Source organism: Xanthomonas sp. XNM01 (genome assembly GCF_014851915.1).
Classification (GTDB): Bacteria; Pseudomonadota; Gammaproteobacteria; order Xanthomonadales; family Xanthomonadaceae; genus Pseudoxanthomonas.
Genome location: NZ_JACVAP010000009.1, coordinates 1 through 49,228 on the forward strand (window position 1 = coordinate 1; position 49,228 = coordinate 49,228).

At 70.5% G+C, this 49,228-nt stretch carries 49 protein-coding genes and 1 rRNA gene; 27 read left to right on the top strand and 23 right to left on the bottom strand.

The genetic code is table 11. The features are described from left to right. The 3 genes from rrf (at position 1) to IB242_RS19975 (ending at position 2,304) form a co-directional block, all read left to right on the top strand. Positions 1-113 (top strand): 5S ribosomal RNA (gene rrf / locus IB242_RS19965). Between the two features lie 890 nt (positions 114-1,003). Further along, positions 1,004-1,240: a hypothetical protein gene (locus IB242_RS19970; protein WP_192283651.1), complete on the top strand. Its 237-nt coding sequence runs from the start codon at positions 1,004-1,006 to the stop codon at positions 1,238-1,240. Positions 1,241-1,905: 665 nt separating this feature from the next. Beyond that, positions 1,906-2,304: a DUF4878 domain-containing protein gene (locus IB242_RS19975; RefSeq protein ID WP_192283653.1), complete on the top strand. Its 399-nt coding sequence runs from the start codon at positions 1,906-1,908 to the stop codon at positions 2,302-2,304. Between the two features lie 200 nt (positions 2,305-2,504). On the opposite strand, the gene IB242_RS19980 is transcribed toward IB242_RS19975, so the two are convergent. The 3 genes from IB242_RS19980 to IB242_RS19990 are packed head-to-tail and all read right to left on the bottom strand — an operon-like array spanning position 2,505 to position 4,182. Beyond that, a complete protein-coding gene (locus IB242_RS19980; RefSeq protein ID WP_192283655.1) occupies positions 2,505-3,290 on the bottom strand; it encodes a siderophore-interacting protein in 786 nt (261 codons plus the stop codon). A 20-nt stretch (positions 3,291-3,310) separates the two neighbouring features. Beyond that, entirely contained in the window at positions 3,311-3,661 is a 351-nt protein-coding gene (locus IB242_RS19985; RefSeq protein WP_192283657.1) for a transcriptional repressor, read from the bottom strand. Further along, positions 3,658-4,182: a PadR family transcriptional regulator gene (locus IB242_RS19990; RefSeq protein WP_192283659.1), complete on the bottom strand. Its 525-nt coding sequence runs from the start codon at positions 4,180-4,182 to the stop codon at positions 3,658-3,660. The genes IB242_RS19985 and IB242_RS19990 overlap by 4 nt, the downstream gene beginning before the upstream one ends. 121 nt (positions 4,183-4,303) lie before the next feature. On the opposite strand from IB242_RS19990, the gene IB242_RS19995 reads away from it, so the two are divergent. Beyond that, on the top strand, positions 4,304-5,230 hold the full coding sequence (locus IB242_RS19995) for an oxygenase MpaB family protein (protein ID WP_192283661.1): 927 nt from the start codon (positions 4,304-4,306) through the stop codon (positions 5,228-5,230). 59 nt (positions 5,231-5,289) lie between these two features. Further along, a complete protein-coding gene (locus IB242_RS20000) occupies positions 5,290-5,481 on the top strand; it encodes a hypothetical protein (RefSeq protein ID WP_192283662.1) in 192 nt (63 codons plus the stop codon). Positions 5,482-5,487: 6 nt separating this feature from the next. On the opposite strand, the gene IB242_RS20005 is transcribed toward IB242_RS20000, so the two are convergent. Together IB242_RS20005 and IB242_RS20885 are read right to left on the bottom strand one after the other, a co-directional pair. Next, a complete protein-coding gene (locus tag IB242_RS20005) occupies positions 5,488-6,330 on the bottom strand; it encodes an MnmC family methyltransferase (RefSeq protein ID WP_192283664.1) in 843 nt (280 codons plus the stop codon). Positions 6,331-6,388: 58 nt separating this feature from the next. After that, positions 6,389-6,742, bottom strand: coding sequence for an excalibur calcium-binding domain-containing protein (locus tag IB242_RS20885; RefSeq protein ID WP_343237188.1), 354 nt, complete (start codon positions 6,740-6,742; stop codon positions 6,389-6,391). A 144-nt stretch (positions 6,743-6,886) separates the two neighbouring features. Between IB242_RS20885 and IB242_RS20015 the strand changes: the two genes are divergently transcribed. Both IB242_RS20015 and IB242_RS20020 read left to right on the top strand, forming a co-directional pair. Continuing rightward, positions 6,887-7,762 (top strand): ABC transporter substrate-binding protein, encoded by an 876-nt coding sequence (locus IB242_RS20015; protein ID WP_192283666.1) that lies wholly within the window; start codon positions 6,887-6,889, stop codon positions 7,760-7,762. A gap of 122 nt (positions 7,763-7,884) precedes the next feature. Further along, positions 7,885-10,524 (top strand): EAL domain-containing protein, encoded by a 2,640-nt coding sequence (locus tag IB242_RS20020; RefSeq protein ID WP_192283668.1) that lies wholly within the window; start codon positions 7,885-7,887, stop codon positions 10,522-10,524. Between the two features lie 110 nt (positions 10,525-10,634). On the opposite strand, the gene treA is transcribed toward IB242_RS20020, so the two are convergent. From treA to IB242_RS20035, 3 genes are all read right to left on the bottom strand, one after another. Continuing rightward, entirely contained in the window at positions 10,635-12,218 is a 1,584-nt protein-coding gene (treA, locus tag IB242_RS20025; RefSeq protein WP_225540899.1) for an alpha,alpha-trehalase TreA, read from the bottom strand. Positions 12,219-12,450: 232 nt separating this feature from the next. Next, on the bottom strand, positions 12,451-13,056 hold the full coding sequence (locus IB242_RS20030) for an ACP phosphodiesterase (protein ID WP_192283672.1): 606 nt from the start codon (positions 13,054-13,056) through the stop codon (positions 12,451-12,453). A gap of 16 nt (positions 13,057-13,072) precedes the next feature. Then, positions 13,073-13,690, bottom strand: coding sequence for a TetR/AcrR family transcriptional regulator (locus tag IB242_RS20035; protein WP_192283674.1), 618 nt, complete (start codon positions 13,688-13,690; stop codon positions 13,073-13,075). Between the two features lie 95 nt (positions 13,691-13,785). Between IB242_RS20035 and IB242_RS20040 the strand changes: the two genes are divergently transcribed. Beyond that, on the top strand, positions 13,786-14,868 hold the full coding sequence (locus IB242_RS20040) for an MBL fold metallo-hydrolase (protein ID WP_192283676.1): 1,083 nt from the start codon (positions 13,786-13,788) through the stop codon (positions 14,866-14,868). 49 nt (positions 14,869-14,917) lie between these two features. Here the strand turns inward: IB242_RS20040 and IB242_RS20045 are convergent, their stop codons facing one another. Both IB242_RS20045 and IB242_RS20050 read right to left on the bottom strand, forming a co-directional pair. Next, positions 14,918-15,103, bottom strand: a complete 186-nt coding sequence (locus tag IB242_RS20045; protein ID WP_192283678.1) for a glycosyl transferase — start codon at positions 15,101-15,103, stop codon at positions 14,918-14,920. A 249-nt stretch (positions 15,104-15,352) separates the two neighbouring features. Beyond that, a complete protein-coding gene (locus tag IB242_RS20050; RefSeq protein ID WP_192283680.1) occupies positions 15,353-15,889 on the bottom strand; it encodes a hypothetical protein in 537 nt (178 codons plus the stop codon). On the opposite strand from IB242_RS20050, the gene IB242_RS20055 reads away from it, so the two are divergent. Beyond that, positions 15,888-17,105, top strand: a complete 1,218-nt coding sequence (locus IB242_RS20055) for an MFS transporter (RefSeq protein ID WP_192283682.1) — start codon at positions 15,888-15,890, stop codon at positions 17,103-17,105. The two genes, IB242_RS20050 and IB242_RS20055, sit on opposite strands and share 2 nt — an antisense overlap. Before the next feature lie 580 nt (positions 17,106-17,685). Continuing rightward, on the top strand, positions 17,686-18,888 hold the full coding sequence (fabV, locus tag IB242_RS20060; RefSeq protein ID WP_192283684.1) for an enoyl-ACP reductase FabV: 1,203 nt from the start codon (positions 17,686-17,688) through the stop codon (positions 18,886-18,888). Between the two features lie 147 nt (positions 18,889-19,035). On the opposite strand, the gene IB242_RS20065 is transcribed toward fabV, so the two are convergent. Beyond that, complete coding sequence (locus IB242_RS20065; RefSeq protein ID WP_192283686.1) at positions 19,036-19,407, bottom strand: response regulator; 372 nt, start codon at positions 19,405-19,407, stop codon at positions 19,036-19,038. A 17-nt stretch (positions 19,408-19,424) separates the two neighbouring features. Beyond that, entirely contained in the window at positions 19,425-21,788 is a 2,364-nt protein-coding gene (locus tag IB242_RS20070) for a PAS domain-containing protein (RefSeq protein ID WP_192283694.1), read from the bottom strand. A gap of 266 nt (positions 21,789-22,054) precedes the next feature. Here IB242_RS20070 and IB242_RS20075 point away from each other — a divergent pair, with 266 nt between their 5' ends. After that, complete coding sequence (locus IB242_RS20075) at positions 22,055-23,041, top strand: hypothetical protein (protein WP_192283696.1); 987 nt, start codon at positions 22,055-22,057, stop codon at positions 23,039-23,041. A gap of 34 nt (positions 23,042-23,075) precedes the next feature. Here the strand turns inward: IB242_RS20075 and IB242_RS20080 are convergent, their stop codons facing one another. The 3 genes from IB242_RS20080 to IB242_RS20090 all read right to left on the bottom strand — a co-directional run bounded on the left by IB242_RS20080 (position 23,076) and on the right by IB242_RS20090 (position 25,019). Then, positions 23,076-24,290 carry a serine hydrolase gene (locus tag IB242_RS20080; RefSeq protein WP_192283698.1) on the bottom strand — a complete coding sequence of 405 codons (1,215 nt, stop codon included), beginning with the start codon at positions 24,288-24,290 and terminating at the stop codon, positions 23,076-23,078. A 23-nt stretch (positions 24,291-24,313) separates the two neighbouring features. Continuing rightward, positions 24,314-24,682, bottom strand: coding sequence for a hypothetical protein (locus tag IB242_RS20085; RefSeq protein ID WP_192283700.1), 369 nt, complete (start codon positions 24,680-24,682; stop codon positions 24,314-24,316). Between the two features lie 94 nt (positions 24,683-24,776). Next, positions 24,777-25,019 carry a DUF3297 family protein gene (locus IB242_RS20090; protein ID WP_192283702.1) on the bottom strand — a complete coding sequence of 81 codons (243 nt, stop codon included), beginning with the start codon at positions 25,017-25,019 and terminating at the stop codon, positions 24,777-24,779. Between the two features lie 274 nt (positions 25,020-25,293). On the opposite strand from IB242_RS20090, the gene IB242_RS20095 reads away from it, so the two are divergent. After that, on the top strand, positions 25,294-25,482 hold the full coding sequence (locus IB242_RS20095; protein WP_192283704.1) for a hypothetical protein: 189 nt from the start codon (positions 25,294-25,296) through the stop codon (positions 25,480-25,482). A gap of 314 nt (positions 25,483-25,796) precedes the next feature. Here the strand turns inward: IB242_RS20095 and IB242_RS20100 are convergent, their stop codons facing one another. Then, positions 25,797-26,093, bottom strand: coding sequence for a hypothetical protein (locus tag IB242_RS20100; protein ID WP_192283706.1), 297 nt, complete (start codon positions 26,091-26,093; stop codon positions 25,797-25,799). A gap of 537 nt (positions 26,094-26,630) precedes the next feature. Between IB242_RS20100 and IB242_RS20105 the strand changes: the two genes are divergently transcribed. The 10 genes from IB242_RS20105 (at position 26,631) to IB242_RS20150 (ending at position 37,107) form a co-directional block, all read left to right on the top strand. Further along, a complete protein-coding gene (locus IB242_RS20105) occupies positions 26,631-27,086 on the top strand; it encodes a PA2169 family four-helix-bundle protein (RefSeq protein WP_192283708.1) in 456 nt (151 codons plus the stop codon). A gap of 253 nt (positions 27,087-27,339) precedes the next feature. Further along, positions 27,340-29,478, top strand: coding sequence for a gluconolaconase (locus IB242_RS20110; RefSeq protein WP_225540896.1), 2,139 nt, complete (start codon positions 27,340-27,342; stop codon positions 29,476-29,478). Positions 29,479-29,539: 61 nt separating this feature from the next. Next, positions 29,540-30,094: a YaeQ family protein gene (locus IB242_RS20115; protein WP_192283710.1), complete on the top strand. Its 555-nt coding sequence runs from the start codon at positions 29,540-29,542 to the stop codon at positions 30,092-30,094. 4 nt (positions 30,095-30,098) lie between these two features. After that, on the top strand, positions 30,099-31,289 hold the full coding sequence (locus tag IB242_RS20120) for an NAD(P)/FAD-dependent oxidoreductase (RefSeq protein ID WP_192283712.1): 1,191 nt from the start codon (positions 30,099-30,101) through the stop codon (positions 31,287-31,289). Positions 31,290-31,662: 373 nt separating this feature from the next. Next, entirely contained in the window at positions 31,663-32,145 is a 483-nt protein-coding gene (locus IB242_RS20125; RefSeq protein ID WP_192283714.1) for a YetF domain-containing protein, read from the top strand. A 122-nt stretch (positions 32,146-32,267) separates the two neighbouring features. After that, positions 32,268-32,591 (top strand): hypothetical protein, encoded by a 324-nt coding sequence (locus tag IB242_RS20130; protein WP_225540897.1) that lies wholly within the window; start codon positions 32,268-32,270, stop codon positions 32,589-32,591. Between the two features lie 152 nt (positions 32,592-32,743). Continuing rightward, a complete protein-coding gene (locus IB242_RS20135; protein ID WP_192283716.1) occupies positions 32,744-34,054 on the top strand; it encodes a histidine kinase in 1,311 nt (436 codons plus the stop codon). Next, complete coding sequence (locus IB242_RS20140; protein WP_192283718.1) at positions 34,047-34,817, top strand: LytTR family DNA-binding domain-containing protein; 771 nt, start codon at positions 34,047-34,049, stop codon at positions 34,815-34,817. Before IB242_RS20135 ends, IB242_RS20140 begins: the two co-directional genes overlap by 8 nt. A 31-nt stretch (positions 34,818-34,848) precedes the next feature. Then, the gene (locus tag IB242_RS20145; RefSeq protein WP_192283720.1) at positions 34,849-35,226 is read left to right on the top strand and encodes a hypothetical protein; all 378 of its coding nucleotides are present in this window, start codon (positions 34,849-34,851) and stop codon (positions 35,224-35,226) included. Between the two features lie 243 nt (positions 35,227-35,469). Beyond that, a complete protein-coding gene (locus IB242_RS20150) occupies positions 35,470-37,107 on the top strand; it encodes a Na+/H+ antiporter (RefSeq protein ID WP_192283722.1) in 1,638 nt (545 codons plus the stop codon). Here IB242_RS20150 and IB242_RS20155 read toward each other — a convergent pair. From IB242_RS20155 to IB242_RS20165, 3 genes are all read right to left on the bottom strand, one after another. Continuing rightward, positions 37,098-37,904 carry a hypothetical protein gene (locus IB242_RS20155; protein ID WP_343237187.1) on the bottom strand — a complete coding sequence of 269 codons (807 nt, stop codon included), beginning with the start codon at positions 37,902-37,904 and terminating at the stop codon, positions 37,098-37,100. The genes IB242_RS20150 and IB242_RS20155 overlap by 10 nt on opposite strands. Positions 37,905-37,957: 53 nt before the next feature. Then, a complete protein-coding gene (locus IB242_RS20160; RefSeq protein WP_192283724.1) occupies positions 37,958-40,117 on the bottom strand; it encodes a phosphoglycerol transferase I in 2,160 nt (719 codons plus the stop codon). Positions 40,118-40,269: 152 nt separating this feature from the next. Continuing rightward, positions 40,270-41,163 carry a LysR family transcriptional regulator gene (locus IB242_RS20165; RefSeq protein ID WP_192283726.1) on the bottom strand — a complete coding sequence of 298 codons (894 nt, stop codon included), beginning with the start codon at positions 41,161-41,163 and terminating at the stop codon, positions 40,270-40,272. A 116-nt stretch (positions 41,164-41,279) separates the two neighbouring features. On the opposite strand from IB242_RS20165, the gene IB242_RS20170 reads away from it, so the two are divergent. Further along, entirely contained in the window at positions 41,280-42,068 is a 789-nt protein-coding gene (locus IB242_RS20170) for a class III extradiol ring-cleavage dioxygenase (protein ID WP_192283728.1), read from the top strand. Positions 42,069-42,120: 52 nt separating this feature from the next. On the opposite strand, the gene IB242_RS20175 is transcribed toward IB242_RS20170, so the two are convergent. The 3 genes from IB242_RS20175 to msrB form a co-directional block, all read right to left on the bottom strand. Next, positions 42,121-43,494 (bottom strand): MFS transporter, encoded by a 1,374-nt coding sequence (locus IB242_RS20175; protein WP_192283730.1) that lies wholly within the window; start codon positions 43,492-43,494, stop codon positions 42,121-42,123. A 260-nt stretch (positions 43,495-43,754) separates the two neighbouring features. After that, the gene (locus IB242_RS20180) at positions 43,755-44,129 is read right to left on the bottom strand and encodes a YciI family protein (protein WP_192283732.1); all 375 of its coding nucleotides are present in this window, start codon (positions 44,127-44,129) and stop codon (positions 43,755-43,757) included. 83 nt (positions 44,130-44,212) lie between these two features. Next, positions 44,213-44,677, bottom strand: a complete 465-nt coding sequence (gene msrB / locus IB242_RS20185; protein ID WP_192283734.1) for a peptide-methionine (R)-S-oxide reductase MsrB — start codon at positions 44,675-44,677, stop codon at positions 44,213-44,215. 222 nt (positions 44,678-44,899) lie between these two features. Between msrB and IB242_RS20190 the strand changes: the two genes are divergently transcribed. Then, positions 44,900-45,304, top strand: coding sequence for a host attachment protein (locus tag IB242_RS20190; RefSeq protein ID WP_192283743.1), 405 nt, complete (start codon positions 44,900-44,902; stop codon positions 45,302-45,304). A gap of 89 nt (positions 45,305-45,393) precedes the next feature. On the opposite strand, the gene IB242_RS20195 is transcribed toward IB242_RS20190, so the two are convergent. Further along, entirely contained in the window at positions 45,394-45,957 is a 564-nt protein-coding gene (locus IB242_RS20195) for a DUF3016 domain-containing protein (RefSeq protein WP_192283745.1), read from the bottom strand. Positions 45,958-46,141: 184 nt separating this feature from the next. On the opposite strand from IB242_RS20195, the gene yedA reads away from it, so the two are divergent. The 3 genes from yedA (at position 46,142) to IB242_RS20210 (ending at position 49,082) form a co-directional block, all read left to right on the top strand. After that, complete coding sequence (gene yedA, locus IB242_RS20200; RefSeq protein WP_192283747.1) at positions 46,142-47,041, top strand: drug/metabolite exporter YedA; 900 nt, start codon at positions 46,142-46,144, stop codon at positions 47,039-47,041. Next, entirely contained in the window at positions 47,038-47,958 is a 921-nt protein-coding gene (gene rarD, locus IB242_RS20205) for an EamA family transporter RarD (RefSeq protein ID WP_192283749.1), read from the top strand. Before yedA ends, rarD begins: the two co-directional genes overlap by 4 nt. 245 nt (positions 47,959-48,203) lie before the next feature. Next, positions 48,204-49,082 carry a hypothetical protein gene (locus IB242_RS20210; RefSeq protein ID WP_192283751.1) on the top strand — a complete coding sequence of 293 codons (879 nt, stop codon included), beginning with the start codon at positions 48,204-48,206 and terminating at the stop codon, positions 49,080-49,082. Positions 49,083-49,228: the final 146 nt, after the last annotated feature.

Consider the following 49,228-nt stretch of genomic DNA (forward strand, 5'->3'; position numbering starts at 1 on the left):
CTGGTGAAATTAGCGTTGTGGAACCACCCGATCCCATCCCGAACTCGGAAGTGAAACGCAACTGCGCCGATGGTAGTGTGGGATTCCCATGCGAGAGTAGGTCATCGCCAGGGTTTTATACCCGCAAACCCCCCAGCTCACGCTGGGGGGTTTGTTTTTTGTGCGCTCGAAACTTGCTGGTCAGTGCTCCGCCTGCAGCCAAAGACCGCGCACGTGTCATGCACGTGTCGGGACGCAGCCGATCCCGCTGGCGATGGCCCGGAATTGGCCGGGGATTGGCCGGGCAGATGGCCAGGGACCGGCCGGGACAGCAGGCTGTCTCGATCACTGATGGATCGCAGAGCCTGCGGAATGCATCGGTGCGCGCTTGTCGCGATGATTGGACGCCCCCCGGCACCGCGGAGAGCGGCGTGATCGGATATCGCCAGCCCGGCCGATGCGACGGCTGTTCCAAGGAGTCCTGCTGGTTGGACTGAGCAACCCCAAACTGCCGCCGGCCGCCGCGGCGTTCCTGCGGCAGTCCATCGACCGGACTGCGCCTCAATGGACCCGGTACCTGATCCTGCTGCCGACCGGCTGTGCGTGTGAGTTGGTCTTGGATGCGGCTGCGAGCGTGCCACCACACTGCCGAACGGTTTCGCGTGTCAGGCGGCAGTTGCTGCGCGGATCAGCTGCTCCTTGCTGGCGGCCATGAGGAGGTCTGCAGGCCGATCCTTCAGACGAGCCGTGGAGCATTCCCGCCGCGGAATCCGCCTCCGTCGGCTCGGAAATGACCAGAACAGGCGCCGACGCCTGCCTGGTGGTGGAACATCACAACGATCTGATCCACAAGGCAGCGAGCGCGCGACGGCACCACAGGCCAGCTTGTGGTCCTCGGCTTCGGCGTTCTGCTGCTGCAATCACGGCTGCACTAGCGCCTCTGCAGGTGCTCTTTCTGAGTTGCAGCGATCGACCACGACCATGCTGCACATGAAAGTCCTGGGGCTTCGGCGCCCAGTGCAGCGTGTTCTCCATCGTGGCGCCGAACGGCACGTGCGACATCGTGAATGACGAAACGGCGAGCACCGCGATGATCGGGCCGCAATCAGAAGTGATCCACGACATGCGCCACGTCGCGGACACACCCACTGGGATGCTCCTGCGGCATGACTGCGCGCAAGCCACTGCGCCGCTGCGCCATGCTCGGAACCCCAGCATGTGCGCCAAGCACTGCCTGATGGCAGATCATCAAATGAACTGATCAACAAGGGAAGCGGATGCACGATGGCACTGCAGACCTGCCGCGTGTGCTTGGTCACCGCCTCCTTGTTGCCGGGACACCGGGACCCAGCAGGCTGCTGACGCGATGATGCGCAGCATGTACCAGCGTCCGGGCCGATGTGTGCTGACGATGGCGGGGTGCCTCAGCGCGCTTCCTCTTGTGCTGGCCGCACTGGCAGCGGGTCTCGTGCGTTGCTGCTGCCCTCACCCGGCGTTGGATCTCCCTCGTTACTACGACGTTGCGTAATCACGAGCGATGCGTGCAGCCTTCAGAAGGTGCGAGGAGATTCTCTTCCAGATTTCTCTTACCACCGGCCATGACATTCGCCTGCTGGCACTCGCTGAGCGGTGCTGCGTCATCGCCCGCGCGGGTGCAGGCGCCATGCGGGGCTGTCGTGGCGATTTGATGGCTGTTCCAGGTAATTTTCCTCGCCCGCCCGCCCGCCCGCCCGCCCGCCCCTCACCCTCACCCTCACCGCCTGTACCGCCTGTACCGCCTGTACCGCCTGTACCGCCTGTACCGCCGGTACCGCCGAAGCTGAGTGCGCGAGCTGCGTTCGTCGGCGACCCCAATGGTGTCTCCGCGCCGGGTATGGTGGCCGCTCCGATAGAATGCCCGGCCTCGTCCCCTGCAAGGAGCATCCGATGCGTTTGTCCCGTCCGATCGAGACATTCTTCCTGTGCTGCGCCGTCTTCGCGCTGGCGGCCTGTTCGCCGAAGCCGGAGTCGGCGGCGGAGGCCTTCTATCTCGCTGCGGAGAAAGGCAACGTCGAGAAGGCGAGCGCCCAGGTCTCGTTCGCCGACCTGGATGCCGGGGAGATGGAGAGGTTCAGGGAGAAGGTGCAGGTGGTCGTGGCCGAGGTGCAGGGCCTGATTGCCGCCAACGGGGGTCTGGAGCGGGTCGAGGTACTCGACTCCAAGGTCACGGCCGATGGCAGTGGTGCGCAGATCGAAGTGAAGCTGGTCTTCAACAACGGCAAGGACAGGACCGAGTCGCATCGGCTGTCCAGGCAGGACGAGGGCTGGAAGATCCGGCTGCCGTAAGCGAACGCGGGCTGCGCCGCGCGACGCGTGTTGCGAGCTCGCTGGCCGGGACGCTCAGGCAGCCTGGAGCGACGCAGCGATTGAAGCGGGATCAACGGGAACGCTTCAGGGCGTCGCAGTCGGTGATCGCCGCCCGGCCGCCGTTGCGGCTGCGCATGGTCGTGGGTCGCGCGGCCCGCAGTCGTCGCCCATAGAAGCGCTTACTCCTCGCCGGTATCGCCGGCGTGCTTCCAGTAACCGGTTGCGCGGATCCACTCCTTGGCCACCTGGCGCTCGTTCTCGAGGAACTGGCGCATCGTGCGGGCGTGGCGCGACTCGCAGGCGATCCACCAGAACGTATTGCCAGCAGGTACGGGCAGCGCACGCAGCGCGGCTTCGAGGCGCGCGCCGGCTTCCGCCCCATCGCGGGGCAACCAGACGATGGTCGCGTCGGCCTTGGTGTGCAGCGTCTGGCGGTCGGCGTCGCCGGGAATCTCGATGCAGGCATGCACGCGCTGGCCGGATGGCATCTCCTCCAGCCAGCGGCCGATGGCTGGCAGTGCGGTCTCGTCGCCGAACAGCAGGTACTGGTCGAAATCTCCCGCCACCACGACCGAACTGCGCGGCCCGCCCAGGCCGAGGCGGTCGCCAGGCTGCGCCCGTGCCGCCCATGCCGTTGCAGGACCGTCGCCATGCAGGACGAAGTCGACGACCAGCGTGCGGCTCTGCGGCGCGTAGCTGCGCGGGGTGTAGTCGCGGGCCGGCGAGCGCGGTGCGCCCTCGGCATACACCGGCGTGCCGTCCGGGCCGGTGGTCGGCATGACCAGAGTGCCGTCGGCATCGGGAAAGAACAGTTTGACGTGGTCATCCGCGGCGGCGCTGAGGAAACCTTCCAGTTCGGCGCCGCCCAGCACGATGCGGCGCATGTGCGGTGTCAGATCGATGACCTGCTCGACCTGCAGGGTGCGGAACACCAGCGGATGGCGCTGGCGATGGATCTCATGCATGCGGAGGCACTCCGTGGGGATCAGGCGCGGACCAGACGGCAGCCGAGTTCGGCCGCGACCGCCTGCAGCCACTCGCTGACCGGTGCCGCGTCATCGCCGGCGGCGCTGGGCACCGGGCACAGGCGCCACAGCAGGCGCCCGTCGTGGCCGACGATGGCGACCACCAGACGCCGCTGCTCGAACTCGCGCAGCATCCGGTACACGGTGCCCAGCGCGAAGGGGCGGTTGATCCGGGGCTGCAGATCCCGGTACAGCGTGATCGCATCCTGCGGCGCGTCCAGTTCCTGCAACAGCTGCAGCAGTTCGCGCCGGGTCGCGGTCATGCGCATGCCGGCCAGGCCTTCCGGCTGACGGGAGCGGGCGGCGCTCATCGGCCGATCCCCGCGATCTCGGCGGCGGCACGCTGCAGCACCTGCTCCACCTGCTGCGCCACCTCCGGCGACCAGTGCCCGTGGCGCTGGGCGATGGCGCGCTTGATCGAGGCCATGCCGTGGCGTACCGGCGACGGCAGCCCGGCCTTGACCAGCGCACGCGCGCTGGCGGCGGTGCGTGCCTGGGCTTCGGCGATCTGACCCGCATGCTCCCTGACATAGCCGCGACCGGTGTCGGTGAGCTGGTAGAGCCGGCGCACGCCGTCGTCCGCACCGCTGACCAGGCCGCCTTCCTGCAACTGCGACAGCACCGGATACATCGCGCCGGCGGACGGCAGGTACTGGCCGTGGAAGATCTCGCCGATCAGCTGGATCAGTTCGTAGCCGTGCCGCGGCTGGTTGCACAACAGGGCCAGGACGAGCAGGCGCAGGTCGCCATGGGCGATCGCGCGCGGGCTGCGCTGACCACCGCCGGCACGCTCGGAGGAGGGGCCGCGGGCGCGGCGGGGAAGGGGCTGCATCGGGGCTCTCCCGGGGACGAAGGCGGAGCTGCCTGTGCCACAACGATATAGCTAAATGGCCCTGATTCGTTATATCGGAAATGAAACGGTTTGTATCCGCGGCTCCTGCTAGGATCCCGCCATGCCCTTGCTGCGTTCCCTGGCCGACCCGGCTTCCCGACAGATCCGACGCTGGGTGCTGGATGCCTTCCCGCGCGGGCAGAGCGGGATCGACTACGACCAGCCGGCCGGCGATGCGGGGCTGTTCGGCCCCGACAGCGTGACCTGGCGGGTGCATGCCGAACTGCCCGCGATGCTGGCCGGCGGCCTCTGCGCCCTGATGCTGCAGACCCTGCATCCGCTGGCGCTGGCCGGGGTCTACGACCATTCCAATTTCCGTGACGACCTGGTCGGGCGCCTGCGCCGCACCACCGGTTTCGTCGCCGGCACGACGTACGCGCCGATGGGGGAGGTGGACACGCTGGTGGCGCGGGTCCGCGCCATCCATGCGCGCGTGAGCGGCCAGCTGCCGGACGGACGCCGGTATGCCGCAGACAATCCCGACCTGCTGACCTGGGTCCATGTGACCGAGGCCTACGGCTTTCTCGAAGGCTGTCGGGCTTACTGCCGGCCGGTGCCCGACCGCGTGGCCGACCGCTACTACGACGAAGTGCGGCGCGTGGCCGAAGCGCTGGGTGCGGTGGATGTCCCTGCGTCGCAGGACCAGGTGCGGGCCTACTTCGCGCGGGTGCAGCCGTTGCTGCGGGTGGATGCGCGTTCGCGCGAAGTGCTGGCGATCCTGTCCGCGATCCGCCTGCCCGTGCCGCTGCCGGGGATCTCGCGCGATGTCTTCCTTGGCGCCGCCGCGGCGCTGCTGCCGCCGTGGGCACGGCATCTGCTGGGCGAGGACGCTCCGCATCCGTTGCGTGCCAGGGCCGGCTCGCAGCTGGTGCGGCGGATGGCGCCGCTGTTCCGCCGCGCACTCGGCGACGGCACCGCACCGCGGGCCTGCCGTCGCATGGGCCTGTCGCCGGCGGTACTGGCCCGGTGGCCGGAGGGTCTCGAATGACGGCGCACGCAGCGCCCCATTCACGCCCCACCGATCCACAGGCGTCGATGATGGCGCGCATGGTTACCCGAATGCCGCCATGGAAGAAGCCGGCACCGCGCAAGCGCGGGCCATCGCAGCCGCTCAGCGAGACGCAGAAGAGCGCCGCCCGCCAGCGTGCCAAGGAGAACGGGCGCCGCTATCCGAACCTGATCGACAACATGTGGGCGGCCTCGCTGCCACGCGGCGACGAGCCGGCCGAAACGCGCTGAGCCGGATCAGCGACGGACCGCGAGCACGCCGTCCAGCGCCAGATCCGCCTTGAATCCCGCCTTTTCCAGCCGCCTGGCGACCTCGCGCGGCACATCGCGGCCGCTGGTCAGGCGGTTCGGCGCGCCGGTGTAGTGGAATAGTTTTCCGCTCTTGCGCAGCACCCGCGCCAGCTGGTCGTAGAAGGCCTGCGAGTACAGTTCGCCGGCGATGCCGAAACGCGGCGGGTCGTGCAGCAGCGCGTCGAACGCGGCATCGGGCAGGGCGGCGATCGCCTGCGAGACGTCGCCGTGCTGCAGGTGCAGCCGGCCACCGGCAGCGGCCGAATCGGGATCGGGCGACCACGGATTGAGCGTGCGCAGCCACAGCACGTCGGCGTTCTTCTCGAACGACTGGATCCGGCCGACGCCCGCCTCCAGGCAGCACGCGGCGAAGTAGCCGAGCCCGCCGCAGGTATCGAGCACCGCCTTCCCGCGTGGCTCGACCAGGGCGACCTTGCGCCGCGCATCCTCGAACGGCGACAGCTTCGAGGTCGGCAGCATCTTGATGCCGTCGATCTCGAAGGTCGGCGCGCCCCAACCGGTCGGCACCAGCTTGATGAGCGAGCCGGCATAGCGCGAGATCTGCGCGAACGCCTCGCCATCCCAGTAGTACAGGGTGCGGTCCTTGAGCTTGCCCGGGTACGGCCAGTGGGCTTGGCCGAGGAACCACGCGTCCGCCTCCAGCCGCACCTCGACCTCGCTGCGGCCCAGGTCCAGCGAGCCCGACCACGAGGGCGCGGCACGGTCGCGCGCGGACTGCAGCGCGTCGGCGGTCTCGCGGGTGAGCAGGGGGCCGGTGTAATGGGACATGGGCAAGGCGGCAACGGCTGGGGCGCGCATCGTAACCCGCGCGGCATCGACGGCCGGTTCAACGCCGGCGCGACGGTTCGCAGGCGATGCCGTCGTCGTCGCGGTCCAGATGCGGCGCATGGCCGGGCTCGCCGCGACGCAGAGGGGCGACGCCGGCGGCGCGGGCGGCATCGCAGTTGCGGTAGCAGGGAGCATCCGCCGCGGGCGCGCGGGCGCGCGTGCGCTCGCCGCTGCCGGCCCGGGTCCGGCCATCGCGCGGCTGCCGCCGTGGCAGTGATGGCCGCCGTTGCCCCGGTCGTGGTGGCAGCCGGCGGCATCGGTGCGGCCGGAATGTGCGTGCACGGAGGCGCTCACCGCCGCCAGCACCAGCACCAGCAGGAGGAAGGTCGATCGCCGTGAATGGCGAAGACAGCGGCCCAGGTCAGCATCGCGTCGATGCAACGGTGCGCTCATCGCTCCCCAAGGCGGCCCGGCGACCGCCGGGTATCGCATCCGGCTCGCCGCCACTGCCGCATCGGCGTAGGCTGCGCGTTTTCCCGATGATGGTGTGCCCTGGATGAAGCTGCAGCTCGCGCTCGAATGGTTCCTCAACCCCGACCACCTGCCGCTGATCGCCGGCATCGAATCGGGCTGGTACCGCGAGGCCGGGCTGGATCTGGAGCTGATCGCTCCGGACGACCATTACGACGGCCTGGCCGCGACGGTCAGCGGCGAGGTCGCGTTCTCGTGCAACGAGCCGCTGCACATGATCGACGACGACCGCCCGGGCCTGAAGGCGCTGGGCTGCTTCTTCGAGACCGACGGCGGCATCGTCCTGCAGCGCGAGGCCGGCCGGCGCCTGCTGGCTGGTGGCAGCGTGCGTCTGGCCTCGCCGGTGGCGGGCGGTGTCACCGATGCGATCGCGGTCGAGATCCTGGCGCGCTGGTGCGCGCAGCAGGGCGCGGCGTTCGCGCCATCGCAGGTGACGATCGAGAGCGCCGGTTTCGAGCACCTGAAGAACATCCAGGCCGGTTACGACGGCGCCTGGCTGTGCTTCGCCAACTTCGAAGGCGTGGAGGCGCGCGAACTCGGCATCGACGTGGACTTCATCGCCACCGGCCAGGTCGGCCTGCACAACTTCTCCGCGCTGGAGCTGTTCACCGGCGAGCGCTTCCTGAGCGAACACCCGCAGGTGGTGGAGACCGTGACCGCGCTGGTCGGGCGCGGTGCGGCGCTGTGCCGCGACGATCCGGCGCTGGCTGCCGAACTCTGGTACCGCCACAGCGGCGAGCAGCGCAGCGCGCTGATGGACGCGATCATCGCCGACACCTGTCCGCGCCTGGTCGCGCCGGTGGTGCGCGACGCCGCGCGCTGGCAGGGCATGTGGGCGCAGTTCGACCAGCTCGGCCACGCACGGGTGGATGCGGCCGGCTACGCGGCGCTCTACGCCTGACCGGACCGCGCGGCGCCGCGGCCGTGGCCGGGCAGGCGGGTGCCGGGCGCGGGCCATGCATTCCCTTGGCGCCGTCCGTCGTACCCTGAGCAGGCTGCCCGCCCCAAGGACGTTCCACGCGCATGACGCCGATACCCGCGCCCAGCGCTTCGCCCAGCCCGCCTGCGTCGGCGCGCTGGTGGCCGGCCGTTGGCGCGCTGGTGGTGCTGCTGGTCGGGCTCGTGCTGACGGCGGAGCTGGCCCGGCGCGAGGCCGCCCAGACACGAGTCGCTGCCGAAGAACTGCAGCGCTCGCTGTCCGACGCCGCCCAGGCGCGTCTGCGGGGGGCGCTGGGACGCGCTGCCGAATCGCTGCGCTCGATGCAGACGGTGTTCCTGTCCAACGACCAGGTCGACCAGTCGATCTTCGACCGGTACCAGGACAACCTGCGCGACAGCGGCATGCTGCCGGGGCACGTCGTGACCGCCTTCGCACGGAGGCGGATCGAGGATGGCAGGCCGACGTACCGGTACGAGTCCTTGACCCCGCGCGCCGGCAACGAGGTGCTGCTGGGGTTCGACGCCGCCTCGCAACCGGAGAACCTGCGCGCGCTCGAGCGTGCGCGCGACAGCGACGCGCCGACGCTGTCGGCGCCGTTCGCGCTGCGCCAGTTCGAAGGCCACGCGCAGGAGCAGGCACTCGGTGTGACCGTGCGCCTGCCGGTGTACTCGCACGGCCAGGCGCCGACGCAGGTGGCGGAACGGCGCGAGCGCGAGATCGGTGCGCTTGCGCTCAGCCTGCGCTTGCAGCCGATGGTCGAGCAGGTACTGGACGGGCGGATCCTGGAGTTCATGCAGGTCGAGCTGCGCGACCTGGAAGGGGGCCAGCCGCTGCATGCCGCGGCTGGCAGCCCGGCGGCGGCCGATGCCCAGGTCCGCCTGGTCGAGTTCGGCGGGCGACGCTGGGAGCTGCGGATGTGGCCCAGGCCCGAGGCGATGCCGCGCTCGGATGCGCGCGCGGTGGTGGGGGGCGGCATCGCGATCAGCGCACTGCTGGCCCTGCTGCTGTGGTCGCTGGCCAGCACCCACCAGCGGGCGGTCGAACTGGGCGGTCAGATGCGTTCGCGCTTCGGCGAGAGCGAGGCGCGGTTCCGCACGCTCAACGAGCTGCTGCCGGCGCTGGTGCTGCTGGTCGACGCGCGCAGCGGCGACATCGTCTATGCCAACCAGGCGGCGCGGCGGCATCTCGGTGCGGTGGTCGGGCAGCCGCTGCGCAGCGTGTTCGTCGACGGTGCTGCGGGCGAACTGGCGCTGTCGGTCGCCGAGGGTGGCCCTGCCTGGGACGGCCGCGAAGTGCAGGTGTCGTCGCTCGGTGGCGAACTGCTCTGGGTGAGCGCCTCGCTGGCGTCGGTGGATGTCGACGGATCGCGCCATCTGCTGATGGTGGCCAGCGACACCACCGAGCAGCGGCGGCTGACCGAACGGCTGGTGCACCAGGCCGCCCACGACAGCCTGACCGGCCTGTGCAACCGCCGCGAATTCGAGCGGCGCCTGCAGCATGCGCTGGCCCTGCTCGACGCCGGCGCGGGTTCGCGGCGTGGCGGATTCGCGCTGCTCTACATCGATCTGGACCAGTTCAAGCTGGTCAACGACCTGTCCGGCCACATGGCCGGCGACCAGCTGCTGATCGAGCTGACGCTGGCGATGCAGCGACAGCTGCGGCCGGAGGATCTGCTGGCGCGGCTGGGCGGCGACGAGTTCGGGCTGCTGGCCGCCGGCACCGGCGAGGACGATGCGGTGGCGCTGGCCGAACGCATGCGCGCCTGCATCGAGCAGGTGATGTTCGTCTGGGAGGGGCGCACCTACACGGTCAGCGCGAGCATCGGCGTGGTCGTGGTGGACCATCCGGGCGCGACCCTGAAGGACCTGCTGGCCTGGGCCGACAGTGCCTGCTACCAGGCCAAGGACAATGGCCGCAACCGCACGCATGTCTACCGCGACGATGGTGATTCGACGCGCAGGCAGGGCGAGATGGAATGGGCCAACCGCCTGCGCCAGGCGCTGGAGGACGGGCGCCTGCTGCTCGACTACCAGGAGGTCCGGCCGCTGCATGCGCAGGCTGGAGACGCCGGCGTGCATGTCGAACTGCTGCTGCGACTGTGCGACGAGCAGGGCCAGGTGGTGCCGCCGGGCGCGTTCCTGCCGGCGGCCGAGCGCTACGGCCTGATGCCGGCGGTCGACCGCTGGGTGATCCAGACCGCGCTTGCGGGCTTCGACCGGCTGCATCCGGCCGGCGCGGCCCTGGCGACCTGCGCGATCAACCTGTCCGGCGCCAGCATCGAGGACGAGGGGCTGGCCGACTTCATCCTCGGCTGCCTCGCCCAGCACCGGATCCCGCCGCAGCGTCTGTGCCTGGAGATCACCGAGACCGTGGCGGTGCGCAACCTGATGCGCGTGGCGATCGTGATCGAGCGGCTGCGCGCGGCCGGCTGCCGGATCGCGCTGGACGATTTCGGCGCGGGCATGTCCTCGTTCGGCTATCTGAAGAACCTGCCGGTGGACGCGATCAAGATCGACGGCAGCTTCGTGCGCGACGTGACCCGCGATCCGATGAGCCGGGCGATCGTCGATGCGGTCACCCGCATCGGCCACCAGCTGGGGTTACGGGTGGTGGCCGAATGGGTCGACGATCCGCGGACCCTGGCGGCGTTGCACGAGATCGGCGTCGACGATGGCCAGGGCTTCGCGCTGCATCGGCCGGAACGCGTGCTGTTCATGCGCTGAGCCACGCGGCACTGCCAGGCATCGCCAGCCGTGTACGTGGACGTGCCGCAGGCGCAGCGCACGCCGCGGCGGGTGGCTGCAGGCTGGAACGCGCCTGCCCCGGACCTGGTTCAGAGGCGGTCGGGCGTTCTCGCCGGCGAGGCATCGGCGCTGGTGCCGGCGGCCGCGGCACTGCGTTCCAGATCGGGATAGAGCCCGTACAGCGACAGCAGCACGCCGTTGCTCCAGCCGAAGCCGTCCTGCAGTGGATACTCGCCGCCACCGCCGCCCTGCAGCGCGCCATCGGCATCGTATTTCTCGACCAGCTTGCGCTCGCGTTCGAACAGGGTCCGCACGTTGCCGACGAAGCCGGTCGCGATCTCGCGCGCCAGCGCGTCCTCGCCGTAACGGCGCAGGCCGTCGACCGCGATCCACTGCAGCGGCGCCCAGACGTTCGGGGCGTCCCACTGCTGGCCGCTGTCGACCGGCGTGGTGACCAGTCCGCCCGGGCGCAGCAGTTGCGCGCGCGCTGCAGCCGCGGTGGCCTGCGCCCGCTCGGGCGTGGCGACGCCGGCGTGCAGCGGGAACAGCGCAGCGGCGGTCAGATGATCGCGCGGTGCCGCGCGCTGCCAGTCGTAATCGGCGTAGTAGCCCGCCGTGTTCCACAGCCAGGCATCGATCGCGACCTGGCGTGCATTGGCCAGGCGGGTGTAGTCGGCGGCGCATCCGCTGTCGCCTGCGAGCCGGCAGCCGCGCGCGATGCTGCGCTCCAGGTGATGCAGCAGGCTGTTGAGGTCGACCGGCACGATCGCCGTGGTGCGGATGCTGTCCAGCCGCATCGGGTCGTCCAGCCAGCGGCTGGAGAAATCCCAGCCGCTCGCGGCGCCGGCGCGCAGGTCGCGCCAGACCTCGGCCTGTGGACGCGCGCTGCGCGCGGCGGTCTCGCGGTCCTGCATGAACGACTCCGGGCGCGGCGTGTCGCGGTCGTCCCAGTAGCGGTTGAGTAGCGCACCATCGGGCATGCGCACCACGCGGCGGCGGGCCTGTCCGTCGGCCAGCCCCTCCGCACCATCCATCCACCAGGCGTGTTCGCGCTTGAGCTGGGGCAGGTGTCGCACCAGCACCTGCGGATCGCTGCGCGCCTCCAGCTCGACCATGTGCGAGAAGAACGGTGGTTGCGAGCGGCTCAGGTAGTAGCTGCGGTTGCCGTTGGGGATGTGGCCCCAGCGGTCGATCAGCGCGGCGAAGTTCTCCAGCATGTCGCGCGACAGCGCATCCTGGCCGCTGGCGACCAGGCCGCGCATCGTGAAGTACGAATCCCAGTAGTAGATCTCCCGGAAGCGGCCGCCCGGCACCACGTAGGGTTCGGGCAGCGGCAGCAGGCTGTCGTATGCGACCGGCCGCGCGCTGCGCCGGGTCAGCAGTGGCCAGAGCGCGCCGATGTGGCCGCGCAGGGTGGCGTGCGGTTCGACCGGGGTGTCGGCGATCGCGGCGGGCAGCACGAAGTGACGGTCGACGAAACGGCGCAGGTCGAAGCCGGGCGTGCCGCGCTGGGCGAGGTAGGCGGCCTCGATGGCGGCCGGCTCGCCGCGCGGCACCGCATCGGCGAACAGCTTCTGGTCCTCGAACAGCCATGCCTCCTGCACCGCGGCGAAGACCTGCGGCCAGGCCTCGTCCGGGGTGGCCGGCAGCGCCGGTGCGGTGGTTGCGCGCATCGTGGCCGGGAGCGATTCCGGCGGGCGCGGCGCGGCGCTGCAGGCCGCCAGCATCAGGGCCACGGGCAGGACGAACGACGGCAGCCAGTGGGCTGGGCGCGGATGCATGGACACTCCGGAGGCGGACAAACGTCGTCGATCCTCGCAGGCCGCGTGCGATGACCGCGCCAAGGCCGGGTACAGGTCTGTCCGCGCGCGATCGTGGCGCGCACCAGGTGCATCGTGGATGCGTTCACCGGGGTGTGGCGTCCAGGGTGGCGCGCGCGGCGTCCGCGTAGGCGACCAGCTGCGGGAAGAAGGCGTCGAAGCCGGCGGCGATGTCGGTCTCGTGCACGCGCAGCGTGTCCAGGCAGGCGACCAGGCGCTCGCCATTGCGCGACAGCCGGGTCGCGATCCGGCTCACCGCCAGGTCGACGCTGTCGCGTCGGCGGTAGGAGCCGAGCCAGTCGTGCGCGGCGATGCGCGGCGCGATCGCGCGCAGGCGCTCGGGCAGGCGCTCGAGCCGGCCCAGCATGTAGGCGTAGAACGGCGCGGTGAACGCGTCCAGCGCGACATCGCTGTAGCGGTGCCAGTGCCGTGCCAGCAGATGGTCGTAGTAGACGTCCAGCGCGATGCCCGCGTAGCGGCGCAGGCCGTCGGGGAAATGGTCGCGCGCCTGCACCACCAGCGGATGGTCGTCGGTGTAGCGGTCGACCTTGCGGTGGATCAGGATCTCGCGCCGCTCGACCGGGCTGTAGTCGTCCAGCGCGGCCCGGCCGAACACGAAATCGCCGAGCAGCGCGCCGAGCATCGCCTCGTGGCTGCCGCGGGCCAGGTACAGGTGGGCCAGGTAGTTCATCGGGTCGCGCGTGGCGTCAGTCGCGGACGGCGTAGCAGCCCAGGAACATCGCCACCGCCGAATCGGCGACGCGTGCGCGCTGCGCGTCGTCCAGCGGCGGCTGGCCCAGGGTCACCTGCGGCCAGAACGCGAAGCTCTTCACCAGGCCCTGCAGCTGGTGCGCGGCGAAGTCGGCGTCCACGTCCTGCAGCCGGCCATCGGCGATGGCCGCGCGGATCCAGGTGGTCACGCCGCCTTCCTTCTCGCCCATCCGGCAGACGATCTCCTGCGCACGCTCTGGCGCATGGATGATCTCGGCCATGCCGACGCGGGCCAGGTCGATGAAGCTGGGGTCGGCGAGCAGGTCCAGTTTCTTGCCCAGCAGCTGGCGCAGCTGCGTGTCCAGCGGCGCATCGGCGCGGTAGGGCAGCTCGACGCTGGCTGCGCTGCTGTCCCACAGCTGCTGCAGGATCTGGCCGAACAGCGCGTCCTTGCTGGGGAAGTGGTTGTAGACGGTGCGCTTGGATACGCCGGCCGCGGCAGCGATCCGGTCCATGCTGGTGGCCTCGTAGCCGGCCGCGCGGAACTCGTCCACGGCGGCGGCCACGATGGCGTCGCGCTTGCGGTCGGTCAGGCGTTGCGGCGGGCGGGACATGGCGGCCGGTCGAAGTGCGGACGGCAATTCTACACCGGGCGGTTTACTTCCTGAAAAATGAAACTACACTGTGTAGTGTAATTTCTGGGTCGCCCATGAAACGCCTCCTCATCGTCCTCCTGCTTGGAATCCTCGCCGTGACCGCGCATACCGCCTACGTCCGCTGCACCCTGCCGGGCTATCCCGATTCGCCCCAGCACCGCGACGGCCGCTTCCAGAATCCGCTGCCACGCCCCGCGATGGGCTGGTGGCAGGGGCTGAAGCTGACCTGGACCTTCTTCTTCGGCAAGCCGGCCGGCACCGTGCCGGAGCGGCCGATCCCGGTGCGCGCGCTGGACCGCGCCGCGCTGGAGGCGGCCCCGGATGGCAGCCTGTACCGGCTCGGCCACTCGACCATCCTGCTGAAGCTGCGCGGCCGCTTCTGGCTGACCGACCCGGTGTTTTCCAAGCGCGCCTCGCCGGTGCAGTGGGCCGGCCCGGCGCGCTTCCATGCGCCGCCGATCGGCATCGACGACCTGCCGCCGATCGCCGGCGTGATCCTGTCGCACAACCACTACGACCACCTCGACCATGCGGCGGTGCTGCAGCTCGCCGGCAAGACCGGCCGCTTCGTCGCGCCGCTGGGCGTCGGCGACCAGCTGATCGCCTGGGGCGTGGATCCGGACAAGGTCGAGCAGCTGGACTGGTGGCGGTCGACGCAGGTCGACGGCCTGCGCCTGACCGCGACCCCGGCCCAGCATTTCTCCGGCCGCGGCCTGGCCGACAGCGACCGCAGCCTGTGGGCCTCGTGGGTGATCCAGGACGACGACCTGCGCGTGTTCTTCAGCGGCGACACCGGCTACTTCGACGGGTTCAAGGCGATCGGCGAGACCTACGGCCCGTTCGACCTGACCCTGATGGAGACCGGCGCCTACGACGAACGCTGGGCGTTCGTGCACATGCAGCCCGAGCAGACCCTGCAGGCCCACCTGGACCTGCGCGGGCGCTGGCTGCTGCCGATCCACAACGGCACCTTCGACCTGGCGCTGCACCCGTGGGAGCAGCCGTTCGAGCGGATCAGCGCGCTCGCCGCCGAGCAGGGCGTGGCGCTGACCACGCCGGTGATGGGCGAGCGCGTCGACCTGCATGCGCCGCAGCCGGGGACGCCGTGGTGGCGCGGGGTCGCGACCTCGCGCTGAGGCGGCAGTGTCACCTGCGCCGGCGACCCGGATCGCCGGCGTGCCCCTTTCAGCTGACCCGGTCGAGCACCGCCAGCAGCGCGCTGGCCATGCACAGGCCGATGAACAGCGCGCCGCACCAGCCGCGTTCGATGCCGCCGCTGCGGTGCCAGACCAGCTTGCCGATGCCGACCACCCCGACCGGCAGTGCGAACAGCAGCGCCGCGTGCGCCAGCCCCATCGCATGGATGTCCATGGCTGCGTGCCCTGGAAACGGCGGCGGATACCGCCATGGACCGATCATCGGCGCGTGGTGCCGGTCCGGCGTTGATCGCGATCAACCGCGGCCGCTGGCGGCAGCATGAGCCGGCGCATCGGTGCCGCCATGCCCCCGGCAGCGATGACGCATCGCCTTGCGGCCCGGCTGTCCGGCGGCATCCGCTTCGCGTGGCGGGATTGCCCGCGCGGTACGCCGGCGCGCGCCGCCGTGCGCCCTGGCCGGGAGTCACGCGATGCCGGTGACCTGCCGCCGGCTGACACCGGCCTGGTGCACTGGCTCGCGCGGCACCAGCAGGCGCGCAGCGACGTCGGGATCGTCGGGCAGGCCTTCGTGCATGGCAGGCAGACCAGCGGCGACCCGCGCCTGCCGGTCGAACGGGTGCTCGATCGCCTCGGCCGACACGGTGCCCGGCGCCGTCGGCGGCGCCAGGGCGAGCAGACCGGCGGCCTGCGCATGCAGGACCCGCAGCGTGCCGTCGCGCGCCGGCAGCGGGCGCAGCACCGGCATCGGCGCGTGCTCGATCTCGGCGATCGCCTGTTCCAGCTGCGCGGCGCCGGGCAGGAGACGGGGCCAGTGCCGCAGCAGCGCGGTGGGGTCGACCGGGATGTTCCAGCACCGCCCATCGTCGTCGGCGAGCGTGGTGACCGCACCGGCGCGACGCAGCGCCAGTGGCGTGGGGCTGTATCCGACCTGTCCGCGGAACAGGGTGTCGCGGGGCGTCGGGTTCCGGTGCTTGCTGCAACGCAGCATAATGGCGCCCATGCACGCGCCCCTGCCCCAGGACGCGGCTGCCCCGGCGGCAGCCGTCAGCCCACGCCATTACACCCTGATCCTGACCGCCCTGACGCTGGGCGGCTTCGCGATCGGCACCAGCGAGTTCGCGATCATGGGCCTGATGCCCCGGATGGTCGCCGAGCTCGGGGTGAGCGAGCCGCAGGTCGGGCACCTGATCAGCGCCTACGCGCTGGGCGTGGTGATCGGCGCGCCGCTGCTGGCGCTGCTGGGCGGCAACCTGCGCCGCAAGACGCTGCTGCTGGCGCTGATGGCGTTCTACGCGCTGGGCAACCTGGCCAGCGCATTGGGTCCGGATTACCACAGCCTGCTGCTGTTCCGCTTCATCGCCGGCCTGCCGCACGGCGCGTACTTCGGCGTGGCCGCGCTGACCGCAGTGTCGATCACCCGGCCCGAGGCGCGCGGCAAGGCGGTCAGCCTGGTGATGCTGGGCCTGACCCTGGCGATGCTGATCGGCAATCCGCTGGCCACCTGGATGGGCCAGATCGTCAGCTGGCGCTGGGCCTTCGCCGCGGTGACGCTGATCTCGCTGGTCACCGTGGGCATGATCGCCGCCTTCCTGCCGCTGGATCCGCAGCGGCCGAAGGAGAATCCGATGAACGAACTGCGCGCGTTCAACCGGCTGCCGGTCTGGCAGGCGCTGGCGATCGGCGCGATCGGATTCGCCGGCATGTTCAGCGTCTTCAGCTATCTGGCGCCGACCCTGATCAACGTCACCCGCGTGGATGCGGCGTGGATTCCGCTCGGCCTGGCCGGGTTCGGCCTGGGCGGGGTGATCGGCAACATGCTCGGCGGCTGGCTGTTCGACCGGCTGCAGTTCCGCGCGGTGGCGGTGATGCTGCTGTGGGCCACGGCGATGCTGCTGCTGTTCCCGCTGATGGCGCAGGCACCATGGAGCATCCTGCTGGCGACCGTGGCGATCGGCCTGATGGGCGGCATGGGCGCGATCCTGCAGTCGCACCTGATGGACGTGGCCGGCGAGGCGCAGACGCTCGCAGCCGCCTCGCACCATGCCGCGTTCAATGCGGCCAACGCGCTCGGCCCGTGGCTGGGCGGCATGGCGATCACCGCCGGCTGGGGCTGGACCTCGACCGGTCCGGTCGGCGCGGCCACCGCGATCGCCGGCCTGGCGATCTACGTCTGGGCCTCGCGCACGCTGCAGTGCCGGCAGGCCTGCCCGGCCTGAGCCGAGCGCCCGCTGGCGTCACCTGGGCGCCGCCGCGGCGTCGGTTCCTCGATCCCGCTGAAGGCGAAAACGCATCGGCGATCCATCGTGCGTGTCCCCCCGCCGGGTAGCGCCCGACGGTGCGCTGCCGCGATGCGCGCGTCGCCCGATGGATGCGCAGGCCGCGCTGCACGCCAATGCGGCGGCGTGGGTGGATCTCGTGCCTGCGCCGGACACAAGCGGTGGCCAGGGCGCTTCCTGCACCCGCCTGTCGCGGGTTCCAAGCCGACGACCTGCGTCGGGCGATGCGGCCCAGCGCCTCGGCGGCATGCGCGTTCCGGTCGCGACGGCGATGCCCGCGATCGCGTCGTGTGGCAGGCGACGCACGCGGTCAGCGCGCGGTGCCAGCCTCCGCCGACGGCGCCATGCGGGCCGCATCCACACCTCGGGTGCCGCACGCTTCGGCGCGCGTCGTCGCTGCTGCGCCGCCAGCGCGTCCATACGCCATGGAAGGGGCGATCGCGCCGTTAGCCGCTAGACTGTGGCGCTTCCCGGTGGCGTCGCGACGCACCGGTTTTCCATCCGTTTTCGAGAGGTCCGCGTGGTCATCCATCCCAAAGTCCGAGGCTTCATCTGCACCACCGCCCACCCGGTCGGGTGCGAGCAGAACGTGCTGGACCAGATCCGCATCACCCAGGCCCAGGGCGTCCGCAACGACGGCCCCAAGCGTGTGCTGGTGATCGGGGCGTCGACCGGCTACGGCCTGGCGGCGCGGATCACCGCGGCCTTCGGCTTCGGCGCGGCCACCCTGGGCGTGTTCTTCGAGAAGGCCGGCACCGACAAGAAGCCGGCCAATCCGGGCTGGTACAACTCGGCCGCGTTCGACAAGCACGCCAAGGCCGCCGGCCTGTGGAGCCGTTCGATCAACGGCGATGCGTTCTCCGACGAAGTGCGCGCCAAGGCGATCGAACTGGCCCGCGAGATGGGCGGCCCGATCGATCTGGTCGTCTACTCGCTGGCCTCGCCGGTGCGGCGGCTGCCCGATACCGGCGAGCTGAAGCGCTCGGCGCTGAAGCCGATCGGCGAGCCGTACCGCGCCACCGCGGTGGACACCAACCGCGACCAGATCATCGAGACCAGCGTCGAGCCGGCCACCGCCGAGGAGATCGCCGACACCGTCACCGTGATGGGCGGCCAGGACTGGGAGCTGTGGATCGATGCGCTCGACAAGGCCGGCGTGCTGGCCCCGGATGCCAAGACCGTGGCCTTCAGCTACATCGGCACCGAGATCACCTGGCCGATCTACTGGCACGGCGCGCTGGGCAAGGCCAAGGAAGACCTGGACCGCGCCGCGCATGCGATCGACGCGCGCCTGAAGCCGGGCGGCGGCCAGGGCAACGTGGCGGTGCTGAAGTCGGTGGTGACCCAGGCCAGCGCCGCGATCCCGGTGATGCCGCTGTACATCGCCATCGTCTACCGGATCATGAAGGAGAAGGGTCTGCACGAAGGCACGATCGAGCAGCTCGACCGCACCTTCCGCGAGCACCTGTACGCGGCCAACCCGCCAGCCCAGGACGAGGCCCAGCGCCTGCGCCTGGACGACCGCGAGCTGCGCGACGACGTGCAGCAGGCCTGCCGCGACCTGTGGCCGCAGGTGACGACCGAAAACCTGTCGCAGATCACCGACTACGCCAGCTACAAGCACGAGTTCCTGAAGCTGTTCGGCTTCGAGCGCGACGACGTGGACTACGACGCCGATGTCGATCCGCAGGTGGACTTCGACGTGGTCGACATGACCGCCTGATCCTTCCGCGCCAGTGCGGCGCATGGCGAAGGCATCACCGACGAAGCCGGGCCCGGGCCCGGCTTCGTCGTGTCTGGCGCAGTATGAGGGCGGCGGGCGCGCGCCCGGTGGCGGACGCCAGCGCGGTCGTCCGCGTCGCGGCGTGGCTCAGCCGCGCGGCGCCATCGCCGCCTGCACGGTATTGCGCAGATCGTTGAGGCGGAACGGCTTGCCCAGCAGGACCAGGCCCGGGTCGAGGGCGACGTTGGTGTAGCCGGACACGACGATCACCGCGGTCTGCGGATGGCGTGCGGTGACCTCGCGGGCCAGCTCGGAGCCGGACATGCCCGGCATCAGGTGATCGGTGACGAGCAGGTTGGGGGCCAGGCCGTCGTCGAGCCGGCGCAGCGCCTCCTCGCCGGAATCGGCCTCGACCACGTCGTAGCCCATGTCCAGCAGCACGTCGGCGGTGCACATGCGCACGCCGGGTTCGTCGTCGACCACCAGCGCGATGTGTTTCGGGGATGCGGCTGTTGCCATGCGGATGCTCCTGTTGCTTACCGGTTGCCGGCCGGCGGGCAGGCCGGCAGCCAGAGTTCGATGCGGGTGCCCTGGCCCGGCGTGCTGTCGATGCGCAGGCGCCCACCGAGCTGCGAGGCCAGGCCGTGCACCATCGACAGTCCCAGCCCTGTGCCCTTGCCCAGGCCCTTGGTCGTGAAGAACGGCTCGATCGCGCGCATGCGCGTGGCCGCATCCATGCCCAGTCCGGTGTCGCCGACGGTCACCACCACATACGGTCCGGGTGCCAGTGAGGACCCGTTGCCCGCATCGGACCATGCCGCGCGTGCGGACAGCGTCAATGTGCCGCCGTCGGGCATTGCGTCGCGCGCGTTGACGCCCAGGTTCAGCAAGGCCATTTCCAGCTGGTTGGCATCGGCGTGCGCGTCGGGCACTTCACCGGTCACGTCCGCCTGGACGCGGATCCGCGGATCGCAGCTGCTGCGCATCAGGTCGCCGATGTCGTCGACCAGCCGGCGCACGTCCACCCGGGTGGCCTGCAGCGGCTGGCGCCGGGCGAACGCCAGCAGGCGCTGCACCAGCACCGCGGCGCGTTCGGCCGACTGGCGCGCGACGTTGATCGTGCGCCCGCGCCGGGCCGGGTCGGCGTCGTCGTCCGATGCCAGCTCCAGCGCGGCCAGGATCGGCGTCAGCAGGTTGTTGAAGTCATGCGCCACGCCGCCGGTGAGCTGTCCCATCGCCTCCAGCTTCTGCGACTGGCGCAGTGCCTCCTCGGCGTTGCGCCGATGGCTGATGTCCAGCGCCTCGGGCACCACCGCGGTGATCGCGCCGGCCGCGTCGTACAGCGGGCGCAGCGACAGGTCGTAGGTGTGCGCGCCTCCGGGCAACTCGAGGACGATCTCCTCGCGGACCTCCTCGCCGGCGACCGCACGCGCGAATGCCGCGCGGATCCGCTCGGATGCGCCGGGCGTGCCGCGGAACCAGGGCGTGTCCCAGTACGGCAGGCCGACCACCTCGTCGAGCCCGCAGCCGATCGCATCCAGCGAGGTGCGATTGGAATCCTGCAGGGTGCCGTCCAGCGCGCAACGTCCCTGCAGCTGGTAGCTGCTCTCGAACAGGCTGCGCAGCAGCGCCTGCGAATCGGCCAGGGCGCGGGTGGCCGCGTTGACCTCGGTCACGTCGCGCGCGCTGCAATAGAACTTGTCGTCCTGCGGCGTCGCCATCCACGACAGCGTGCGGTAGCGGCCGTCGCGGGTGCGCATCCTGCACTCGAAGCCCATCAGCGGCTCGCCGGCACGCATCCGCTGCCCGGCGGCGACCGCGTCGTCGACGTCGTCCGGATGCAGCAGATCACGCGCCGGGTGCGACGCAAGCTCGGCGCTGGTCCAGCCCAGGGTGCGCTCCCAGGCCGGATTGCTCTTCTCCAGCACGCCGTCGTGATTGAGCACGCCGAGCATGTCCGGCGTGGTCTGCCAGATCAGCGAGCGCTCGCGCGCGTGTTCGGCCACGCGCCGTTCCAGGCTCTCGTTGAGCGCCTGGAGTTCGGCCTCGCGCTGACGCAGTGCGATCTCGCCGACGATGCGCGCGGTCACGTCCACACCGACCACGAAGATGCCGCCGATGCTGCCGTCCTCGTCCCGCACCGGCTGGCAGATGTAGTCCAGGTGGTGCTCCTGGCCGGAGGGCGCGTCCGCCGAGGGCGGGCCGACGTAGCGGGCGCCGTAGGCCACGAACGCACGCCCGCTCGCGTACACCTGCTCGATCGGCTCCAGGTAACCGCGCGCGACGGCATCGGGCAGGATCTCGACCAGCGGGCGGCCGACCACGTTCTCGCGGCCGACCATCGCCATGTAGCTGGCGTTGGCGAACTCGATCCGGTGATCCGGCCCGCGCAGCAGCGCCATGAAGGTGGGCGCCTGGTCGAACATCCGCGCCATCCGTGCGTGCTCGTCGGCGAGCCGGCGCTCGGTCAGCACGCGGCGCGTGGTCTCGTGGGTGGTGTTGAGCATCGCCACCACGCCGCCATCGGCCGCGCGCACCGGCGAGTAACTGAACGTCCACCAGGTGTCCTCGGCGTAGCCATGCCGCTGCATGACCAGGTGCATGTCCTCCTTCCACGTCGGCGTTCCCGACATGGCCGATTCCACCAGCGGCCGGATGTCGTCCCACAGCTCCGACCACACCTCGCGGATCGGCAGCCCGAGCGCACCGCGCTCCTTGGCGCCGAGCATCGGCTGGTAGGGATCGTTGTAGAACAGCAGCTGGTCCGGCCCCCATCCCAGGCACATCGCGAAGCTGGAGCCGAGCATGATCGACAGCGTGGTCTTCAGTTCGACCGGCCAGCCGGCGGGCGGGCCGAGCGGATGGGTGTGCCAGTCGTGCGCCGCGATCCGTGCGGCCATCCGGCCGCCACCCCGCAGAAACTCGGTACCAGGCGGCGGATCTTCCATGAGGGGCTGCATCGGGACCTTGGAATCGGGACGTGCGGCATGCTGGCATGTCGGTCGAAGCGGGCAGGTGACGATCTCCCCGTGCGGTCGGCATGTGTTCAGCCCGATGTCGCGGGCGGCGGCCGCCTCGCAGGTGAATGCCGTCCCGGCCCACGGGAACCCGCGGCCGTCCCGACGGTCATCCTTGCCTTCATCTCCGCCGATCCACGTCCCCGCCGATGTCCGCCCGCAGAGCCGCCGACGAGATCCTGCCGCGCATCGCCGCCGCGCTTGCGACCGCGGCGTTGCTGCTGCTGGTGTGGCGCGCACTGATGCACGTCCCGGACAGGCGCGCCGATCCGGCGCCGGCCGGGGAGCGCCTGCAGCTGCGGTTCGTCGAGCGGATGTCTCCGCGGACAGTGCAGGACATCGCGGCGACACCTCCTGCCGAAGACGCCGGCGTCGCCGTCGACCGCGATGCGCGCACGCGCCCCGTGGCGGCGACGTCCGCCATCAGGACCGACCGTGCGGTCGCGGCCGCGGACACCGCCACGGCCGATACCGGTGGTCGACTTGTGCTGTACGACGCGGATGGCCGTGCGCTGCTGCCCGCCGACGACCGCTTCGCCGACGGACGACGCCCGCGCGCCACCGATGCCGACACCGCGCGGCGGCTGCTCGAGCGCGAGAACCCGGTCGACTACCGCGGTAGCCGCTTCGCCAGGGACTGGGTCAGCGATGGCGACGTCGCCGATGTCGCCCAGCAGGAGATCGCCCGGGCGCAGAAGAAGATCGCGCGGCTGATCTACGGCCCGGACATCCAGCACGCGGAGGCGCGACCGTCGCCCGATGTGCGTTTCAATCCCGGCCGTCACGAGCGTCCTTCCGACCTGGGCAGCGAGGCGACCGGCGACGCCTACAAGGCCGCGCCGATCAGCGACGAGAAGGCGCCGGGACTCGAGGGCGAGGCAAGCCGTCGCATCCGCACCAAGGTGGCGGCGCTGGAGCGGCGTGCCGGTGGCTGCGACCGTGCACGGATCGAGCGGTTGATGGAACCGCTGCTGCAGCACCTGGGCGATCTGCAGAAGGCCGAGGCCGCGTTCGCGCGTGGCGCCGATCCGATCCGTGCCGCGCACATGCTGCCCAACCAGGCCGATGCGGCGTACAACGGCGCACGCCGCGCGCTGTGGCATGCGGAACGGCAACTGGCGGGATGCCTGCGCTGAGCCGGCGCGCCGCGCCTGCGGCGGATGCCGCGGGTCAGGGAATCGACTCGCCGCGCGCCAGCGCTTCCTCGACCGCGCTGAAGGCCGAATGCGCGCCGGAGGGGCCGGCGACCACGCCGGTGGCGAAGTAGGCCACGCCGGTGCCGGCGTCCAGGTCCAGCCACAGTCCGGACAGCAGCCCATAGGCGTCGCCGGCATGGCCGACGCGCGGACGCCCGTCGCCGAAGGGATCATCGCCGCAGCCGGGCGCAGGCGTCGCCAGCGTCTGGCTGGCCAGCCCGTAGCGACACATGAAGGCGCCGCGCGCGGTCATCCCGCCTTCGCCATCGCGCGCGGCGTTGTCGGGTGTGCGGGTCCAGAGCGGCTGCAGCAGGGTGCGGACCGAACCGGCGTGCAGGATTCGCACGCCATCCAGCTCGCCGCCGCCGAGCAGCATCCGGCCGATCCGCGCCAGGCCATGGGCCGAGATGCGCAGGCCGCCCTGCGGTGCGAAGGTCGCACCGGCGCGGCCGGCCTGCCACAGGCGCAGGTCGCAGCGGCCATCGCGCGCGGGGATCACCGCGCAGTCCGGCCGGCGCCCGTGCAGGTCGTCGCGGATCGCCACGCCGTCGCGGTACAGCACCACCGCGCGCGCCACGGTCGTGTCGTCGCAGGCATCCCAGTTGAAGCAGCCGGCGATGTCCAGCGGCTGCAGCACCAGGCGCCGCATCAGCAGGTCGAAGCGCTCGCCGCTGGCGCGTTCCATCGCGGCGGCGACCAGCGGGAAGTTGAGGTTGGCGTAGCGGAACCAGGTGCCCGGTGCGTGCGCCATGTCCCAGGCGCGGGGGTCGGCCAGGACCTCGCGCAGGTCGCCGTCGATCGGGACTTCCCAGTAGCCGGCCGCATCGGTCAGCGCGCTGCGGTGCGACAGCAGCAGGCGCAGGGTGATCGGCGTGTCGGGAAAGGCCGGATGGCGCAGCGGCCAGCCCAGCAGCGGCGACAGGTCCGCGTCCAGGTCGAGCTGCCCGTCCTCGACCATCCGCATCACGCCGATCGCGACGACCAGCTTGGAGATCGAGGCCACCCGCACCGGATCGTCCGGGCCCAGCGCGCGGCCCGCGGCGACATCGGCCATGCCGGCCACGCGGGTCCCGGTGATGCCGCCGCGGTCGAACGCCACACGCGCCTGCGCCGTCGGCGGGGCAGCGGCCGCATGCACGGCGGGCAGCAGGGTCAGCAGCAGACAGAGAGCGGCGCGGGCGATGTCCATCGCCCGAGTATGCAGCGCCGGGCTCAGGGCACCACGGTCCACAGCGCGATGCCGGCCGCGGTGGCCGCGACGGTCGCCCCCAGCCCGCGCCGGAACCACAGTGCCTGGCTGGAGGCCCGACGCGCCAGCACGCTGTCGTCGGGCGCCAGCCCGAGCAGGGAGAGCATGTACAGCGGCGTGGCCAGCAGCGGTACCAGCAGGCTGTCGTGCAGCTGGTCGCCGACCAGCCAGCTCAGCACCACCGGCACGCCGGCCAGCGACACCCACAGCCAGCCCTGGCGCCGGTCGATCAGGAAGCGCAGCGCGCGTGCGGCCATGAAGCCGGCATACGCCAGGCCCAGCGCCGCGAGGCAGGCGAGCGGTGACGCCAGCGTAGTGAGGGGAGCGGCCATGGTGGACCCGGAAGACGGCCCACGGAGACTAGCGTGGTTTTCCGTACCGGATGTTGCGATCAGGTAAAGCGGCCATGGCCGGCCGCTGCCGGGCTCAGGCCTGGTCGAGGAAGTACGGCTCGACCGTGCCCTTGACCTTCATCGTCATCGGATTGCCGCGGCGGTCGCGCGAACGGCCGACCTGCACCCGGATCCAGCCTTCGCTGACCGAGTACTCCTCGACGTTGTCGCGTTCCTGTCCGTTGAAGCGCACGCCGATGCCGCGGTCGAGCAGCGCCGCATCGTGGAACGGGCTGCGCGGATCCAGGGCAAGGCGGTCGGGAGGGGTTTCGCTCATGGTGGTCGTGATCGTCTGCGCCGCGTGGTCCGCGGTCGGGCGCGCAAGGATACCGGTTCGCTCCCCGGCACGCCTGCCGCACATGGCCGCCGCCGGCCGTGGCCGCCGTTCGAACAGGCAGAGCACAGGGATCTTAGCGAGGTTGCCCGGGCGGTCGGCGGCCTTCACCGCCGCTTCGCGGTCGCCGCCACAGGATCGACGGCGGGAGGAACAGGTTCATGGGAAGCGGAACAGGGGAAGCGCCGTCCTGGTCGGCGCGCAAGCGAGGTGTCGGATGAAGCCCAGCGAAAGTGTGGCGGCCGCGGTGGCCGCATTCGGGCCGTTGGCATTCCTGTCGATCCAGCATTCGCCGCCCGGCGCACAGCCGGAGGCCTTCACCAACGAAGAGCGGATGCAGGCCTTCCGCCAGTGGCTCGCGATGGCCGCGCGCATGCCGGCGTCTGGTGGTGTGCTGGAAGGATAGACGCAGCCTTGCGTGCGGCGCGCCTGCGCTGACGCACGCGGTCGGATGCGAAGGCGTGCCGGCATGCGTGCGTTGCTGCAGGTGCGCAGGCAGACCTGCACGTGCGCTGGATCGCATCGGTCGTGCTGCCGACAACAGATGGCCCCGTCCGTGATCGACCGGTGATTCTCTGGTCGGAAACGGCCGCTCTCGACGCCATGCATCCATGCGCGCGCATGCACGCATCTGACCGGATGTAGTCCGCCTTCGCAGCGGCGATGTGACGCTCAGGGCATGGATGACGTGCTCGGGACGCGCGCTCGACTGCCGGGCGTCTACAGTGCATGCCTGGCAAGCCCCGCCACGAAGCGGAATGCCGGCGCTGCGCTGCGATCCGCTGACTGGTCATCCGCCTTGTCGCCACGCGTCTTCTCGATGCGCATGCATTGAACGGCATCCGTACTGGCGCGCCCGCCTGCTGGCCGGACATCGCGCTCGTTCGCGCGCCTGGATGCAGGCGGATGCGCCGCGCACGCCGGCGCTCCCAGGTGAATGCCGGTTCCGAGCCTCTTCGTTGCCGGCAGCGCACGCAGTGGATCGGAGACTGCATGTTCCGGGATGTCGATCAGCACGCCGAGCTGCGCTGTCGGGTGCGGGCAGGCCAGGTCCACCGATGGTGCGCCGTCCACGCTTCCAGCGCGTGTTTCGGCGTGAGTCGGCTGGACGCGCCGAGGTGGATGCGATGCCATCCACGCGGTGCGTCGCACCCGAATCGTCCGAGGCGCGCTGCGCCATCTGCGAGACGCTGCGGGTTCCGGTGTCTGCTCGAGCAGCATCAGCGGAGCGGGCATGCCCGAGTCGCTTGGCCTCGATGGCGTCTGCCCACCGCGTGGACACCGGCGTGGCACCGCGCGCTGCGTTCCGCAGGTGCATGTGGCATCGGTGCGCGCGCAACAGCCATGCGACTTAACGGTTGGGCTTCGTCGCGGCAGTGTCCAGAAAGCGCTCACACAATGTTCGCCTGCGGCTCACGGCGGTTTTATCGGCGATTGGCGAGCATGGCCCCAACGCAACGAGGCACGCATCCCAACGCTTCTCCATGCCGGCCCACGGGGCGCATCGCGCCCGACGCCACGTTGCAGCGGCCGGCATGGAGCCAGGAGATTCGCATGACCAGCATCCAGAAGAAGACCGAGCACAGCCTCAACGACCTGATCGCGATCTCGCGCGATGGCCAGCAGTTCTATCAGGAAGCCGCCGACAAGGTCGAAGACGCCGAGCTGGCGTCGCTGTTCCTGCGCATGGCCGGCGTCAAGGCCGATGTGGTCGGCGCACTGAGCGGCGTGGTGCAGTCGGTGGGTGGCGAGCCGGAACAGCATGGCACCCTGGTCGGCAACATGCAGCAGATGTACGGCAAGGTCCGCGCCGCACTGGGCGACAAGCGCTATGCGTTCGTCAGCGAACTGGAGGAGTCCGAGGACCGCCTGCTGAAGGCCTTCGACGAGACCATCGCCGACGCCGACACGCCGGTGCCGGCGCGCGAGGTCGCGCTGCGCCTGCTGCCGGAAGTGCGCGCCTGTCACGACCTGATGCGCAACCGCAAGCTGGCGATGAAGGCGGCCTGATCCGCCGACGCTTCGTCTGTCGCCCGGCAACGCCCGGTACCGCAAGGTGCCGGGCGTTGCCAGTTCCGGCGCCTGTCGACGCGGATGCCCGGGGCGCGCTCCGCGGCCTGCGCGACGGCGGTGGCGGGCGAGGCCGCCCGTGCGTCGGACGATGCGGGGGCGGCACTCGCGCCCTAGGCAGATCCGGCACGTTTGACTAAGGTGCGGCGTTGCCCGATGCAGGATGCCGCACGATGCCGTTGGAACTGGCCGCATGACGCGGCGCACGCTGGTCCTGGGCGTGATCGCGCTGATGTGCGTGGCGCTGGCGATGACCTGGCTGCTGGAGCCGGCATCGCGCGATGACGCCGCCTCCGGGGCGGATCGGAAGCCGAAGGCGACGCCGTTCGGCTGGCTGGCCCAGCTCAGCGTGGATGCCGGCGACGGGATTGCCGGTCACCGCGATGGCGCCGCGCTGCAGGCGCGCTTCGGCGACCCGTGGGGCGTGGTGGTCGCTACCGATGGCGCGCGGATCGTGGCCGACGCCGACGCCGGCGACAGCAACCGCATCCGCAGGATCGCACCCGACGGCGGCGTGACCACGCTGGCGGGGTCGGCCGAGGGCTTCGTCGACGGCCCGGCCGCGCAGGCCGCGTTCCACACGCCGTCCGGCGTCGCGCTCGATGCGGCCGGCAACCTCTACATCGCCGATACCGGCAACCACGCGATCCGCGTGCTCGGTGTCGACGGGCAGGTGCGCACGCTGGCCGGCGACGGCGAGCCTGGCGACCGCGATGGTCCGGCGCTGCAGGCGCGGTTCCATGCGCCGCTGGGCGTGGCGGTCGATGCCGCTGGCAACGTGTATGTGGCCGACACCTACAACGACCGGATCCGGGTGATCGGTACCGATGGCCAGGTGCGCACGCTGGCCGGCGACATGCGCCCCGGCTATCGCGACGGGCTCGGCGCGCAGGCGCGCTTCGACACGCCGACCGGGATCGCGGTCGATGCCGACGGCACGGCCTGGGTCGCCGACCTGCGCAACGATGCGATCCGACGGGTCGACACGGATGGCCGGGTAACCACCGCCTATCGCACCGTCCCCGGATCGCCCGGTTACGCGCTGCGCCGGCCGATGGCGCTGGCGATCACCCACGACGGTCTGCTCTACGTGACCGAGGCCGCCGCCGGGCGCGTGTTCCAGCTGCTGCGCGACGGACGCTGGCAGCTGCTGAGCGGCGATACCCCGGCGCAGCGGATGTCGCGTCCGGCCGGCGTGGCGCTGGCGGCCGACGGTGCGCTGTACGTGACCGATGCCGGCGCCTACCGCGTGCATCGGATCGCGCCGCCCACGCCGGCGCTGACCGCGCTGGCGCAGGACGACCCGCGCCTGGCGCTGGGGCCGTCGCCGCAGGCGCCGCTGCCGGACACCGGCGCGCGCTGGCCGCTGCATCCACAGGACGGCTGGCACGAGGTGGTCGGCACGCTCGGCGAAGTGCGCGGCGACTACCGCGGCGAGAGCCGGCACCACCTGCATGGCGGCCTGGACATCCGCGGCGATGTCGGCCAGACCGTGCTGGCCATCGCCGATGCCAAGGTCAGCAGCCCGACCGCGGCCTGGGGCCATGGCACCGGCAGCGAAGGCCTGGGTCTGGACACGCTGTCCTACATCCACATGCGGGTCGGTCGTACCGCGCAGGGCCTGCTGCTGGATCCGCGCTTCCAGCGGCTGGACGACGATGCCGGCAAGCCCGAACGGATCCGCGTGCCACGCGGCACGCGCTTCAGGGTCGGCGACCCGCTGGGCACGCTCAACGGCATGGCCCACGTGCACCTGAGCGTCGGCGCCAGCGGTTACGAGCGCAACGCGGTCGCGCTGGGGTTCGCCGGCTACGCCGACCGCGTGCCGCCGCGGATCGATTCGGTCGGGCTGCTCGACCCGCTGGACCTGCCGCTGGAGAAGCGCGGCGGCCGCGTGCTGGTGCCGCGCAGCCTGCCCGGCGTGCAGATCGTCGTCGATGCCTGGGACCAGGTCGACCGCAACCTGCCGCGGCGCAGGCTGGGCCTGCATGCGCTCGGCTACCAGGTGCTGCGCGCCGATGGCACGCCGCTGCCGGGCGAGGAGATGCCGCGCATGACCATCGTGTTCGACCGCCTGCCCAACGACGACGCGACCAAGGTGGCGTATGCGCCCGGCAGCGGCATCACCGTGCACGGCGCGGCGGTGACGCGCTTCAGGTATCTGGTCAGCAACACCGTACGCGACGGCGTGTACCGGCAGGGCCTGTGGGACACCGGGGCGCTGCCGCCGGGCGACTACATCGTGCGGATCGCGGCACGCGATTACAGCGGCAACAGCGCGGTGGCCAATCGCGACCTGGCGGTGACGATCCTGGGCGATCCGGTGCCGTGAGCCGGACGCGGGGCGACGCGGCGCGTATCATGGCCGCCCGTCCCAACCCCTGGAACCGCCGATGGCGCTCAAGGCCACCGTGGTCCGTGCCGAGCTGCAGATCAGCGACATGGACCGGCATTACTACGCCACCCATCCACTGACCCTGGCCCAGCATCCGTCCGAAACCGAGACCCGGCTGATGATGCGCGTGCTCGCGTTCGCGCTGTATGCCGACGAGCGCCTGGAGTTCGGCAAGGGGCTCAGCAACGAGGACGATCCCGATCTGTGGGAACGCGATTACGGCGGCGACATCGAGCGCTGGATCGACGTCGGCCAGCCCGATGAAGCGCGGATCCGCAAGGCCTGCGGGCGTGCCCGCCAGGTCGTGGTGCTGAACTACGGCGGCCGTGCGTCCGACCTGTGGTGGGACAAGATCGGCAGCGGCCTGGCGCGGCACGACAACCTCACCGTGCTCGACATTCCGGCCGAGGCGGTCGATGCGCTGACCGCGCTGTACACGCGCGGCATGCGTCTGAACATCTTCGTGCAGGACGGCGAGGTGCGGGTGATCGACGAGGGCGGCACCGAAGTCGAGCTGCGGCCGGCCGTGCGCATGGCCCCGGGCCACGCCTGAGCCGATGTCCCGCGAGTACGACGCGCTGGTGATCGGCGCCGGTGCGGCCGGGCTGATGGCGGCGATCAGCGCCGGCCAGCGCGGTCTGCGCGTGCTGGTGCTGGAAAGCGCCAACAAGCCGGGCAAGAAGATCCTGATGTCCGGCGGCGGGCGCTGCAACTTCACCAACACCGGCACCACCCACGCCAACTACCTGTCGGCCAACCCGCATTTCTGCAAGTCGGCGCTGGCCCGCTATACGCCGTGGCACTTCATCGAGCTGGTCGAACGCCATCGCATCGCCTACCACGAGAAGACCCTGGGCCAGCTGTTCTGCGACGAGTCGGCCAAGCTGATCGTGCGGATGCTGCTGAACGAATGCGCGGCCGCCGGTGTCGAGGTGCGCACCTCGGCCGCGGTCGAGCAGGTGGACGTCGCCGATGATGGTCGCTTCCAGGTGCGCAGCTCGCAGGGCGGGTTCATTGCATCGGCGCTGGTGATCGCCAGCGGCGGGCTGTCGATTCCATCGCTGGGCGGCAGCGCCATCGGCTACACGCTGGCGCGCCAGTTCGGTCACACGCTGCTGCCGACCCGCGCCGGCCTGGTGCCGCTGACCCTGAGTGGCCGCCACCAGGAGCGGCTGCAGGATCTGAGCGGCGTCGCGCTGCCGGTGGAGGCCAGCTGCAACGGCCGCAGTTTCAGCGAGGCGATGCTGTTCACCCATCGCGGCGTCAGCGGCCCGGCGATCCTGCAGATCTCCTCGTACTGGCATCCCGGCGACACCGTGCAGCTGGACCTGCTGCCCGGCCGCGACGCGCTGGACTGGCTGCGCGGGCAGCAGTTGCAGCGGCCCGATGCCGAACTGAAAACGGTGCTGGCCGAGGTGCTGCCACGCCGTTTCGCGGTGCGCCTGTGCGAGATGTGGCTGCCGAACAGGCCGATGCGCCAGTACGACCCGCCGCAGCTGCGCGAGGCCGCGGCGCTGCTGCAGGCCTGGCCGCTGGTGGCCAGCGGCACCGAAGGCTATCGCACCGCCGAGGTGACGCTGGGCGGGGTGGACACCGATGGCGTGTCGTCGAGCACGTTCCAGTCCAGACACGTGCCGAACCTGCATTTCGTCGGCGAGGTGCTGGATGTGACCGGCTGGCTGGGCGGCTACAACTTCCAGTGGGCGTGGGCCTCGGGCCATGCCGCTGGGCAGGCGCTGCTGGCGTAGCGGGCGCGTGGCATCGCGTCGTGCGGCTGCCATCGCGCTGGATGCGGCTGCGGTCGCACGGCCGTCGAACCCGGGATCGCGGACGGCAGCGGCGCTGATCGGAGCGGTGGCCCGCGTTTGGCCTGCTCCCGGTACCGGCGCGCATCGCATCGCACGCATCCACGGGCGGTTGCCCGATGCCTGCCCCGTCGCCGGAACGCCGACGCATCCGCTCTTCCGGGCTTGGCGATGACGCCTGCCATGTCGGCCCTGCAGCCGTTGCCGCACCCGACGCGGCGGGGATGCGGCCGCAGGCGGTGTCCGCCCGGCCGGTTCACCACGGGTTGACGGCAGCGGCGCCTCAATGGCGCATCGCCGGCCTGCGGAACGCACCATGCTCGAGAGCCTGTTCGAACTCGCCATGCCCTGGTGGGAGTTCGTGATCCGTGCGATCGCGGTCTACGTGGTCGTGCTGCTGCTGGTGCGCCTCACCGGCAAGCGTGCGGTCGGCCAGTTCACGCCATTCGACCTGCTGCTGGTGGTGCTGCTGGGCACCGCGGTGCAGAACTCGCTGATCGGCGAGGACGTGTCGCTGCTCGGCGGCCTGATCCTGGCGGCCACGCTGCTGGCGCTGAACTGGATCGTCGGCGCGCTGACCGCGCGTTTCCCGGGCCTGGACCGCATCGTCGAAGGCGAGCCGGTGCTGCTGGCGCGCGACGGGCAGGTGTTCGAACGCGTGCTGCGCCGGCAGAACGTCAGCCATGCCGACTTCGAAGGCGCCAAGCGCCGGGCCGAATGCGACAGCGATGCCGACATCGCCCTGGCGGTGCTGGAGACCTCCGGCGAGATCACCCTGATCCGCAAGGCCAGAGACTGAACCTTTCATCCGGCACGGGCGCGACGCGCAGGTTTTTCACCGCCGCGCGACGCCGCCGTTGCGAGCCTGCCTGCCCGACGCGCGCCCACGGCCGATGCGGCCATCTGCTGGAAGCTCCGCCCATGACGCAGTCCGCCCACGGCCGCGAGGCCGTCATGATCGACATCGATCGCGAACGCGCGCATTGGCTGCCGCGGTACCCCGGGCTTCCGCGCGCCCGCGCGATGCGCAGCTTCGCCCGCTACTGGCCGGTGCTGTGCGCGGCCTACGACGCCTGGCTCAACCAGCCGCACGCCGGCTACGAGGAGCGGTTGGCGGCCTTCCTGCTGCGCGAGGCGGTGGTCGCCAGCCCGCTGACCGAAGCCGAGGCCGGGCAGGTGTTCCGTCGTGTCTGGGAGCGGATCGAGGGCGAGGCGCCACCTGAGGCGTCGCCGGCCCCGGCCTGAGGCCGGCATCGGCCGCGGGCGGACGGCCCCCGCGGTCTCCGTGCCGGCCCATGCCGGTTCCGTCGGCCCGTGGCCGGTTTCGTCGCACGCCCCCTTCCGCCGGCCCCGGTGGTCGCTATGCTCGCCGCACCTGATCGATGTGGTGGTGCCGCGTGTCTTCCAGCCTGTTCCTGGTCTTCCGGATCCTCTTCGCCTGGTTCATGGCGATCCTGCTGGTCGGGATGGTCTGGTCCGGCCTGTTCGGCGACACCGGCGGCCTGTTCTGGATGCTGGCGCTGGGCACGATCATCGTCGCCTTCCTCAGCGCGATCACCCATCTGCGGCGGACCCGCCTGATCGCCGGTCACCTGGATGCGGCCACGCTGAGCAGCCACCAGCAGCGCCGGATCGAGCTGCCGCTGGATACCGACGCCGCGTTCGCGGTGATCGAGTCGGCGGTCCGCGAGCTGCCGCGGGTGGAGGAGGTCGAGCCGCAACGCGGCAGCCTGCAGATCCGCGCCAAGGTGCGCCGCAGCGATCCGTTCGGCGGGCGCCAGCCGTCGCGCTGGAACCTGCTGGCGCGCTTCGCCGTGCATCACGACAAGGTGCTGGCCACCGTGCAGCCCGGCGAGGGCACCAGCGGCGTGACCCTGCTGTGCGAGCCGGATGCGCCGCACTGGCTGGACCTGTTCGCGCTGGACGAGGGCAGCAACTACGAGAACGCCGAGGCGCTGCTGCGCGCGCTCTCGCGCCGGGTCGCCGCCAACCGCCGCGACGAGCAGGATGCGGCCGAGCGCCAGGCCACCGACAACGCGCTGACCGTGGCCCGCCTGAACCTGCTGCAGGCCCAGGTCGAGCCGCACTTCCTCTACAACACGCTGGCCAACGCGCAGGTGCTGGCGCGCACCGATCCGCCGCGCGCCGAGCAGATGCTCGGCCACCTGATCCAGTACCTGCGCCGCTCGCTGCCGCGCGACGGCGATGCGCTGTCGACCCTGGGCGAGGAGCTGGAGCGCACCCGCGCCTACCTGGAAATCCTCAAGATCCGCATGGGCGCGCGGCTGCAGTCGCAGTTCGACATTCCCGAAGCGCTGCTGGCCACGCCGATGCCGTCGATGGTGCTGCAGACCCTGGTCGAGAACGCGATCAAGCACGGGCTGGAGCCCAAGACCGGCGGTGGCACCGTGTGGGTGCTGGCGCGGCGCATGGACGACCACGTCACCGTCACCGTGGCCGACGATGGCCAGGGCTTCGGCAGCAGCACCGCCGGCACTGGCATCGGCCTGAAGAACCTGCGCGAGCGGCTCAGCCTGACCTACGGCGCCAACGCGACGTTTTCCATCGTGTCCAACTTCCCCAGCGGCGTCGCCGCGACGCTGAGCCTGCCGCCCGCCACGGCGCCGGCCGTGCGGACGCCGCCGTCTGCCGCAACCCCGCCGGTGGCCCAGCCGCCGGCCCTGCCCGGAGTCGACTCCCATGCTTGAGTGCGTCATCGCCGAAGACGAGGAACTGCTGCGCACCTCGCTGATGCTGCTGCTGGGAGAGGTCTGGCCCGGGCTGCGGATCGTCGCCGAATGCGAGGACGGTGCCGGTGCGCTGGAGGCCATCGCGCTGCACAAGCCGGACGTGGCCTTCCTCGACATCCGCATGCCCGGGCTGACCGGCATCGAGGTCGCCGCCGCGCTGGACGAGGTCAGTCCGCGCACCCAGGTGGTCTTCGTCACCGCCTACGACCAGTACGCGATCGATGCGTTCGAGCGCGGCGCGGTCGACTACCTGCTCAAGCCGGTCGCGCGCGACCGCCTGCAGGCCACGGTGCAGCGGTTGCAGGCGCGCGCCTCGGCGGGGCGCCCGGATCCGGCGCTGCTCGACACCCTGCTGCAGCAGCTGGCGCAGCGCCCGCCGGCGGCCAACGCGAGCCCGCCGCTGGCCTGGATCACCGCCAACAACGGCCGCGAGACGCGCCTGATCATGCTCGAGGACGTCGCCTACTTCCGCGCCGACGCCAAGTACACGGTCGTGGCCACCGCCGATGGCGAGTCGCTGCTGCGGACGCCGCTGAAGGAACTGCTGGACGCGCTGGACCCGATGCAGTTCCGGCAGATCCACCGCTCGACCATCGTCAACCTCAAGGCGGTCGAATCGGTGGTGCGCGACGACACCGGCAAGGGCCGGCTGAAACTGCGCCAGCGCGACGAGGTCCTGGCGGTCAGCCAGCCCTTCATGACCCTGTTCCGCGGCATGTGAGCCGCACTTTCCCTGCAACGGAGCTGCCGCCATGCGGATCGTGACCGCCCTGATTTCCTGTCTGATGGCCCTGTCCGGCTGCGACCCCAAGCCCGGCACGACCAGCATCACCCGCTCCAGCGAGAACGGCACCCAGACGCTGTTCAGCAAGACCACGCAGCGCGACGGCGTGGCCACCTTCGAGTGCTTCGCCAGTGCCAGCGGCGACTGCCGCTACCTGGTCTACGCGGACGACTGCACCGTCGACGGAGCCGCGCCCGCCTCGCAGACCGATTGCCAGCGGCAGACGCTGGACAGCTTCGTGCTGGCGGTCGGCACGCGCCACGAGGTGCGTGGCCTGCCGGCCGGGTTCGGCCATTGCGTGGCCCAGGCCCGGAAGGGCCCCGACACGGCCGACGGCTGCGGCTGAACCCGGCCCACGCGCTGCGGCGCTGCACGGCATGCGGTCTGTACACGACCGGTGCCCGCGTGCTTCCGCCCGGCATGGGTGGCGATGACGCCAGGCGGTCCGCAGCGTCTCCACGGCGTGCGTTCGCGCGCGGGTCGTCATCGCAGGCAGCCCCGCCGCGTCGCGCGCATGGCGTGGCGATCGCCGAGGCTCCGCGCCGGAGCCGGACCGGCCGTCGGCACCGCAGGTCCTAGAATGCAGGGCATGCATTCGATCGAAATGGTGTTGGCGATGCTGCTGGCGGTGCTGGCCAGCGGCTATCTGGTGCGCGTGCTGCCCTTCGCGCTGCCGTTGCCGCTGGTGCAGATCGCGCTGGGCGCGGCGATCGCCGCGTTCTCCGACGGCGGCGTGGCGCTGGATCCCGACGTGTTCTTCCTGCTGTTCCTGCCGCCGCTGCTGTTCCTGGATGGCTGGCGCATCCCGAACGAGGGGCTCAAGCGCGACCGCCGCACCATCCTGGCCCTGGCACTGGGCCTGGTGGTGTTCACCGTGCTCGGCATCGGCCTGCTGGTGCACTGGATGATTCCGGCGATGCCGCTGGCGGTGGCGTTCGCGCTGGCGGCCATCGTCTCGCCGACCGACCCGGTCGCGGTGTCGGCGATCGCCAGCCGGGTGCCGATCCCGCGCCGTCTGATGCACATCCTGGAAGGCGAGTCGCTGCTCAACGACGCGTCCGGCCTGGTCTGCTTCCGCTTCGCCGTGGCCGCGGCACTGAGCGGCGGTTTCTCGCTGGGCGCGGCGGCCCTGACCTTCCTGTGGGTGGCGCTGGCCGGCGTGGCCATCGGCGTCGGCTTCACCCTGATGGCCACGCGCGTGCAGCACGCGCTGTCGCGCCGCTTCGGCGAAGAGGCGGGCACGCCGATCCTGATCAGCCTGCTGCTGCCGTTCGGCGCGTACCTGATCGCCGAACACCTGCAGGCGTCCGGCATCCTCGCCGCGGTCGCCGCCGGCGTGACCATGAGCCGGGTCGAACTGAGCGGGCGCACCCTGGCGACCACCCGGGTCCAGCGCACGGCGGTCTGGGACACGATCCGGTTCAGCCTCAACGGCATCATGTTCGTGCTGCTGGGCGAGCAGCTGCCGGGCATCCTCGATGGTGCCGCCACGACGGTGCGGCAGAGCGGGCACCTCAATCCCGCATGGCTGCTGGCCTATGCGCTGGCGATCAACCTGGGCCTGGCGCTGCTGCGTTTCTCGTGGGTGTGGGTGTCGGTGCGGCTGAGCCTGCTGCGCGCGCGCCGCCAGGGCGAACAGGACCGGCGCTCGCCACCCTGGCGGCTGATCGCGGCGATGTCGCTGAGCGGCGTGCGCGGCGCGATCACCCTGGCCGGCGTGCTGACCCTGCCGCTGCTCCTGCATGACGGCAGCCCGTTCCCGGCCCGCGATCTGGCGATCTTCCTGGCTGCGGCGGTGATCCTGGTCTCGCTGCTGATCGCCAGCATCGGCCTGCCGCGGCTGCTGCGCGGCCTCGAACTGGCCGAGGAGCCCGGCCACCGGCAGGAAGAGGACCTGGCCCGGCAGGAAGGGGCGAAGGCGGCGATCGGCGCGATCGAACAGGCCCAGCGTGCGCTGCCCCCGGATCCGGCCGACGCCGACCTGTACGCAAGCGCGGCGACGCGGGTGATCGCGCTGTACACGCGCCGGCTTGGACAGGACGCGGCACCGGGTGTCGATCCGGCGCTGCTGCGCCGGGCCGACCAGGCCGAGCGCACGCTGCGGCTGGCGGGGATGCGGGCCGAGCGCGAGACGGTGTTCGCCTTGGCCCGGCAGGGGCGCATCTCCGATGAAACCGCGCGCCTGCTGGTGCGCGAGATCGACCTGCTGGAGGCGCGTTACCGCTGAGCGGCGCTGAAGCCGCCGGTGGCGCGCGCAGGGCGGCCACCACGGCCGCGCCACAGCCAGACGGTCTGCACCAGCAGCACCGCGGCGATGACCGCTGCCGTCCAGGCGGCGACATCGGCCCCGGGCAGGTCCCAGTTGGCCTGCTTCACGTACACCGCCGCCAGGCCCCACAGGGCGGCGCCGGCGTAGGCGAGGTTGCCGTGCATGCGCCGGTTGAGTTCCAGCAGCACCGCGGCGGCGAGCATGAACAGGCCCAGGCTCCAGCCCAGACGCCATTCGCCGGGCAGCCATTCGTAGGCGACGATGGTCTGGGCGAGGTTGAGGAAGGCGGCCAGCGACAGCCAGCCCGCATGCAGCGACAGGGCCAGCCAGGCCAGTCGCAGTCCCTCGCCGCCGGCGGCGATCGCGCGGGTCACCTGCAGCGCGGCCCAGCCCAGGCACGCCAGCGCACCGAAGATCACCGGCAGGCAGACCCAGAACAGCCCCTGCGAGAACAGCGGCATCCACAGGGCGGTCAGCAGGAAGCCGATCACGACTGCCGGCCGGATCCGGCCCAGCGGGGCGTCGGCGCGGTGACGTCCGGCCGCCTGCTGCAGACCGTAGGCCAGGTCGAGCAGGAAGATCACGCCCCAGATCGAGAACGCGTACCCGGCCGCGACCAGCAGGGTCGGATAGCGATCGGAGATGGTGCCGTTGTCGGGGCCGAACAGGCCGCGCTGGGAGGCCCAGGCCACGAGCGGCATGGCCACGGCGGTGGCGGCGAGCAGCCACCGCATCGGTGTCGAGTGCTTGTCCATGGCCGGGCACGCTAGCGCCGCGGCCGCACAGATCACGTGAAAAGCCGCGGCGCTCAGGCGGTCGCGCAGGCGCCGCCACCGGTGCTGTCGTCGCCGACCGCGACCAGGCCGTCGTCGTCGACCACCAACTCGTCGGGCGAGGTCAGCCAGGCGCGCAGCTGCAGGTCGTCCACGTCGCGGTCCAGGCCCAGCGCCAGGCTGATCGGCAGCGCGCCGTTGCTGGCGTCCACCCACTGCCGGGCGAGCACGCGGCGGTCGCGCGCGGACACCGCCTCCAGCCAGAACGGCTGGGCCGGCATCTGCCGCGCCTGCACCTGCAGCCGGTAGCTGCCGGCGCACATCGGCCGGGCCTGGCGGCCCAGCGCGACCGACCGGCGCACGCTGGGCCTCACCTCGGCGGCGCCGGCCATCGGCGCATCCACGCTGATGCCCTTGCGCAGCTGTTCGGGCCGGTACATCCGCACCTGGTTCTTGCTGTTGACCAGCAGCGCGCACCAGCCGGCCGGCGCCTGGTCGTCGAAGGCCGCGCAGCGGTCGACGTAGGCCAGCACGTTCTCCGGTTCGCTGGTCTCGAACTGCTTGGGCGTGTCCTCCAGGTACATCGCCTTGATGTTCCACTGCGGGTCGTACTCCAGCAGCACCGGCGGCTGCACCTGCTGGTTGCCGACCAGCACGCGCTCCTCGTCGACCAGCAGCTCGCGGGTGCGCTCGCCCATCCACAGCGTGCGCGCGTAGGCCAGGTAGGGCAGGTAGTCCGCGTCCGGATCGGTGTAGGCCACGCTGGCGCTGCGGGCGACGCTGTCGGACACCAGCGAGCGGCCGAAGCCCAGTGCCTCGATCTGCGGGTCGAGCAGGTTGAGCACGGTGGCGCCGCTGTCGAGCGTGCCGCCGCCGCGGGTGACCTGCTGCGGCGCGATGTCCTTGCCCAGCACCAGCAGCAGGTTCTCGCGGTGCATGCGGTCGATCACGTGGCTGATGTGGTTGGGCATGGCCAGGTGATCGGAGGCGATCACGATCAGGGTGTCGTCGGCGTACTCGCTGTCGCGGATCTTCTGCACGAAGCGCTCGATCAGCCGGTCGCTGCACTTGATCGCATTGAGCAGGCCGATGTTGCCGTGCCGGCTGCGGTAGCGCACGTCGCGGCAGGCCACCGGCAGGTGCCCGGCCGGGTGGTGGGTGTCCATCGTCAGCGCGCTCAGCAGGAACGGCGCATCGCCCTGCGACAGCGCGACGAAGCGCTCGAAGGCCTCGTCCAGCAGCACGTCGTCGTGCACGCCCCAGTTGGAGAAGTGGCGGCGCGCCACACCCTTGTCCTCGAAGTGGCGGCGGTCCATCACCACGTCGAAGCCGTGGTTGACCAGGAAGTTGCCCTTGCCGGCGAACTCGGCGCTGGCACCCCCGAGGAATTCGGTCGCGTAGCCCTGCTGCTTGAGGTAGTCGCCCAGGCACCAGGCGTTGGGCAGGAAGCTGGCCATGCGGCCGAAGCTGTTCTCGTCCTCGCGCGCGGCGGTCAGCGGCACGCCGCACATCGAGGCGACCATGCCGGCGATGGTCCAGCCGCTGCCCTCGGGCGAGGCGATGTCGCGGAAATCCAGGCCCTCGCCGGCGAGCCTGGTCAGGTTCGGCATCAGCCCGGGAAACACCTCGTCGTCGAAGTAGGTGCGTTCCAGGCTTTCGGCGTAGATCCAGACGATGTTGCGGCGCTGCGCCAGCGGGCGGTCGGGGACCAGGTACTCGGCGGCGACCGGCGACGGATCGACCGGGCGCATGCGCTGCACCAGGCGTTCGGCATCGGCGCGCAGCGGGCTGACCAGCACCGCCGCCGCGTACACCGCGACGAAGCCGCAGAACAGCGCCACGCCCGGGCCGTTGCGATGCAGGCGGCGCAGCTTCGGCAGCGCCAGCGGCAGCAGCGAGGCCAGCAGCATGCAGGACGCGGCCACGATCAGCGGGGTGAAGTCGGCCACGCCCGCGCCTTCCATGCTGGTGCGCAGGTGGTAGAGCGTGGCGGCGTTGAGGCCATCGCCGCTGAGCCTGTCGACCAGCCACCATGCGCTCAGCGACAGCAGCAGCAGCGACAGCAACGCGGCCTTGATCCAGATCCACCTGCCGGATGCGACAACCAGACAGACCAGCACGGCCAGGGTCAGGAACAGGATCAACGTGGCACCTCGTGCGGATCGAAAACAGGAAGGCGTGCCCCGAACACGCATCTGCGGGATAGCACGTGAAATGTAAAAATGACAAAAAGGTGACACGGCGAACGTGTACCGGCGTTCAGGAAAAACACGTAGCGCGCCGGGAAATCAGACGTTTCCGTGCATGCATGCATGCGACGCGTCGCGGCTGCGCTGCCGCGGGCCGCTCACGTCGCGATGGGCGACATCGCCTCGACCAGATGATCGATGAAGCTGCGCACCTTCGGCGCCAGATGGCTGCGGCTGGCGTAGACCGCATGGATGCCGATCGGTGGAAGCGTGTACTCCGGCAGCACGCGTACCAGCCGGCCCGCGGCGACGTCCTCGCCGACCAGGAAATCGGGTTGCAGCACGATGCCCATGCCGGCCAGCGCCGCCTCGCGCAGCACGTCGCCGTTGTTGGCGCGCAGGCCGCCATCGACGCGCACCACGTGCTCGCCGTCCGCACCCTGCAGCGTCCATTCGTTGCCGCCGGACCAGTAGCTGTAGCCCAGGCACTGGTGGCCGGCCAGGTCGGCCGGCTGGCGTGGCATGCCCATCCGCTCCAGGTACGCGGGCGAAGCGCAGGGCAGGATCCGCGCCTCGCCGAGCCGGCGCGCGATCAGGGTCGGGGCCGGTGCGCGGGTGATGCGGATCGCCAGGTCGTAGCCTTCCTCGACCATGTCCACCAGGCGGTCCGACAGCGACAGGTCGATGCTCACCTGCGGATAGCGCGCGCGGTAGCCGGCCAGCACCGGCGCCAGCCTGGCGATGCCGAAACTGACCGGCGCGTTGATCCGCAGCAGGCCCGCCGGCGTCTGCGCCTGCGCACCGACCGTGGCCTCGATGTCGTCGAACTCGGCCAGCAGCTGCAGGCAGCGCTGGTAGTAGGCGGTACCGGCGCTGGTCAGGCTGATCCGCCGGGTGGTGCGGTTGAGCAGGCGGGTATCGAGCCGCTGCTCGAGCCAGGCGATCTGCCGCGTCACCCGGGCGGTGGACTGGCCGAGGGCGTCGGCGGCGGCGCTGAAGCCGTTGCGGTCGACCACGGCGATGAAGGTCCGCATCGCGTCGAGGGTGTCCATTGTTTCTCCTGGCGAAACAGTGATTGGATTTCTGTCGAGTTTATCCGCGATGGATGAGGGAATAGCCTGTCATCCCGATGCCGGCCCTGTCGTGCCGGCGCCCACGGAGGTCTTCCATGTCACGCATGCCGTCGCTCTACGTCTCGCACGGCTCGCCGATGACCGCGCTCGAGCCCGGCCTGGTCGGACAGCGCCTGGCCGAGCTCGCCCGCACCCTGCCGCGTCCGCGCGCGATCGTGGTCGCGTCCGCGCACTGGCTGGCGCGCGCGCCGCTGGTCGGTGGCGCCGCGCAGCCGGAAACCATCCACGATTTCGGCGGGTTCCCGCAGGCGCTGTTCGACATCCGGTATCCGGCGCCGGGCGATCCCGCACTGGGCGCGCGTGTGGCCGTCCTGCTGGAAGCAGCGGGGCTGGCGCCGAACATCGATCCGCGTCGCGGCCTGGACCACGGCGTCTGGGTGCCGTTGCGCCTGCTGTATCCCGATGCCGACATTCCGGTGGTGCCGGTGTCGATCCAGCCCGGGCTCGATCCGCAGCACCAGCTGCAGCTGGGCCGCGCGCTGGCGCCGCTGCGCGACGAAGGCGTGCTGGTGATCGGCTCGGGCAGCATCACCCACAACCTGCACGACTGGCGCCGCTACGACCAGGCGCGTCAGGCGCCGTACGTGCAGCCCTTCATCGACTGGGTCGAGCAGCGGCTGGCGGACGAGGACGTGGACGCACTGCTGGATTACCGCCGGCAGGCGCCGTTTGCCGAGCGGGCGCATCCGACCGACGAGCACCTGCTGCCGCTGTACGTGGCGATGGGCGCCGGCGGTACGCCGATGCGCGCGCAGCGGATCGACGCGGGCATCGACATGGGCTTCCTGGCGATGGACATCTACCGCTTCGACGGGACGCCCTGACACGACGACGCCGGCATCGGCCGGCGTCGTCGCAGTGCGCTCGGGCGGCCGGTCAGCCGCGCCGGCCGACCCGCTGGTGCATGTGCGCCTCGTCGTCCAGCCAGTTCTGGTCCTTGTTCTTCAGGAAGAACACGTAGACCACCAGCGACACCGCGATCACCGCCGTGGCATAGATCACGAAGGTCATAACGTGGCCGGACTTCAGCGCGGCCTGGTAGGCCAGCGGCGCGGTGCCGCCGAACGCGGAATTCGCCAGCGCGTAGCCCAGGCCGACGCCGAGCGCGCGCACGTGGGTCGGGAACAGCTCGGCCTTCACCACCGCGTTGATCGACGTGTAGCCGGTGAGGATCACGAAGCCGATGCCCAGGATCACGAACGCCGACAGCGCGCTGGTCTGCTGCGGCAGCGCGGTCACCAGGTACCAGGTGTAGAGCACGCCGCCGACGCCGAAGAACACCAGCAGGCTCTTGCGGCCGATGCTGTCCGACAGCCAGCCGCCGACCGGCTGCAGCAGCATCAGGAAGGTCAGCAGGCCCAGGTTGATCCAGGTGCCGACGATCTCGTCGTCGCCGGCGAACGCGGTCTGGATCATCTTCGGGCCGTTGACCGAGTACGCGTAGAACGCGAGCGTGCCGCCGGCGGTGATCAGGAAGCACAGCAGCAGCGGACGCCACTGGTTGACGAACAGCTCGCGCAGCGAGCCGCTGGCCTGGGCGCCACCGGACCTGGCCGCTTCGATCGATGCGACCTCCAGCGATTCGTCCATGGTCCGGCGCAGCCAGAACACCACGATCGCCGCGGCGCCGCCGATGCCGAACGCCACGCGCCAGCCCCATTCGGAGATCTGCGAGGTGTCGAACGCCAGCAGCATCGCCAGCAGCGTGGCCTGCGCCAGCACGTGGCCGCCGACCAGGGTCACGTAGTGGAACGAGGACAGGAAGCCGCGGCGGCCGGGGATCGCGGCCTCGGACATGTAGGTCGCGCTGGCGCCGTACTCGCCGCCGGTGGCGAAGCCCTGCAGCAGGCGCGCCATCAGCAGGATGATCGGCGCGGCGATGCCGATCGTCGCCACGGTGGGCGTGATCGCGATGATGAACGAGCACGCGGCCATCACCGACACCGACACCGTCAGCGCCAGGCGCCGGCCGTAGCGGTCGGCGAAGCGGCCGAAGTACCAGGCGCCGATCGGGCGCATCAGGAAGGTCATCGCGAAGATGCCCCACACGTACAGCGTGGCGTTCTTGTCCTCGGGCGAGAAGAACTGCGATTCGAAGTACTTGGCGAACACCGAGTAGACGTAGACGTCGTACCACTCGACCAGATTGCCGGCCGAGCCCTTCAGCGTGTTGGAGACCGAGCGGCGCAGGCTGGCGGGACGCGCCGCGGTGGCGCCGGCCGGCGCGGCGGCGTGCGTGGGGGAGGTCATGGGGGAGGCCTCGTGAGAAAACGGGGGCCGAGTATATGAGCCGTGTGTGTGCTCGAACGCGTGAAGAACGCCGGATCGGCCCGGCCTACGACCAATGTGTTAGCTGCACGCCGCGGATCCGTGACGCGCATGCCGCCGCGCACGCCGCCGGCGTGCCCGGCATCTGGAACGCGCGTGCACGGGCCTCGTCGCCGCGGCGTGTTCGTCCGCCGCGCATGTGGAGCGGCATGCCGCAACGCGGCGTGCGGGTGGTGCGTGGGTCAGGCGCCGACGCGGACGCGTTCGTGTTCGAGGTCGTCCAGCGGGCGCACTTCCATGCTGCCGTAGCGTGCCCACGGGAAGTCGTGTGCGATGGCCACCGCTTCCTCGAGCGTGTCGACCTCGAGGATGTTCACGCCTCCGAGCAGCTCCTTGGTTTCGGCGAACGGCCCGTCGAACACGCTGGGGCGCCCTTCGCGGATGCGCACCGTGCGTGCCTGCACGGCCGGCTGCAGCTTCTGCGATCCCAGCAGCTTGCCGTCGGCACGCAGCGCATCGGCGTGGTGGATGCAGTCGCGCATCAGCCGGTCGTACTCCTCCGCCGGCAGCGCCTGCAGCAGGGCGGGGTCGGTGTAGACCAGCAGGGCGAACTTCATGGCGCGGCATCCGTCGGCGGGCAGGCTGCCTGTGTACCGGAAGGCGGAGGCGCTGCCAACCCGCGCTGCCGCCGGTGCCGCATTCAGGCGGGGCCGGTCTCGGCGCCGCCGCGCTGCAGCGGGTCCGGCAGCGGTTCGCCATCGCCGGTGAAGGAGAGCGAGACCGAGTTCAGGCAGTGGCGCTCGCCGGTCGGCGGCGGGCCATCGGGAAACACGTGGCCGAGGTGGCTGCCGCAGCGTGCGCAGACGATCTCGGTCCGGATCATGCCGTGGCTGATGTCGCGGATGCGGCCGATGTGGGACTCGTCGTACGGCGCGAAGAAGCTCGGCCAGCCGGTGCCGGAATCGAACTTGCTGCTCGAGCGGAACAGCGGCAGCCCGCACAGCCTGCAGCAGTAGGTGCCTTCGCGCTTGTTGTCGAGGAACACGCCGCAGAACGGCGCTTCGGTTCCGTGCTGGAGCAGCACGCGGCGCTCGTCGGCGGACAGGCCGGCGGCCAGCGCATCGCGTTGCGCGGCAGTGGGCGGGGTGAGGTCGAAGCGGCTCATCGGCGGTTCCCTGTTCGAGGCATGCGGGCATGGTGCATGCGGGCGTGATGGAGAAGATGGAGGCGGCGCATCCGGAAGCAAGCACGTGCGCGACGGCGCACTGGCGACGGACGGAATCATGACATCGCCTGCGCACATCCCTAACACCGGCGTGCCTAGGCTGCGGTTGCATCCCCGCAACGCGGCGATCGCCTTCCACATGCCAACACCCGAGGAGACGACATGCGCAGGATTCCCAAAGAAGCCCTGGTCCTGGTGGCCGACGGAGCTTCGGCCCGGCTGTTCCGCAACCTTGGCAGCGAGACCGGAGCGGTCAAGCTGCATCAGGAGGAAAGCCTGACCCTCGATCCTGCCGAAGGGGAGATGCCGGCGGTGCTGCCGGCGGACGTGCCACCCAAGGAGGTGGATGAGGCCTCGTTCGCGCGCCAGCTCGCCAAGCGCCTGAACGAGGACGCGCTGGGCGGCCGCTACGCGCATCTGGTGCTGGTGGCCGAGCCCCAGACCCTGGGCCAGATCCGGCCGCTGCTGCACGAGGAAACGAAGGCGCGGGTCGCCGCGGAACTGGCGAAGAACTTCACCAACGCCCGCCGCGAGGACATCGAACGCGCCCTGGCTCCGGAGTTCTGACGCGCACGTGCGGTACCGGCGGTCCGTCGCCTGGCGGCGGACCGCAGGAGCGGCACGCGACACCCGGTCGCGTGCCGCGCCCGCAACGATCAGCGGCTGGTGACCGACCGGTCGACCGGGATCTCGCGCCGCAGCCAGTCGTCGAGCATCCGCTTTTCGTAGCGCAGCGCATCGGTGTCGGTGCTGCGCACGTTCTGCAGATAGCTCGAGTCGCGGAGCTTGCGCTCGCCCTCCGCCACCACCTGGCCGTCGGTATCGGTGATGCGGAAATTCAGGCTGATCTGCGGCGGGTACATGTCGCGCATGATGCGGACGGAGTCGTAGCGCACGCCCAGCCATGGCTCGTAGCGGCCGGCACGCTGGATGTCGGTGATCGTGACATCCATGCGCTGGCCCTCCGGCAGGCGCTTGTCGGCGCGGTCCTGCAGATAGCTGGCGATCTGGGTGACCCAGTCGCCGCGCTCGGCTTCCCAGCGGTTGCCGCTGTAGAGGATGTCGGAGAAGCGGGCGGGGTCGCTCCACTCCACGCTCACCGCCTTGCCATCGGCCGGCAGGGCGCGCGGCAGGTCGGGATCGGTGACCTGGCGGGCCGCCTGGGCGGGCAGGGCCACAAGCGGGAGCAGAAGGGCGAGTGTCAGTGCCTGGAGTTTCATCGTCGTGACCTCATCAGCGGACAGGGCGATTCTGCGCCTGCCAGGCTGACCGGGGAAGCAACGCGGCCCGGGCCCGGCAGCAGGCCAGGGCCGGCCGCGGCGCAACGCTGATTTGCACCAGCAGGGTGCGGCCGTGGCGGTGGGCTGGATTAGAATTGCGCGGTCCCGCCCGGCGTTCTCCCCCATGTCCGCTTCCCCGCAGGCCCCGGCCCATGCCGCCGGCCTGGCTGTCGCTGTCGCCCTGACCCTGGTCTACGTGGTCTGGGGCTCGACCTATCTCGCGATCCGCTTCGCCCTGGAGGGCGGCTGGCCGCCGCTGACGGCCGTGTCCGGCGGGCGCTTCATCCTCGCCGGCGGCCTGATGTACGCCTTCCTGCGCTGGCGTGGACACGCTGCGCCGACCCGCGCCCAGTGGAAGAACCTGGCGGTGATGGGCGCGCTGCTGTTGCTGCTGGGCAACGGCATGGTGGTGCTGGCCGAGCAGAGCGTGTCCTCGGGCCTGGCCGCGGTGGCGGTGGCCTCGGTGCCGCTGTGGATGGCGCTGTTCGGGGTGATCTTCGGCCAGCGCCCGAGCCGCATCGAATGGCTGGGCCTGGCGGTCGGCTTCGCCGGCGTGGTCTGGCTGAACTCGGGCAGCAGCCTGTCGGCCAGCCCGACCGGCCTGGTCCTGCTGCTGATCGCGCCGATCGGCTGGGCATTCGGCTCGGTCTGGTCGCGCGGCCGCGACCTGCCGTCGCCGTTCATCACCGCGGCCGGGCAGATGCTCTGCGGCGGCGTGCTGCTGGTCGCGGTCGGCCTGCTGCGCGGCGAGTCCTTCACCACCGCGCCGACCCCGCACGGCATCGCCGCGCTGGCCTACCTGGCGGTGTTCGGCTCCATCGTGGCCTTCACCGCCTACGTCTGGCTGCTGCACCACGTGCGCCCGGTGCTGGTCAGCAGTTACGCCTACGTCAATCCGGTGATCGCGGTGGCGCTGGGCGTATGGCTGGCGCACGAGCGGTTCACCGCGCACGACGTCGGCGCGATGGTGGTGATCCTGTCCGGCGTGGTGGTGATCAGCCTGGCCCGGGTGCTGCGCCGATGAATGTCGCGACGCAGACGGACGGCATCGACCGTCGCGGCCTGGCGGTCACCGCCGGCACCTTCGTGCTGTGGGGCGTGGTGCCGCTGTACTGGCATCTGCTCAAGGTCGTGCCGGCCATGCAGATCATGGCCCACCGTGTGATCTGGAGCACCGTGCTGGTGGTCGGCTGGCTGCTGCTGCGCGGCGGCCTGGGCTGGCTGCGCACGATCGCCGCGCAGCCGCGCGCGCTGCCGGCGCTCGCCCTGAGCAGCGTCGTGATCGCCTTCAACTGGGCGCTGTACATCTGGGCGGTCAACGCCGGCCATGTGGTCGAGACCAGCCTGGGCTACTTCATCAATCCGCTGATCAACGTGGTCATCGGCGTGCTGGTGCTGGGTGAGCGCCTGCGCCGCCTGCAGTGGCTGGCGATCGGCTGCGCCGCGGTCGGCGTGGCCTGGCTGACCTGGCAGGCCGGCTCGCCGCCGTGGATCGCGCTGGGCTTGGCGGTGTCGTTCGCGCTGTACGGGCTGGTGCGCAAGCTGGTGTCGGTCGATCCGGTCGGCGGGCTGGGCGTGGAAAGCCTGTTCCTGGTGCTGCCGGCGCTGGCCTACCTGGGCTGGGCCGAGGCCGGGCACGGCGGCGGCTTCACCGGCGAATGGAGCCTGGGCACCGACCTGCTGCTGGTGTTCGGCGGCGTGGTCACCGCGGTACCGCTGATCGGCTTCGCCTACGGCGTGCGCCGGATCCCGCTGTCGGTGGTCGGCCTGCTGCAGTACATCGCACCGACGATGGTGCTGCTGCTCGGCGTGTGGTTCTTCCACGAACCCTTCGACGCCGCGCGTGCGCTGGGCTTCGGCGCGATCTGGCTGGGCCTGGCGGTGTATGCCGGCGAAGGGCTGTGGCGCAGCTGGAAGGTGCCTGGCCGCGTAGTGCGTTAACGGGACGTACCGAAGCAGGTGCGGCGCTGCCGCACCCGTTACGCCCTCGCTTTCGCGGGCGTATCCAATATGGCCTCTTCAACGTCGGATAACACTGCCGGCGTTGATGGCTGTCGTATCTACTCCCGCCCGGCAACGCATTGATTTCGGGTGGGGTTTGCCCGATAGGCAAACAGGGATGGATCGGGGATACTCGGCGCTACGCCGCTGGGGAGCGGTCCAATAGTAGTTAGACGCTCAGACTTATGGATCCGGTGCCGTCGAATATTTCAAAGACCTACCCAAAGCGCGGGCCGCTACAGCAGTTCCGCCTTTCTGAGGGAGCAGCTTTTAGATGCTTTCGGTGTGGTGAAGCAAAGAAATCGAAGCTGATCACTCTGTACTCAAGCGATTGGTCGAGAAAGCTTTGCAACGGATGCTATGGACGGTTGCTATCTCTATACGAGATCAAGGCCGGCACAGCCACAGACGATTTGCGCGCAGAGCAACTGGCTGAAGCACTTCTCTCGCTGGTTTCTGCTGATCAGTTGCGCCAGGCCGAAAGAACTTTCCGGGCTTCAGAGAAGCGCGCTGAAGTGCTGGCTCCACATTCATTGCGCTTTGTGGCGACTGCGGAGCACGTTGCTACCCAACTTGAGTCGGACCCGCAACTTGAATGGTCTCCGGCTGTAATTGGCCTGTGCAAAGCGGTTGAGGCTGAAGTTGTTAGCCGCATTCTAATACCGCTCGCGCTCTTGACAGCCAATCAAGACCTAAGCGATGACAAGAAGGATAAGGACATTGGTCGCATAGCGGCCTATTGCATTGACACAGAACGAAAGCCCCCCGAACTGGGTACGTTCGCTCACTTCCTTCAAACGGTCATTCATAGCAAAGACCGACGTGAAACTAGCACCTTGATTCGTTGCTTTCTTGAGCTCACTAGAAAGTGGACCGGCTCTACTTGGATCCTCGATCCTCAAGGGCTTCGTTACGCATTGGCAATCCTCACAGCAAGCTATAGAAATCGTGCCGCGCACATTGACGAACTTTCAAGACAAGACTACGCGGATTGCCGCCAGCACACTTTCGGCAAAGAAGGACTTGTATGGCAGCTCGTCGTCTCGACGGAAACGCACAAGTGATTCCCGCCGCGTCTAACAGTTCATGTATGGACTCCCTTTGCAACAGCACACAGCGTGATCATTGACGGGCGAAGCGGATCGGTTGCAGTCGTGTATTCGGCCTTGGGGTGAGCGCGGAGCGCTCGGGCCATCATGAAATCCGCGGA

Coding starts and splice junctions, on each gene's coding strand:
- IB242_RS20125 (WP_192283714.1), top strand. CDS start 31,663: ATGCTCGAGAGCCTGTTCGAACTCGCCATGCCCTGGTGGGAGTTCGTG.
- IB242_RS20040 (WP_192283676.1), top strand. CDS start 13,786: ATGAAACGCCTCCTCATCGTCCTCCTGCTTGGAATCCTCGCCGTGACC.
- IB242_RS20175 (WP_192283730.1), bottom strand. CDS start 43,494: ATGACCTCCCCCACGCACGCCGCCGCGCCGGCCGGCGCCACCGCGGCG.
- IB242_RS20090 (WP_192283702.1), bottom strand. CDS start 25,019: ATGAGCGAAACCCCTCCCGACCGCCTTGCCCTGGATCCGCGCAGCCCG.
- IB242_RS20180 (WP_192283732.1), bottom strand. CDS start 44,129: ATGAAGTTCGCCCTGCTGGTCTACACCGACCCCGCCCTGCTGCAGGCG.
- IB242_RS20115 (WP_192283710.1), top strand. CDS start 29,540: ATGGCGCTCAAGGCCACCGTGGTCCGTGCCGAGCTGCAGATCAGCGAC.
- IB242_RS20080 (WP_192283698.1), bottom strand. CDS start 24,290: ATGGACATCGCCCGCGCCGCTCTCTGTCTGCTGCTGACCCTGCTGCCC.
- IB242_RS20075 (WP_192283696.1), top strand. CDS start 22,055: ATGTCCGCCCGCAGAGCCGCCGACGAGATCCTGCCGCGCATCGCCGCC.
- IB242_RS19990 (WP_192283659.1), bottom strand. CDS start 4,182: ATGCAGCCCCTTCCCCGCCGCGCCCGCGGCCCCTCCTCCGAGCGTGCC.
- IB242_RS20035 (WP_192283674.1), bottom strand. CDS start 13,690: ATGTCCCGCCCGCCGCAACGCCTGACCGACCGCAAGCGCGACGCCATC.
- IB242_RS19975 (WP_192283653.1), top strand. CDS start 1,906: ATGCGTTTGTCCCGTCCGATCGAGACATTCTTCCTGTGCTGCGCCGTC.
- IB242_RS20005 (WP_192283664.1), bottom strand. CDS start 6,330: ATGTCCCATTACACCGGCCCCCTGCTCACCCGCGAGACCGCCGACGCG.
- IB242_RS20020 (WP_192283668.1), top strand. CDS start 7,885: ATGACGCCGATACCCGCGCCCAGCGCTTCGCCCAGCCCGCCTGCGTCG.
- IB242_RS20155 (WP_343237187.1), bottom strand. CDS start 37,904: ATGGACAAGCACTCGACACCGATGCGGTGGCTGCTCGCCGCCACCGCC.
- IB242_RS20160 (WP_192283724.1), bottom strand. CDS start 40,117: ATGCGTGTTCGGGGCACGCCTTCCTGTTTTCGATCCGCACGAGGTGCC.
- IB242_RS20210 (WP_192283751.1), top strand. CDS start 48,204: ATGGATCCGGTGCCGTCGAATATTTCAAAGACCTACCCAAAGCGCGGG.
- IB242_RS19980 (WP_192283655.1), bottom strand. CDS start 3,290: ATGCATGAGATCCATCGCCAGCGCCATCCGCTGGTGTTCCGCACCCTG.
- IB242_RS20165 (WP_192283726.1), bottom strand. CDS start 41,163: ATGGACACCCTCGACGCGATGCGGACCTTCATCGCCGTGGTCGACCGC.
- IB242_RS20000 (WP_192283662.1), top strand. CDS start 5,290: ATGGTTACCCGAATGCCGCCATGGAAGAAGCCGGCACCGCGCAAGCGC.
- IB242_RS20030 (WP_192283672.1), bottom strand. CDS start 13,056: ATGAACTACCTGGCCCACCTGTACCTGGCCCGCGGCAGCCACGAGGCG.
- yedA (WP_192283747.1), top strand. CDS start 46,142: ATGTCCGCTTCCCCGCAGGCCCCGGCCCATGCCGCCGGCCTGGCTGTC.
- IB242_RS20130 (WP_225540897.1), top strand. CDS start 32,268: ATGACGCAGTCCGCCCACGGCCGCGAGGCCGTCATGATCGACATCGAT.
- IB242_RS20045 (WP_192283678.1), bottom strand. CDS start 15,103: ATGGACATCCATGCGATGGGGCTGGCGCACGCGGCGCTGCTGTTCGCA.
- IB242_RS20095 (WP_192283704.1), top strand. CDS start 25,294: ATGAAGCCCAGCGAAAGTGTGGCGGCCGCGGTGGCCGCATTCGGGCCG.
- IB242_RS20120 (WP_192283712.1), top strand. CDS start 30,099: ATGTCCCGCGAGTACGACGCGCTGGTGATCGGCGCCGGTGCGGCCGGG.
- msrB (WP_192283734.1), bottom strand. CDS start 44,677: ATGAGCCGCTTCGACCTCACCCCGCCCACTGCCGCGCAACGCGATGCG.
- IB242_RS20150 (WP_192283722.1), top strand. CDS start 35,470: ATGCATTCGATCGAAATGGTGTTGGCGATGCTGCTGGCGGTGCTGGCC.
- IB242_RS20105 (WP_192283708.1), top strand. CDS start 26,631: ATGACCAGCATCCAGAAGAAGACCGAGCACAGCCTCAACGACCTGATC.
- rarD (WP_192283749.1), top strand. CDS start 47,038: ATGAATGTCGCGACGCAGACGGACGGCATCGACCGTCGCGGCCTGGCG.
- IB242_RS20085 (WP_192283700.1), bottom strand. CDS start 24,682: ATGGCCGCTCCCCTCACTACGCTGGCGTCACCGCTCGCCTGCCTCGCG.
- IB242_RS20015 (WP_192283666.1), top strand. CDS start 6,887: ATGAAGCTGCAGCTCGCGCTCGAATGGTTCCTCAACCCCGACCACCTG.
- IB242_RS19985 (WP_192283657.1), bottom strand. CDS start 3,661: ATGAGCGCCGCCCGCTCCCGTCAGCCGGAAGGCCTGGCCGGCATGCGC.
- IB242_RS20070 (WP_192283694.1), bottom strand. CDS start 21,788: ATGGCCGCACGGATCGCGGCGCACGACTGGCACACCCATCCGCTCGGC.
- IB242_RS20170 (WP_192283728.1), top strand. CDS start 41,280: ATGTCACGCATGCCGTCGCTCTACGTCTCGCACGGCTCGCCGATGACC.
- IB242_RS20195 (WP_192283745.1), bottom strand. CDS start 45,957: ATGAAACTCCAGGCACTGACACTCGCCCTTCTGCTCCCGCTTGTGGCC.
- IB242_RS20140 (WP_192283718.1), top strand. CDS start 34,047: ATGCTTGAGTGCGTCATCGCCGAAGACGAGGAACTGCTGCGCACCTCG.
- IB242_RS20065 (WP_192283686.1), bottom strand. CDS start 19,407: ATGGCAACAGCCGCATCCCCGAAACACATCGCGCTGGTGGTCGACGAC.
- IB242_RS20145 (WP_192283720.1), top strand. CDS start 34,849: ATGCGGATCGTGACCGCCCTGATTTCCTGTCTGATGGCCCTGTCCGGC.
- treA (WP_225540899.1), bottom strand. CDS start 12,218: ATGCGCGCAACCACCGCACCGGCGCTGCCGGCCACCCCGGACGAGGCC.
- IB242_RS19995 (WP_192283661.1), top strand. CDS start 4,304: ATGCCCTTGCTGCGTTCCCTGGCCGACCCGGCTTCCCGACAGATCCGA.
- IB242_RS20190 (WP_192283743.1), top strand. CDS start 44,900: ATGCGCAGGATTCCCAAAGAAGCCCTGGTCCTGGTGGCCGACGGAGCT.
- IB242_RS20055 (WP_192283682.1), top strand. CDS start 15,888: ATGCACGCGCCCCTGCCCCAGGACGCGGCTGCCCCGGCGGCAGCCGTC.
- IB242_RS20110 (WP_225540896.1), top strand. CDS start 27,340: ATGACGCGGCGCACGCTGGTCCTGGGCGTGATCGCGCTGATGTGCGTG.
- IB242_RS20050 (WP_192283680.1), bottom strand. CDS start 15,889: ATGGGCGCCATTATGCTGCGTTGCAGCAAGCACCGGAACCCGACGCCC.